This window comes from Alkalispirochaeta alkalica DSM 8900, from assembly GCF_000373545.1.
In the GTDB taxonomy this organism is placed as follows: Bacteria; Spirochaetota; Spirochaetia; order DSM-27196; family Alkalispirochaetaceae; genus Alkalispirochaeta; species Alkalispirochaeta alkalica.
On record NZ_KB891703.1, the window covers coordinates 55,263 to 112,933 of the forward strand.

Consider the following 57,671-nt stretch of genomic DNA (forward strand, 5'->3'; position numbering starts at 1 on the left):
GATGATTTTTCCCGGGTCATAGAGGAGAAGCCCTCTCTTTTCATGGCCTTCGTCTATCGGGCCCGGGCCTACGACCAGAAGGGAGAACGGTCCCTGGCCATTGCCGATTACCAGACCGCCCTGGACCTGCGGCCCGATTATCAGCCGGCCCTGGCTCCATTGGGGGTTCTCAAGTTCGAGACCGGGGAGTTCTCCCGGGCTGCNGAACTCTTCCGGGCCGCCNTAGAGAAGAGNAATCCCAACGATCCCCTCGATCACGGGTTAATCCTTCTGGCGGGGCTGAGTCTCAAGCTGGACGGAGAAGAGGTCCGGGCGCGGCGCTATCTGGAGACCCGGGCGCGGGATCTTGCCGGTTCAGGTTTGTACGCCGATATGGCGCGCTATTACCTGAACCCGGGATCAGATGCCTTTATCTATCGCCAGGTAACGCGCGAAGAGGACCGGTTCACGCGATTACGGGCCAGTTTTTATCTGGCAGGTCAGTACGAGGTGCTGGGACGGCTTGACAGTGCCCGGGCGTTGTATTTGGATATCATGGATGCAGATATTAGAGGCCTCATGGAAACNCGCCTGGCCCGCAGGCGGTACGAGTTGCTCCGTGGTGATTCCTGATATGGGGGAACCTCCGGAGCGGCCGGAACGGGGCGTCTCATGGAGACGATAGTCACGGGAGGGCTCAGGGCGCTCCTGGAGGTGCTGGACCGGGATCGGCCCGTGGTGGTCCAGGCTCACGATTTCCCCGACCACGACGCGGTGGCCACGGCCTTTGCCCTGGCCGAGCTTCTGGAGCGCCACCGCTTTGTGGTGCGTCTCTGCTACGGGGGGACGCTCCAGAGCCAGTCCCTGCACGATGCGATCCAGGAGCTGGAGATCGATATCGCCTCTATCGGCGATTCGGATATCCCCGGGGATTCCCAGATCATCGTGGTGGACGGGTTTGCGGGTAACTCCAACATGGCGGGGGTGCCGGGAACGCTGGCAGCGGTGATCGATCATCATCCTCCCCCCTGGCCCCCCGAGGTTCTCCACGCCGATATCCGTAGCGGCTACGGGGCCTGTTCCACCATCCTCTTCGAGTATTACCGCGACGCGGCGGTTCCCATGAGCGACCGGGTTGCCACGGCGCTGCTTCTGGGGATCATGATGGACACGGCCTTCATGACCAGAGGGGTCTCGGAGATGGATCTGGACGCCTTTGATGTGCTCTTTCGGCAGGGCGACTGGCGGCTGGCGGCGCGACTCCTGAAAAATTCCCTCTCCCTGAGCGATCTGGCGGCCTTCCGCCANGCCATAGACGGCTGTATCGTGGCTCGGGATTTTGCCTTTATTGCCTTGCCCGGCAGTTATTCTCCCGAGGTGATGGCCCTGGTGGCCGATTTTTTCCTGGGCCTCCGGGAGATTCACTTTGTGGTGGTGGTGAGCGGTGATCGCGATATGCACCGTCTCTCGGTCCGGAGCGAGAGCATGGGGCTCCCCTGTGACGTGGTTATTCACCGCGCCCTGGAGGGTGTCGGCTCCGGCGGGGGGCATATGCATATGGGGGGAGGGGCGATTCCCCTGGACCTCTATCCTGGCGATGAGGGGCTGCGCAAGCGTTTTATCGCGGCGATCGGGGGAGGCCCTCCCGAAGCGGAGGTTCCTNCCGGTGAAGAGGGNCCCTCGGGTGAGAGCACTTCTTCGGGNGAGAGCTCTCACCCTGGTGAGGCTCTCTCNGACAGGGGGGCTCCCGGTGAAGAGGACGCGCCCCGCGAGAGTTCCCGGGAAGACGGTCAGCCCCCGGACCGGATATCCCGGGAGAAAGTGTGATGAGAATAGACCCTGTGGAAAAAAAGGAACCCCTTCACGTGAACGACCCTGACCTCNNTACAGACAGCCCCGATAGAGACGCCGGTGATGCACCAGGCGCCGGTGATGCACAGAGCAAGGCCTCCGTCCTCGACACAGACACCCCNGATGCACAGGATCCCGCCCCCGGTGAGCGCGCTCCCGACGGGCACGAGCCACCACCCTTCGATCCTGCCCGCCACGGAATCACGATCGTCCGCGAGGCCGGTGAGGCAGGAGAGGCGGAGGGCCGCGAGTACTGGCTCCTGGGAACGGCCCACGTTTCCCGGGAGAGCGTGGTGGCTGTGGAAGAGACGATCCGTCAGGGCGGGATCNATCACGTGGTTGTGGAGATCGACCACCAGCGTTACCAGTCGGTAACGCAGAAACGGGACTGGTCCCAGCTCGACATCTTCCAGATTCTGCGAAAAGGCCAGGCCTTCCTGCTCCTGAGCAACCTCGTTCTGGCCTCCTTTCAGCGCCGGATGGGCGCCGGGACGGGGGTGACACCGGGTGAAGAGATGATCGCTGCCGTGAAGGCCGCCTCGGAGGTGGGGATCGGCAGCACCTTCGGGGATCGCCCCGTGACGGCCACGCTGCGACGCGCCTGGGCCAGGACGGGGTTTTGGGGCAGGAACAAGCTTCTCGCCAGCATGGTGGCGGCTGCCTTTTCCAGAGAGAAGGTCAGCGAAGAGGATCTGGCAAAACTGCGGGAGCAGAACGAGCTGGAGAGTATGCTTCAGGAGCTCTCCGATTACCTGCCCCAGGTCAAGGAGGTCCTGATAGACGAGCGGGACCGGTATCTGGCCCGGAGTATCTCCGAGGCGCCGGGGCGCCGGGTTCTGGCTGTGGTGGGGGCCGGCCACGTACCGGGAATCGCCCGGACCCTGGAGGGGCTTCGCGCGGGAACGGTTCGGGTCAGCAAGGCCGAGCTCGAGGAGATTCCCCCTCCCGGGGCCCTGCGCCGGGTCCTTCCCTATGCGGTCCCGCTTCTGGTGGGGGCGCTGATTCTCTGGGGGTTTTTTCGCGGGGGGCTCGAGGGGGGGCTTCAGTCTCTGGTCCGGTGGATCCTGGTAAACGGGACGCTCTCTGCAGCGGGAGCGGCAGCTGCTCTGGCCCACCCCCTAACAATACTGCTGGCCTTTGCGGCGGCCCCGATCACCTCCATGAACCCCACCGTGGGAGTAGGGCTCGTGACGGGTCTGGTCGAGGCCTTCCTCCGGAAACCCCGGGTTGCCGATTTCGAGCGGCTCAACGACGATATCGTCTCGCTCAGGGGGTTTTACCGCAACAGACTCACCCGGATTCTGCTGGTCTTTCTGCTTTCCAGCGTGGGGAGCTCCATCGGGACCTTTATCGCCCTGCCTCTGCTCTTTGGTTGATCCCGCCTCCCCGAGGGGGCGCGATCGCTGTCCGGAGGTGGCTCTGTCCGGGCGTCTCGCCCTGCCCGGGCGGGAGGGTCGGTCTAGGGTTCGGAGGAAAAGGCCTGACGAATGGCCTGGGCGATCCGGGGCGCCTCGATCCAGCTGATCTGCCCTGCCTTCTGTGCTGATCCTCCGGATTGTCCCGATCCGCCGGGCGGACCCACGAGACGCAGAAACCCCATCTCTTCAGCTGCCTTGATTCGCTGGGCCCGGTGCGACACGGGGCGGACCTCTCCTGCCAGAGAGAGCTCTCCCGTGGCAAGAACGCCCCGGGGGAGTTCCTTGCCCTGGCGCGCCGAGAAGAGGGCTACCGCCAGAGGCAGGTCGATGGCCACATCCTGAATCCTGATCCCCCCCGCCACGTTGACGTAGATGTCCTGGTCAGAGAAGGAAACCCCCAGGTGCTTTTCCAGCACCGCCGCCACCCGGGAGACGCGACGGTTGTCGATCCTGTCCGAGAAGGTTCTGGAGACGCCCCCCTTGGCCGGGACGGTCAGGGCCTGGATCTCTACCACCAGCACGCGCGAGCCCTCGTAACAGGGGGCTGCCACAACCCCCGCGGGGGGATGTGTCCGGTCGGGGCCGAGGAAGACCCTTCCCGGGTCGGTCAGTTCCTCCAGGCCCCGATGCTCCATGGTGAAGATTCCCACCTCCTCGATCGCGCCAAAGCGGTTCTTGGTGGCCCGAAGAAAACGCAGGTCGCTGCCGGACTGTTCGAAGAGGAGTACGGCGTCCACCAGATGTTCCACCACCTTGGGGCCGGCGATCTGGCCCTCCTTGGTAACGTGGGCCACCAGAATGACCTGGGAACCCCGGGTGCGGCTCCATTCGGCCAGTTCGTGNGTTACGGTTTTTATCTGGTTGATCGTTCCGGGAACGGCTCCCGCCTCGGGCGCGATCATGGTCTGGACGCTGTCCACAATAACCAGCCGGGGGTTGAGCCGCGCCAGTTCCTCCCGGATGATCTCCATGTGGGCTGTGCAGAGCAGGTGAAGGTGAGCCCCGGAAACCTCCAGGCGGTCTGCCCGCTGGCGGATCTGGGCAGGGCTCTCCTCGCCGCTCACGTAGAGGACCGNTCCCCCGGCNTGGCCGGTGCTCCGCTGGACCGACGCCGCCGCCTGGAGCAGAAGGGTGGACTTTCCGATCCCCGGTTCCCCCCCGATAAGGACCGTGGAGCCCTCCATGAGCCCCCCGCCCAGGGCCCGGTCCAGCTCGCCGATCCCCGTGGAGAGGCGCGCGCTCGTCGGCGCCTCNATCCGGGAGAGGAGAGAGCTTTGCCTGGGTGNGGTCAGCCCGTGAAGGAGGGGNCCCGGTCCGTCCTGGAGGGCGAGCTGCTCCTCCAGGGTATTCCATTCGCCGCAGGCGGGGCACTGGCCCAGCCACTTCGACTCCTGGTGACCGCAGGAACTGCAGACGTGGAGGGCCTTGCGTTTTGCCACGGCGTCTCCCGGCTCAGGAGCGGGCCTGGCCCAGGGCCTGGTCGAAGGACTCCCGAGTCACCTGAAAGGCCTCGGCCGCCGCCCCCCGGCGCAGGATCTCNACCCGCTGAATCCGGTCNCCCTGACGAATGGTGTCCACCACAGACTGGCCCCGCAGGACCCGCCCGAAGACGCTGTGCCGGTTATCGAGCCAGGGGGTCGCCACGTGGGTAATGAAAAACTGGCTCCCGTTTGTTCCCGGCCCGGCGTTGGCCATGGAGAGAACNCCCGGCCCGTCGTGGCGAAGTTCCCGGTGAAACTCGTCGGGGAACTGGTAGCCCGGGCCTCCCCGGCCTGTGCCGGTGGGATCACCCCCCTGGATCATGAAATCCTGGATCACCCTGTGGAAGGTAAGGCCGTCGAAAAAACGCACCCCCTCGCCCCGGGAATGGGCCAGGGTACCCTCGGCAAGACCCACAAAGTTCATCACCGTCAGGGGCGTCCTCTCGTACTCCAGCCGGAGCAGAATATCCCCCCGGGTGGTCTCCATCCGGGCGTAGAGCCCCGGCGGAAGGGTCTCTTCCGCCAGAACCTGGTCTATTCCCGGCAAGATCGGCCAGATCAGAAGGAACGCCCCGGCCAGAACCCGGGCCGGGACCCGCCCAGAGCGCTTCAACAGGCTCCTCCCGGCACAACCCGGGCCATGACGACGCCGTCGATCGCCTGGAGCTTCTCCACCGTCGCTGCCGAGATCGTCTCGTCCACGTCGATGATGTTGTAGGCCAGGTCATCGCGGTGGCGGTTGAGCATGTCCGAGATATTGAGGCCCGCCTCGGCCAGGATGGTGGTGATGCGGCTTACCATGTTGGGCACGTTCTTGTTGGCCAGGATGATCCGATCCCCGCCGTTTCCGTCCATGATACATTCGGGGAAGTTCACGGAGTTCCTGATATTTCCCTGCTCCAGGAAGTCGGCGAGCTCCTGGGCTGCCATGATCGCTGAGTTGGTTTCGGCCTCGGGTGTGGATGCCCCCAGGTGGGGAATGGCGATTACGCCGGGGGTTCCCAGGAGCGTCGCCGTGGGGAAATCGGTCACGTAGGCAGCGATGTGTCCCTTCGTCAGAGCCTCCACCATCGCCTGGTCGTCCACCAGGGCATCGCGGGAGAAGTTCAGAAACCGCGCGCCTGGCTTTGTCTTTTCCAGGCGTGCGGTGTTGATCAGGCCCCGGGTCTCGTCGTTCAGGGGAACGTGGATGGAGACGTAGTCGCACTCGGCCAGGAGTGCCTCCAGGCTGGTAGCACGCAGGACCGACCGGGAGAGCCCCCAGGCCGAGTTTACCGAGAGGTAGGGATCGTAGCCCGACACCTCCATGCCCAGAGATATCCCCGCGTTGGCCACCATGACCCCGATCGCGCCGAGACCGATCACGCCGAGCCGCTTTCCTGCGATCTCGGGCCCTCCGAAGGCGCTCTTGCCCGCCTCGACCTCTTTACCCACATCCACTGCGGCCGGGTCAAGGCTCTGAACCCACTGGCACCCTTCAATAATCTTGCGCGACGAGAGCATGAGCCCCGCCACCACCAGCTCTTTCACGCTGTTGGCGTTGGACCCGGGGGTGTTGAAGACCACCACTCCCTCTTCGGTACAGCGGGATACTGGAACGTTGTTTACACCTGCACCGGCGCGGGCGATACCACGCAGGGAAGGCCCGAAGGTGATATCGTGGAGTTTGGCGCTCCGCACGAGGATACCATCGGGATCGTGTACATCGGGACCAACCTGGTGACCCCGAGCTTCCAGAAGGGCGATGCCCTCAGCTGCGATTTTGTTGAAGGTTTGAATACGTGCCATAATGCACGAATGCTACACGGTGTGGGCACCCTGTTTCAACGGCCTTGAGGAATCTATATAATCCCGCCATGCGTTTTTCTGATTTTGGCTCTGTCTTTGGCGGCCCCACGGGGATCATGGATCTTATGGACGATATGGGAAAGGCTCTGGCGGGGGGCGTGCCCATGCTTATGCTGGGCGGAGGGAACCCCGCGCATATCTCTTCCGTGAACGATCTCTGGAGGCGGCAGCTCACGGAGATCCTGGCCGAAGAGGGCAAGATGGAGCGGATGCTGGCCAACTACGATACGCCCCAGGGTCAGCCCTCGTTTATCCGCGCCCTCACGGAGCTCCTGAACCGGGAGTTCGGCTGGAGCCTCGGCCCGGAAAACGTGGCGATCACCAACGGGAGCCAGACCGCCTTCTATCTCCTCTTCAACATGCTCACCGGTTCCTACGGCGGGGGCGACGATCCCCGACCTGGACGTGTGCTCTTTCCCCTGATGCCCGAGTATATCGGGTACGCCGATCAGACCATGGACCCCCGGAACTTCATCGCCTGCCGCCCGCTTATAGAGCGGCCCCGGGACCACCTCCACAAATATCACGTTGATTTTGCCGCCGTCGAGGGTCACCTGGCGGCGTCGGCTGCGGGGGGGGAGCGGATATGCGCGATCTGCGTCTCCCGTCCCACCAACCCGTCGGGTAACGTGCTCACCGACGGGGAAATGACGCGCCTCGATGACCTGGCCCGGCGTTACCAGGTTCCCCTGATCGTGGACAACGCCTACGGGGTTCCCTTTCCCCATATTATTTTTGACGATGTCATAGACGGGTCCGCCCGGCCTCTGTGGAACGAGAACATCATCCTGGGCATGAGTCTCTCCAAGATCGGTCTTCCCGGCACGCGCACGGGGATTCTTGTGGCGCGTTCCGAGATCGTCTCGGCCCTGAGCCGGGCCAACGCCGTGCTGAGTCTGGCCAACACGACGGTCGGGCAGTATCTGGTGGAGCCCCTGCTCCGGGACGGGAGCCTCCTCGAGGTGGCCCGGAAGACGATCATGCCCTTCTACCGGGAGCGGGCNGACCACGCTCACCANGTCTTTACCCGGGTCTTTCCCGATAGCCTGCCCTGGTCGGTTCACCGCACCGAGGGGTCTCTCTTTGTCTGGCTCTGGCTCGAGGGACTTCCCCTGTCGTCGCGGGAGCTCTACGAGCGGCTCAAGAAGCGGGGTGTCCTGGTGGTCCCGGGGGAATATTTCTTCTTCGGGGATCCCCTCCTGGCAGAGTGGCCCCACTCCCGGGAATGCCTGCGGATCAACTACGGCCAGGATCCGGCGGTGGTTGAGGAGGGGCTTCGCATTATCGCCGACGAGGTNACCCGCGCCTGGGGGTGACCTCNGTCTCCTGCTCGATCCGACCCCGGCAGGCCCGCGGACTGCTGACCTCCGCAGGCCTGGCTTCCCGGTCAGTCTCCGGCGGTGCTCACGGCTTCGCGGAACTGTTCCACCTCCCAGGTCCGGATAAACTCCACCTGGTCGGGGGGCATCGCCTGGACACCCCCGAAGTTCTCGGCAAGGCGGCTCACCTTGAGGGCGTCCAGAAAGAGTTCCATGGCCAGGCGTGCCTTTTTCTCCGTATCTCCCAGAGCCACCGCCCCGAGGTCTCCGGCAACAACGATCCTGGGGGTAGCGTCCTGGGCGTAGCAGAACTCCAGGATCTCGCTGTGAACCTCGGCCCGCAGGGCCTCCCGGGAGACGGGGGNGATGTAGCAGGGCCGGTGGCCGCTGTAGACAATATGGTCGGGGGTGAGGGCCCCCGTGAGTGGAGCAAAGCTCCCGGCGTTCGCNGCCCGGGNCAGAAGCTCCGGCGAGGTAAAGGTGATGGTCTTGGGCGGGTTCAGGGAATCACCGTGGGCAGCCCGGTACTCTGCTACGGCGTGNGCGGCGTAGTCCCTGAGGTCTTCCAGAAAAAACGGGTCCGTTTCCACCCCGCTCTCCTCAGGGNGGGTTGTAATGGCCCCCTTCAGGGTCTCCGTTACCTTCCGGTGAGCCTCCCGGATATCATGGGCGGTCTCTCCCGTTACCACCAGACCGTGGTTCTGCATGATCAGCATCGAGGGGTACGCACCCTCATGATCGCCCCGCCACTGCTGGACCATGTCGTAGATTGTGCGGGCCAGGATATACCCGGGGTTTACCGTGGGAATCCACAGCGCCTGATCGCCGAAGAGCTCCCGGGCTGCTGCAGCCCCCTCTCTGGAGCANGTGAGGCCGTTCAGTTCCGTGGGGTGGGTGTGAAAGACGATTCTCCGGGGNAACAGGGCGTGCATGAGGGTCTCCACGCTGGGGCGTTTCTCCGCTTCTCCCTCGCACCGCGCGGCCANGAGATCCTCCAGGGCGCGGGATTCCCGGGCCGATGTTTCCCCGGGATAGGAGGTCTTCCAGATCGCATCAAGACGTTCCCTGTTCATCAGGACAAACTGTTCGGGTTTCATCTCTGCCAGGGTCGTTCCCGAGGCTTTTACCGCCATGGTCTCGGCATCCTTGATGGAGGCATTGCCGCCACCGCCGATTACCCAGGACGAACCCTGTCCGATTTCCCGCGAAAGCTGTACAATCTCCTCAATGTCATGGTTGTTCATAGGCCACAATGTAATGCCAAATGTCCGGGCGGGGGAAGAATATTCGGGCGGGGGAAGGAATCCCCGTAAAGAGGGGGTATCTTCTCTCTTCGGGTGCCTCTCCCGGTCCGGTTTTTCCCTTGGGGGGCACGATACCCCACGGATCCCTGTTGCAGGAGTAAAAATGAAGAGATATCCCCTGGTACCTGTTTGTGCCGTGATAACGGCTGCTTTGATGATTTCCCTTTTTCCGGACGCCCTCGCTGCCCAAACCTCCGGGTGGGATGGTGAGTTCGGCGAAGCCCTGGAGCAGATCGATGCCTACCACTACGTGGACGATACCGATGTGGTTGGCGCTCTTCTGGAAGAGGAGCTTTCCCGTGTCTGGGAGAGCACCCGGCGGGGTGANCTCTTCTGGCGAAAGGCCCGGTACCTTGTGGCTGTGGCCGATCTCTCGCTCTGGCAGGAGAAGATGGAGCGCGATGAGGCGCTGGCCCTCTACGATGAGGCGCATACCTACGCCGAGATGGCGGCAGAACTCTTTCCCGACCACGCCCAGCCGCACTTCTGGCTGGCCGCAACGGCCGGGCGNCGGGCGCAGCTGCGGGGTATCTTCAACTCCCTCTTCCAGGCCTCTACCGTTCGTGATCATCTGGTGAACGCCCTGGAGCGGGACCCCGAGCTCGCCGAAGGCTACTACGTCCTGGGTCAGGTCTACCGGGAGCTGCCGGGGTGGCCCATCTCCTTCGGGAGCAACGATGGAGCGGTCTCGCTGGGGCGTCGGGCGATCGATCTCTACGAGGAACAGCGCGAGGCAGGGCTGGTCCCGGTGCGGTACTTCGATCACTACATCGAGCTTGCCAACTCCCTCTGGACCAGAAACAACAGCTCCCGGAAGCGCGAGCGTCGCTGGGGCCGCATGGCCGAGGCCTACCAGGCTGCCGGAACGGTGCTGGAGCGGGGCCTGGCCTACGAGGGAACCCGTTCCCTGAAGGACCAGAGCGACCGCGAGGAAGCGCTGGCGCTGATTCGTTGGGTTATCGGGGAGCTCTCGGCGGTGGAGGATCCCCGGGTTCGCCAGCGGATGGATCTTGCCGTTGCCCGGGAACGGCTCTCGTCCTGGGAATAGCCTCGGGGGAGNGCTTGTCGGCTGCCAGGCAGATTCTNCCGGGCAGCATGGTCCCCAACCTGGCTCCGGCCCAGGGGCTTCGATCGATCAGCCGCTGCAGTTCCAGGGGCCGGAAGCCCCGTCGTATGGAGAGCGCTCCATCGGTGCGGGCGAAGCTCCGGTGCAGGAAGAGCGTTGCAAAGAGAGAGAACCCCGCCAGGGACCAGTAGGAGCGCAAAAGATCGTTCAGAAGCAACCGTCTGCGGCAGGCCNGGAAGGAGCGCTCCAGAAACCGGTCGATTTCTGGTTCTGTCAGGTGGTGGAGCAGGTGGTTGGCCATAATATAATCGAAGGGGCCTTCGATCTCCAGGGCTGACCCTTCCCGGACNGTGATCGCCGGTTCGCGGGATGTCNTCCTGCGGGCGTAGTCCACAACCCGGGGATCGTGATCGAGGCAGGTAATCTCCAGAGCGATCCCCCGCGTCCGGGCCTCTGCCAGAAGCCACAGGGGGATATCGCAGGCCCCGGCCCCCACNTCAAGAACAGAGATCGTCTCCCCCGTGGGGCCTGTTCCCCGGGCGACGATATCTTCCAGGATACACCGCCGGACCAGTCCCCTCATGCGGGAAAAAAGACGGTTTATCAGGGAGAACTGGTCCAGCGTCCGCTGCAGCAGGACAGGATCGCTCAGGGTGTCGTCCATGAGCTCCCGGGCCTGGCTCCTCCGGGCAGGATACCACTGGATGGCGGGATACCACTGACCGGCGGGTGTCACGAACCGANCCTCTCCAGGCANGCCGTCTCGATCGTGAGGCCTGGCCCGAAGGCNGCGGCAAAGACCGGCCCGGCGCAGGGGCGGTCTGCCATGCTGCGCAGCACNAAGAAGATCGTGGCAGAACTCATGTTCCCGTANCGNGCCAGAACNCTGGATGAATCCNCCAGGGCCTGCTCGTCCAGCCCCAACGCCTCCCGGACCTTCNCGAGTATGGCCTTCCCCCCGGGATGAATCGCCCAGAGGGAGATCTCCCCGGGGGAAANCCCTCCCTCCGCCAGGCTCTCCTCCAGGAGCTCCCCCAGATGTTCCCGGATCAGCTGGGGCACGTAGGCCGAAAGGGTCATATCGAAGGCTCTCTCGCCCAGGCTCCAGGACATGGCCCCGGCGCTCTCGGGAAGAATCCGCGAGGCGAAGGAGTCGAGCCGGAATCGCGGAGACCCGTCGTCCCNANGATCCCCCGAAACCAGGGCCGCCGCCGCACCATCGGCAAAAATCGCGTTTGCAACCAGCCTGTCCGGATCGGGTCTGAACTGGACATGGAGCGAGCAGAGTTCCACGTCCACGATGAGCACCCGCGCCCGGGGCAGGGCCTGACAGATCGTCCGGGCCAGGCGGAGGGCGGGAAAGGCGGCGTAGCATCCCATAAAAGCTATGTTGTGTCGCAGAATCGTGGGGCTCAGGTTCAGGGCCTGTACCACCTGGTAATCGAAACCGGGCGCAGAAAAGCCGGTGCAGGTCACGGTAATCAGATGGGTGATCGACGAGGGATCGAGCCAGGAGAGATCCTGCAGAAGATCCGACACCGCCCGGATCGCCAGGCTCCGGGCCTCGGTGATAAAGAGGTTGTTCCGGTCTGCCGGTGAGGGTTCGGGGAGCAGGGAAGGGGCGCGGGAGAAGAAGGAAAACTCCTCTCGGGGCCTGACAAAATCGGCGATGACCGAGTGGCGTTCTTCGATCCCCGTTCCCTGGTACAGGCGGTCCAGAAAACGCTGTTCCTTCGGGGTGAAGTGGGGGACCTTCCGCATGAACTCCCTGGCTTCCTCCTGGGAGCAGGCGGTGTCGGGCACGACCGTGGCGATCCCCTGAAGCCAGACCGGATCTTGCCGAGAGAGGGGACCCGCCGGGGAGGAATCGTTACGGTTCCGGGTCGTTTTTTCTTCCATGGCCAGCAGAAAGTACGCTGACCACCCGGGAAAGGCAAGAAAAAAGAGGTTCTCCCCGGCCAGGGCGCAGGGCCGTTCTGCGGCGCCCCCGGGGGATGGTGATCATGGCAAAGTGCCGCGCCGTGGCCCGCCGGAAGGGACGGGAGAGCAGAAGCGCCACGATCAGGTTCCTGGGAGGAGAGACCAGGGAACCCCGGAGCGTCCCCAATCCCATGCCCAGGGCGGCCCGGTTTGCAGCAGCCCCTCCGGCCCGGCGCCGTACACGCTGGTACCGGCCTGGCGTGGCCGGCCGTTCTCCCGCTCTCTGGTCCTGGAAGAGATGTTCCACCAGGGCGGCCAGAAGCTCTGCATCGGCAAAGCCGGTGTTCATTCCCTGACCGCCGATGGGGCTCATGGTACGCGCGGCGTCACCGGCGAGGAAGATCGGCCCCTGCCAGTACCGGCAGGCCTCGCTGCGGGCGGGCCGGAAGGCGCTCTCCCATATTCGTTGTGTCCGGTCCAGATGAAAACCCGTTCGCTCGAGAACCAGGGCCTCCAGATCGGGGCTGGCCTGGTTAGACCGGGCCTCTTCCGGGGGAAGCTGTACGATCCACCGCCGCCTGCCACGGGGAAGCGGGAAGGATTCCACCGCCCCCGAGGGCGTAAACCAGAGATGCGCGTCGGAAGCGAACTCGCCCGTATCGGGGAAATCGGCCATAAAGAAAGACCGAGCGTAGGAATGGGTCCTTCTGGCTATGCCCGCCTCCCGGGCAACGGTACTGCGAACCCCGTCGGCACCCAGGACGTACCGGCCGTGCCAGGACGACCCGTCGCTACAGAGGAGGGTCACCCCCGAGGATGAGGGAAGGACCTTCCGGACCGATCGTCCCTGCTGAAGAGCAACGGAGGGATATCGTTCCAGGCCATCCCGGAGCAAAGCGCAGGTAATCTGCTGGGGCAGGGACAGAATAAAGGGAAACCGGGGGTGAACACCGGTGAAGGAGAGCGTCCCCAGAGTCCTTCGGGCTCCGTGAACGCGGGCGTGCGCTATGGGGAGGCCCTCCCGCAGAAAGCCTTCGGCAAGACCCGCTTCCTCGAGAATTTCCAGCGAGGGTGGGGTAATTCCGATTGCGCGGGATTCCTCCACCGGTCCTGGCCGGGGTGCCTCCTCCAGGATCGTTGCCGACCTGCCCGCCGCACCCAGGAGGTTCCCCAGGAGGAGTCCCGTGGGTCCCCCGCCCACGATGATTATTTCGGCGCGGTGATCGTCTCCACCCTGCTGGAAATCAGGCAACCGAGGAGACGCTCCCCGATTCCCCGGGCCGGTCTCCCCGGTGTTCTTCCCGCTCCTCCCGGGCTACCTCAATCTCCGTGAGGTACCCCGTCTTGAGGCAGGTCTCAAAGAGATCGTGCTCCATGAAACTCTCATCGACCGTATCGTATCCCTCGTGGTGCCGCACAATACGAACCTGCAGACCCTGCGGGGTTCGTCCGATGACTTCCAGGAACTCGCTCCGTTCCGGACTCGACTTGATCCGGAACCGGGTAATCATTGGCCCTCTCATACCCCTAGGTATCGACCGGCCGGGAGGAAGAGTTAAACCTCCCCCGAGGAAACTGCCCCCGCGCGCCACTGGCTGGGAGTATAGCCCGTCTTCTTTTTGAAGAGCCGGGAAAAATAGTACTGGTTTTCAAAGTTCATGCGGGCCGAAACTTCCTTGATCGAAAGCTCTGTATTATGAAGCAGTTCCTTGGCGCGGTGGATCCGCATCTGCAGGTAGTACTGATAGGGAGTGAGACCGGTGTAGTCCCGGAAGATCGAGAGGAGACGCGTGTATCCCACCCCCAGGGCAGAGGCAATCTCTTCCACGCTGATCTCCCGGTCCAGGTGCTGCTCCATGACCGTTCGCGCCTGATAGACCAGTTCGCTCTGGCCTGCATCGGTTCGGGAGATCGTTTGAATGGAGTGAATATGGGCCAGAAGCTGCAGAACCAGAGCGCCCAGACGCACCTGAAACCCCGGGGTTTGCTGACGGCAGAGGCGGACAATCTGCTCGTAATCGGCCATAACCTCGTGATTCAGTCCGATGTGGTGAAGGGGATCTTCCGGCCGAAGAATGCCATTCTTCCAGAGCCGATAGGCGTGGGCGCCGGAAAACCCCACCCAGTATTCGTGCCACCCCACGCCCCTGACGGGGTGGTAGGCGTGGCGGATACCGGGGAAGAGGAGCATGACATCACCGGCAGAGACCTCCCGTTTTTCAAAGGCCGGACACGAAAAGAACCCCTTTCCCGCTGTGATATACACAACCTGAAACTCCTGGAGCGTTCTTCCCGTTCCCACCGTCTCGGCGTAGGCCGGGGGGTGCTCCTCAGGGATGACCGGGTAATTGGAACCCGCCGGAACCTGGGAAAATCCTGCATCATTGCAATGAATCTCCCAGCGCAGGGCCTGCTTGTTCACTGGGAGATATCGAGAAAAGGAATTGCTCCGTGCCGGGATCGGCGGGCCTGCTTCTTTCTGCATATAAAAAAGTATATCACATCGCCTGTTTTGTCCATTTGCGAATACTGAAACCGGGCGTAGCGTGTAACCCGGGCACAAAAGATCAGGAGAGAGGATGCACGACATGGGAAATCAGTTGACAGTGGGGATCTTCGGAGTGGGGCTCGATACCTATTGGGGCCAATTCCCCGGGCTCAAAGAGCGCCTTGAGGGGTATCACCGCAGAATAGCCCGGATAATCGAGTCTGCAGGTGCNGTTGANGTTATCGATGCGGGGCTGGTTGATAATATCGATCGCGCCCAGGTGATCGGGAGCCTCTTTCGGCGTCAGCAGGTCGATATCGTTTTTTTGTATATCTCAACCTACGCGCTCTCTTCCACGGTGGTGCCGGTGGTCCAGGCCGCAGGTGTTCCTGTGATCGTTCTCAACATCCAGCCCGTGGCAGCTATAGACTACAGCGAATTCAACAAGCTGGGTGATCGCGGGGCCATGACAGGGGAGTGGCTGGCCCATTGTCAAGCCTGTAGTGTCCCCGAGATCGCCGGTGTCTTCAACAGGATGGGCATACCCTACCGGCTTGTGACGGGATACCTGGGAGACCACCGGACCGAGGACGAGCTGACGGGCTGGGTGGAGGCATCCCGAGTCGCCGCCGTAATGCGAATCAACCGTCTGGGTGTTATCGGTCATTACTACGCCGGCATGCTCGATGTATACACCGATATAACGAAGCAGATCGGTGCCTTCGGGGGCCATGTAGACATGATCGAGATAGACGAGGTGATCTCGATACGGAAGAACGTTACAGCCGGGCAGGTGGCAGAAAAAAGGGAGGAGTTCTCCAGAGTCTTCCAGGTCTCTCCCGAGTGTGATTCCCGGGAACTGGAACGCGCCGCACGAACATCGGTTGCCCTGGACGAGCTGGTAGAACAGCATCATCTGGGGTCGATGGCCTATTACTACGAGGGTGCGGTCCAGTCCGAGCAGGAGGATCTCGTTACATCGGTGATCGCCGGGAATACCCTCCTCACCGGTCGGAACGTTCCCGTGGCCGGTGAGTACGAGATAAAGAACGCCCAGGCGATGAAGATTCTGGATTCGCTGGGTGCGGGAGGATCTTTCTCCGAGTTCTACGCGATCGACTACCTCGAGGACCATATTCTGCTGGGTCACGATGGCCCCGCCCACAGGGGAATCGCCGAGGGACCGGTACGGCTGGTACCACTCCCGCTGTACCACGGAAAACCCGGAAAGGGGCTCTCGATCCAGATGACCGTGCGCCATGGCCCGGTAACACTCCTCTCGGTTTGCGAAGGACCCCAGGGAGTCTTTCTGCTCTTCGCCGAGGGGGAGAGCGTCGCCGGCCCTGTCCTGGAGATCGGGAACACCAACAGCCGATACCGCTTCCCCCTTTCGGCAGCGGATTTTATCGAGAGCTGGTCCCTTCCGGGACCTTCCCACCATTGTGCGATTGGCCTGGGGCACGTGGGAGACCGCATAGAAAAACTGGGATTCCTTTTGGGGATTCCCGTGACCCGGGTGTGTTGACCCCGGCACCGGTGGCCAGGGGGGCAAAAACCCCGAAGGACCGAAGAGGACCGGGGAACAGCCAAAGGAGAGAACGATGAGACGAAGAGGATTTGCCATGCAACTGAAGGAAGGTTGCTCCCGGGAATACAAGCGCCGCCACGACGAGATCTGGCCGGAGCTGGTGGAGGAGCTTCACCGTGCGGGGGTCCGCGACTACGTGATCTTCCTGGATGAGCACACGGGCAGGCTCTTTGCGAGCCAGAAGGTCACCGAGCACAACCAGGCAGATTCCCTGGCCGGACGGGAGGTTGTGCAACGCTGGTGGGCGTTCATGGCCGATCTCATGGAGACGAACCAGGACAACTCGCCGGTGGTCCAGGAACTCTCGGAAATGTTCTACCAGGATTAATCGGGGTAAGGGGAGACAGGCGCGTTGGAAACAAAGATTCTGGAATTGCAGAACGTCACGAAGGTTTTTCCTGGCGTGAAGGCCCTGGACAACGTTCAGTTCGATCTCCGGCAGGGAGAAATCCATTGTCTCATGGGCGAGAACGGAGCCGGAAAGTCCACCTTTATCAAGGTGATTACCGGGGTCCACGCGCCCGACGAAGGAGAGATGCTTCTTGGCGGGGAGCCCGTTTTGTTTCGGACCCCCCGGGAGGCCTATAAAGCAGGGATCGCAGCGATCTACCAGCACGTAACGGCTTACCCCGATCTGACCGTGGCGGAGAACATCTTCATGGGTCACGAGCGGGTAACCCCCTGGACCAGACGGATCGACTGGGCCCGGATGCACCGGGAGGCACAGGATCTGCTGGATTCGCTGGATGCGAACTTCAGTTCCCGCGAACGCATGGGGAACCTCTCGGTGGCGCGACAGCAGATCGTGGAGATAGCCAAGGCCCTCTCGGCACAGGCCAGGGTTCTGGTCATGGACGAGCCCACGGCGGCGCTTACCCGCTACGAGAGTGAAGAGCTCTACCGGATTACCGAGGACCTGCGGAACTCCGGGGTCTCGATCATCTTTATCTCTCATCGTATGGAGGATATCTGGCGTCTTGCCGACCGTGTGACGGTCTTTCGCGACGGTCGCTACATCGACACCTGGGAGGCGCGGGAGATTACCCAGCACGACCTGGTGGTTGCCATGGTGGGGCGGGAGATATCGCACCTCTTTCCCAAACGAAAGGTAAAGACGGGGGACGAGATCCTGCGGGTGGAGAAGCTCGGCCGGAGAGGGTTCTTCCAGGACATCTCTTTTTCCCTGAAGCAGGGAGAGATCCTCGCCCTGACGGGTCTGGTCGGTGCGGGAAGAACCGAGGTCTGCGAGGCTCTCTACGGAGTCTGTTCCTGGGATTCGGGAAGGGTCTTTCTCGAGGGCGCTCCCTACCGTCCCGGAAGCCCCCGTCAGGCTCTGGAGGCGGGAATCGGGGCCCTCCCCGAGGACAGGCAGCTGGAGGGGCTGATCCTTCAGTGGGAGATAGGAAAGAACATCTCCCTGGCATCGCTGGGAGAGGTCTCCCGCAGGGGATGGATCCAGATCGCCCGGGAACGGGACTACGCCGGAGGGCTCGCGAAGAAACTCTCGGTAAAAGCTCCCTCGATCTTCACCCGTGTGGCGGCCCTTTCCGGCGGCAACCAGCAAAAGGTGGTGGTTGCCAAGATTTTGAGCCGGGACCTGAAGGTGATTATTCTGGACGAACCTACAAAGGGGGTCGACGTGGGGGCCAAGGCTGCGATCTACGAAATTATCGGAGATCTGGCCGAGCAGGGCTACGGGATCATTCTGGTTTCGTCGGAGATGCCCGAGGTACTGGGGCTGAGCGACAGGATCGTGGTGATGAAGCGGGGGCGAGTGACAGCACACATGGAGACCGCCGGAGCGACTCAGGAGGAAATTCTCCGTGCAGCCATGGTCTCTGATCAGAAGGAGATGGCCCATGGCGAAGCATAACTGGCAGTGGAACGAGAACCTTCGGGAGCTGGGGTTGCTTCTGTTCATGGCGATCCTTGTGGTGGCTATCCAGATAAGGAACCCCGCCTTCCTGACTGCGGGAAATCTGACTTCGCTTTTAACCAACACGGCGATCCTGGCGATCCTGGCTTTGGGGATGATGCTGGTTCTGGTGACCCGGGGAATCGATCTTTCCATCGGCTCCACCATCGCTCTGGCCGGGATGGTGACCTCCCTCGCCGTGGCCCGGTATCCAGGGATACCCCCGGTAGCGGCGATCGGTCTGGGCACCGCCGTGGGTGCCCTGGCGGGCATGGTGGTGGGCCTGCTGGTATCCCGGTGGGATGTGCTCCCGATCATTGCCACCCTGGGCATGATGAATGTCCTTCGAGGTCTCACCTATGTGATCTCGGGAGGGCGCTGGGTCAGTTCCTACCAGATGTCCGACAGCTTCAAGAGAATCGCCACGGGCCGGATCCTGGGAGTAAATAACCTGATCGTGATAGCCCTGCTCGCCTATCTGGTGGCCGCCTGGTTTATCAATCATACCCGTCTGGGCAGACAGATCTACGCCGTTGGCTCCAATCCTGAGGCGGCCGAGGTCTCGGGGTTGCCCAAGCGGAGACTGATATTCCTGGTATACACCATCATGGGGAGCCTTGCCGGTCTGGCGGGGGTTCTCTGGGTGGCAAAGTTTGCCTCCGCCCAGGGAGACACCGCCACGGGGTACGAGCTGCAGGTGATCGCTGCGTGCATTCTGGGTGGCGTGAGTATCAACGGAGGGGTGGGGCGTCTCACCGGGTTGTTCCTGGGAACGGTCATGCTCGGAATCATTGCAAATGCCCTGCCGCTGATCAACGTCTCACCCTTCTGGCAGATGGGTATCCAGGGGGGCGTGGTCCTGGCAGCTGTTCTCACAAACGTGATGGTTCGAAGAAACACGGAACGGACAGCCCTGCGGAGACGGGTGATCTGACGCCATACCTGATCGGCGGCGGGAAATTGAATCGAACCTTTTCAAGGAGATACGGCAATGGTCGCAGAAGAAGAGAAGAGAGAGCGGAAGAAACGGTCAGTACCCCCACCGGGTGATGGTACTCTCCTGAGCACAACGATGCCCTGGAGCTGGAAGGATTTCTTCCTTCAGTGGGAATGGATGCTCGTGGCGGTTTTGTCTCTCGTGATCGTGGTGAACTCGCTGATCTCGCCCTTCTTTCTGAACTGGCACACCTTTATAAGGACGCCTGCGTCGTTTCTCGACAAGGCTTTTATTGTCTTTCCCATGATGTTTGTGATCATTCTGGGAAAGATCGATATTTCCGTGGGATCAACGGTGGCGCTCTCGGCGGTTATTATGGCGGTCAGTTATAACGCTGGTCTCCCCATGGGGCTCGCGATTCTGCTGTGCCTCGGTGTGGGGGCTGCGGCGGGGGCGATCAACGGATTTCTCCTGGTGGCATTCAGGGAGCTCTCTTTTGTAATCGTTACCCTTTCGACGATGATAATCTACCGGGGGATCGCCTACATTATCCTGGGAAACCGTGCATCGGGCGGGTTCCCCGAAGGATTCTCCCTTCTTGCCTGGGGCTCTCTGGGCGGAGTCCCGATTATTCTCATCGCCTTTGTCATCGCAGCGGTATCGTTCGGCCTTGTCCTGCACAAGACAGTGTTTGGCCGTGCGCTCTTTGCCATGGGCCACAACGCCCGGGCCTGCCGACACTCCGGAATAAATACAGACCTGATTTTGTGGACCGTCTTCACGCTGAACGGACTCATGGCTGCCGTGACGGCGATCTTTCTCACCTCGCGCATGGGCAGTACCCGGCCAAACGTTGCCATGGGGTACGAGCTGGAGGTCATCGCCATGGTTGCCCTGGGAGGAGTCAGCACCAGCGGAGGCGTGGGTCGCATAGGCGGGCCTGTACTGGCCATTTTTATTGTGGGTTTTCTGGGGTACGGCATGGGGTTGGCCAATCTTCAGGCGCCGATCGTTCTTGTTGTGATAGGCACGCTGCTCATCGTCTCTGTCCTTGCGCACAAGATCCGGTTTCAGGGGTTCAAATTATTCCGGGCGCGTAGCACCGCTGCGACGGCCGGGGAAAAAAATCAGGAGGTTTGATATGGGAGTAGCACGAAAGAGTGTCTTGGTTATGCTGGTCTTCGGTATTGCGCTGGCTCCGGTGGCCGTCTTTGCCGGCGGGCGTGCGGAACAAACAGGAACGGGGCGACATGCCTTTGTGTTCAAGAACACGGGTAACCCCTACGGCGAGAAGCAGATGGAGGGGTTCGGAGTGGGGATCGGCGAGCAGGGATTTGAGGCAATCCTCAGAGCGCCCGACCAGCCTACGGCGGAGGCCCAGATTCAGATTATCGAGCAGTTGATAGCTCAGCGGGTCGACTCCATAACCGTCACTGCCAACGACTACGACGCCCTGCAGCCCGTGCTGCGTCAGGCCAGGGAGGCGGGAGTCAGGATCGTTTCAGCTGACTCGGCGGTGAACCCCGCCAGCCGGCTCACCCACGTGAACCAGGCTGACTCGGAGATGATCGGAAGGACCCTCATCCAGGCGGCCTACGATATGGCCGGTGGTGAGGGGCAGATCGCGATTCTCTCAGCCACGAGCCAGGCTTCCAACCAGAATCTCTGGATCGAGTGGATGAAGACGGAACTCGAGGAAAATCCCGAGAAGTACGCCGCGATGGACCTGGTCCGCGTAGCCTACGGCGATGACCTGCGGGACAAATCGGTCAGCGAGACCGAGGGGCTTCTTCAGACCTTCCCTGATCTGAAGGTTATCATTGCTCCCACAACGGTGGGGATCGCCGCTGCGGGTCGTGTTATCACCGACAGGAACCTGGTAGGGCAGGTCTTTGTTACGGGGTTGGGCCTTCCCTCGGAGATGGCCGAGTACATCCAGAACGGGGCGACTCCCTACATGTTCCTCTGGAATCCCATCGACGTGGGATACCTCTCGGCCTATGTTGTCGGAGCCCTGATCCGGGGAGAAATATCCGGTGAAGCGGGCGAGACCTTCGAGGCAGGCCGCCTTGGAATCTTTGAAGTTACCCGGGCTCCCGACGGAGGAACCGAAGTTCTTCTGGGAGCTCCCTTCCGTTTCGATCCAGGGAACATCGATGAATGGAAGACGGTGTACTAGAGCCGGATTTCCGCATCTCTGCGAGGGGCCGCCCGTTTCAGGGCGGCCCGATACATCCATGACGTCCTGAAGGGAGAAGGAATGTTTTCTGCACCAACCGAACAACACCTTGAGCAGGCCTACCATCGTGCTCGGGACGAATACGCTGATCTGGGGATCGATACCGGGGAAGCCTTGCAGAGGCTCGCTCGTGTCGCGGTATCGATAAACTGCTGGCAGGGGGATGATGTAGCGGGCTTCGAGGGCCAGGAAGGAATCACCGGGGGCGGAATCCTGGCGACGGGAGAATATCCCGGAAAAGCCCGGAACCCCGACGAGCTTCGCCGGGATTTCGAGATGGCCTACTCCCTGATCCCCGGAAAGCACCGGTTCAACCTGCACGCCATGTACCGGGAGAGCGACAATCCTGCCCTGGACCGGGACGGGATAGGACCCGAGCATTTCTCCCGGTGGATGGACTGGGCCCGGGAGATGGATCTCGCCCTGGATTTCAACCCCACCTTCTTCTCCCATCCCCTGGCAAAGAGCGGGTACACCCTGGCGAGCAGGGACGAGAAGGTACGGGCCTTCTGGATCGAGCACGGCAAGCGGAGCCGCCAGATTGCGGCCCACCTTGGAGCGCACCAGGGATCGGCCTCGATCAACAATTTCTGGGTTCCCGATGGTTCCAAGGACGAACCGGCGGACAGGCTTGCGCACCGGGAGTTGCTGATCCAGTCCCTGGATGAGATATTTTCCCTGGCCTATCCCAGAGAGCAGACCCTGGACGCCGTGGAAAGCAAGCTCTTCGGGATCGGATCTGAGGCCTTTGTCGCGGGGTCCCACGATTTTTATCTGGCCTATGCCATAAGCCGTGGTGTGATGCTCACCATGGATGCCGGACATTACCACCCCACAGAATCGGTGGCGGAGAAGATTTCCGCCGTTCTTCCCTTCTGTCAGGATCTCCTGCTTCACCTCTCCCGGCCCATCCGATGGGACAGCGATCATGTGGTCATCTTCGACGATGCTACCAGGGATATTTTCCGGGAGGTCCAGAGGGCGCGCAGTTTTGATCGGGTTCATCTGGCCGTTGATTTTTTTGACGCCAGCATCAACCGTATTGCTGCCTGGGTGATAGGGGTTCGATCCGCCCTGAAGGCGGCTCTCTTTGCCTTGCTGGAGCCAACCGATCTTCTGGTAGCGGCCGAAGAGTCCGGTGACACCGCAACCAGGCTGGCGCTGCAACAGGAGTTGCTCACCTTACCCTTTGGGGCGGTGTGGGACAAGTTCTGTCTGGACCAGGGGGTTCCCCCGGGACGATTCTGGCTTGCCCAGGTGAAGGAATACGAACAGCAGGTACTCCGAAAGCGACAGTAGTTGCTCCCGGAGTTGCTCCCGGGGCGAAAACAACCTGCAAAATCCTCCTCTGCCGGGGCCACACTCTGGATTAACCCGAGTGATATCGTTAAACTATGCACCAAATTTTTGACAGGGAGAGTACTATGGCACGGGTGTACAACTTTTACGCGGGACCCGCCACACTTCCGGTGGAGGCTCTGCAGGAGGCGCAGAAAAACCTGGTAGACTATGAAGGATCGGGATTATCCCTCATAGAGACCAGCCATCGCAGCAAGGAGTACGACGCGGTTCACACCACCACGATCGACCTCATCAAGGAGCTGCTGGGTGTCCCTTCGGGCTATTCCGTCCTGCTTCTGGGCGGTGGTGCGTCCATGCAGTTTGGCATGGTCCCCATGAACCTGATGCCCCGGGACGGTTCCTGCGACATGACCCTCACGGGAAGCTGGGCAAAGAAAGCCCTGGCCGACGCAAAAAAATGCGGAACGGTCAATCTTGTCTACGACGGAAGCGATGCAGCCTTCACCACTCTCCCTGACCCCGCCTCGGTTCAGTCCAGTCCCGGCAGTTCGTANCTGCACATTACCTCCAACGAGACCATCGAAGGTGTCCAGTGGAAGGCGTTCCCCAGGACCGAGGCGCCCCTGGTTGCCGATATGTCCAGTGATATTCTGAGCCGCCCCCTGCCGGTGGACCGGTTCGGGATCATCTACGCCGGTGCCCAGAAGAANCTGGGGCCCTCGGGTGTGACCATCGTGATTATCCGGGACGATCTTCTGGAGCGGAGCCCCGAGGCGCTTCCGGCGTATCTGAACTACCGGACCCACGCCAAGACGGGATCTCTCTACAACACGCCCCCGGTTTTTCCCATCTATATGGTTAAACTGGTTCTGGAATGGCTCCAGCGCCAGGGCGGCCTGGATGCCATGGCAGAGCGGAACCGCAAGAAGGCTGCTCTCCTGTACGATGCTATCGAGAGTTCCGGCTCCTTTTACCGCTGTCCCGTTGATCCCCGGTACCGNTCCGACATGAACGTGGTCTTCCGCCTGCCTTCGGAGGATCTGGAGAAACGCTTTGTTACCGAAGCTGGTGCAGCGGGAATGATCGGCCTCAAGGGGCACCGCAGTGTGGGGGGCATCCGCGCGTCAATCTATAACGCCATGCCCGACGAGGGGGTTTCCAAGCTGGTCTCCTTCATGAATTCTTTTGCCCAGGCCCACGCCTGAGGCTCATGCAGGGAGTTGTTATGTCATATGTAGAAACAGTACTCGCCGATGTACAGCAGCGTTATCCCGAACAGCGGGAGTTCCTCCAGGCCGTGGAGACGGTCCTTCATTCGATCACACCGGTTTTTGGCGACCACCCCGAGTATCAGGAGGGCGGTGTCCTGGAGCGACTGATCGAGCCGGAACGGATCATCATCTTTCGCGTTCCCTGGGTGGACGACGCGGGCAATGTCCAGGTGAACCGGGGGTTCCGGGTGCAGTTTTGCAGCGCCCTGGGCCCCTACAAGGGGGGGCTGCGCTTCCACCCCACGGTAAACCTGAGCATCATGAAGTTCCTCAGCTTCGAGCAGATTTTCAAGAACAGCCTCACGGGGCTCCAGCTCGGAGGCGGAAAAGGCGGGAGCGATTTCGATCCCAAGGGGAAAACCGACAACGAGGTCATGCGCTTCTGCCAGTCCTTCATGACGGAGCTCTCCCGTTACATCGGTCCCCAGACCGATATCCCTGCTGGTGATATCGGAGTCGGGGCCCGGGAGATCGGCTATCTCTTTGGCCAGTACCGCAAAATGCGCAACGAGTTCACGGGGACCCTCACGGGCAAGCGCCTGGACTGGGGCGGCTCGCTGGTCCGGCCCGAGGCGACGGGGTACGGCGCCGTCTACTTTGCCGAGGAAATGCTCCAGGGTGCCGGAGCCTCCATCGAGGGCAAGACCTGTGCCGTCTCGGGGAGTGGAAACGTGGCGCAGTTCACCCTCCAGAAACTCCTGGACCTGGGGGCAAAGCCGGTGACGCTCTCCGATTCAGGCGGATTTATCCACGACCCCGAAGGAATCACCCGGGAACGTCTGGCATGGGTCATGGAACTCAAGAACGAGCGGCGGGGCCGAATCAAGGAATACGCCGACGAGTTCGGGGTGGAGTACTATCCCGGGAAGCGTCCCTGGGGCGTACCCTGCGACGCGGCTTTCCCCTGTGCGACCCAGAACGAGCTCGACCAGGACGATGCCGCCAGGCTCATCGCCCAGGGCTGCAAGGTCGTCGCCGAGGGGGCCAACATGCCCACCTCCACCGAGGCGATCCGTGACCTGATCGCGGCGGGGGTCCTCTACGGCCCGGGCAAGGCGGCCAACGCCGGAGGTGTTGCCACGAGCGGCCTCGAGATGAGTCAGAACGCCATGCACCTGAGCTGGAGTTTTGAAGAGGTGGACAGGCGTCTGCGGGAGATCATGCGGAATATCTACCGTGCCACGGCCGAAGCGGCCGAACGGTACAGATCCCCTGGTAACTTCGAGCTGGGCGCAAATATCGCCGGTTTCCGGAAGGTTGCCGACGCTATCCTTGATCAGGGGGTCGTCTGATCTGACGGTTCCTGTCCGGGAGGGGCTTCGAACCCCTTCCGGGCAAGCCTCGGGCCTCTTCCTGCCTATCCTTCCTGGCCGGCATCGGGGTCCAGAAGACCCGCGATCTGATCCACGGCCCAGAGAATCCTCTCTACTTCGGCAGGCGTATAGCGCTCCATGCCCTCGATAAACCGGCGTGGCACGGGCGAGGGAATCTCCTGAAGAAACGCCTTGCCCTTATCGGTGAGGCGCAGGTGTATCTGGCGGCGGTCGCTGCTGCTTCGCACCCGCTGCAGCAGATCCTGTTTCTCCAGACGGTCAACAATGCCCGTGACGGTGCTGTTGGTGAGGGTAACGGTTCTGGTGAGCTCGCTCAGGGTGATGGGATCCTGTTCGGCTACCTCCTTGAGGCAGATGACCTGGGGAACGGTGATGTGGTGGTGCTCCTGGAGGTACCGGGAGTGCTTGTCGAAGCCCCGGGCGATCTTTCTGAGCCGCTTGGTCAGGTGAACCACTGTGGGCGTATCCAGGGACGGGTCGGTGTTGGATCGGGACGGGTAATCGTTATCTTTCATAAGCTCGTACGCAGATGAATATTTTGCACGCGAAATTTACGTCCTGTCAAGGCCTTGGACCCCGGAGAAGCAGTCCGCCGGGGCCGGGGGCTGCCAGCCGCGCTACTTTATGCAGACATTCACCACAAAGGGGCCGTGGGGCGTGCGGAAGGGAATGCAGATCGTAGGCTCCGCCTTGGGCCAGGAGAGGCGATGGTTCTCGCCCTGCACGATGATAGGCGGGGAGATATCGATCGACTGGCCGTTCATGGCCGACACGGCGTTCCCGGCCACGATGTTAATGAGCTCACCCACCATGCTGTTGATCATCTCGTCCTCATCGTCGGGGTTGGTGGTGGTGATACCCGATTTCTTCAGGAGTTTGAGCGTCAGAGCCCGGTGAAACCGGATCGCGATCAGGCCCCGGGCCTCCCCGGTGATACCCAGGATCCCCGATATCTCCCAGCGGTGCTTTACGCTGTGTTCCAGCACGTAGGGCTCCAAGGCGTCGGGGGTCATGCCGAACATCTGCTGAAACATGTTGATCGTGGCATTCAGAAAGGGATTAATGTGTTCAGCGCGCATCCTTGACCCTCCATGCCCCAAGGGGCAAAAACTCTTTAAAATCTCTGACATACCATAGCACAAATCCCGGGGAATCGCAAAGAGAATCACGAAGCGACACCCCCGGAATCAGGCAGGGAAATCAGGCACGGAAAATCAGACAGGAAAGATCATGCACTGCCGGACAGGCGGGGCCGACCGCTGGCGATGGCGGCGATTCCGGCCAGCGCCAGAATAAAGCAGTAGTAGTTGTTTCCCGCCACCACCACGGGGGAGATTCCCGCCACAGAACCGGCCAGAAGCACCTGGGCAGCGTAGGGCATGATTCCCTGAAAGACACAGGAAAAAATATCCAGAATGCTGGCGCTGCGCCGGGGGTCGACCCTGTTCTTGCAGGCGATCTCCTCTGCCAGCCCCCCCGAGAGGATGATCGCTACGGTATTGTTGGCGGTGCAGATATCGGCCGCCGAGACCAGCCCGGCAATACTCAGTTCTCCCGTGCGCCGCCGGTTTTCTCCCCGTGAGCGGGCCGTGATCGCGTCGATCCGTTCCAGAATCCAGGCTATTCCTCCCTGGGTGCGGATAAGCTCTCCCAGGCCCCCGATAAACATGGAGAGCACCATAATCTCCTGCATCTTCTGGAACCCCTGAAAAATATCCCGGGAGAACTGCAGAATGGCGTAGTCGGGGACCACCGCGAGTCCCACCACCCCGGTAAAGAGAATTCCCGTGGCCAGCACGGCAAAGACATTCACCCCCGCCAGGGCCATCCCCAGGATCACCAGGTACGGTAGCGCCAGGAGAATCCGGTAATCCCCTGCTTCTGTTATGGTTCCGTCGGCCCCGAGGATGGCAAAAACCAGAACCGCCACCAGAGCTGCCGGAAGGGCGATGTAGAGGTTCACCCGGAACTTGTCCTTGAGCTGGCACCCCTGGGTGCGGGTCGCCGCTATGGTGGTGTCGGAGATCATGGAGAGGTTGTCGCCGAACATGGCCCCTCCCACGACGGCGCCCATGAGCAGGGGCAGGCCCACCGAGGTCTGTTCCCCCACGCCCACGGCGATGGGGGCGATCGCGGCGATCGTTCCCATGGAGGTTCCCATGGCGGTGGAGACGAAGGCCCCGATAAGAAAGAGACCGGGCAGCACAAAGGCGGGGGGGACCAGGGCCAGCCCCAGGTTTACCGTGGAGGTTACTCCCCCGATGGAGGTCGCCACCGAGGCAAAGGCCCCCGCCAGAAGGTAGATCAGACACATGGTGATGATGTTGCTGTCTCCCACACCCCGGACGAAGATCGCCAGCTGCCCCTCCAGGCTGGTCTTGTTTCGGCCCATGCCCAGAAGGACGCTCAGAACTAGGGCCGGCAAAACAGCCACGGCTGCCGAGAGCTGGTAGAAGGCCATGGCCGTGCCCCTCAGGGTCAGGGCCGTGCCGGTGCCAATGAAGAGGGCCAGAAAGAACAGAAGCGGCAGGAGCGCCACAAAGGAAGGGCGGGTGCCCTCCGGGGCGCCCTTCGATGTGTTATTTGATGTGCCAGCAGAATGTGCTGCGTCAGCAGAGAGCGGTGTATCGTCCACAGAGAAATCCTCCATCGTTCCTGATAGTTCGTGTGAAGTCCCGAGTGTATCCCACAGGGTGTTGGCGGGGCTACACCACCGGGAGGAACAGGAAAACTTGCCCTTCCAGGGCGTGCCGGGTAAGCTTGAACAATGCCAGGACGAAACGCGCCGTGTCCCTGTGGGAGCGGAAAGAAGTACAAGCACTGTTGTCTTCGCACCGACGAGGCACAGAGCCGGATGACAGAGCAGGCCGGGCTCCCGTCGCCCCACGAACTCCAGGGCGCCCTGGAGGAGTATCGCCGGTTTTGCGAGGCCCTTCCCCGGGATGCCGAGGTCCCCTCCTTCATGGAGTATCGCGGCCGCGCAAATCCTGCCTCGGATGTCCTGGGGCAGCTCAGGCAGGCGGCGGCGGGCCAGGACTTCGGAAGTATCCAGGAGCTTCAGGCCTTTTGCACGCAACATCTGGAGCAGGCTAACGATCAACCGTGCCCCGATTTTGAGGGCCTTTCCCCGTCACAGATGCAGGAGATTCTTGACATCCATGAGGAGACCGGGGGAAAGAAGAAGGTCCCGCTCCTGTACCGTAACAGCGCCCTGACCCCGGACCGGGCGGAGAGTTCACCCCTGATTCAGGTGATTCGGTGGTTGCTCCGCTATCACGCCGAACACGGCGGGAAAACCCGGTTGACAGACCGCCAGAACTACCCCCGTGATCTCTGTCGCGTCTATCTGGCCCGGTTCCCCCAGTCCCGTCTCGCAGGGGGCTCGGCACCCAAGGAGGCGTCGCTTCCCGGACTGGTCGTGGCTCACGATGTGGTGGTTGCCCAGGGATGGACCCGGGAGGAGTCCCGTCGCAGCGAGCTCACGACCGAGGGCGTTCAGATGCTGGCCGACGATGCGAGCCCCACGATCTTCATGAAAGCGCTGGATTTCTTTCTCTTTTACAGTTCCTGGGTTGAGAATCTTGACGTCTCCCGGGAGGACGAGGCGCATCTGTCTATCATCCAGAGGTCGGCGATCTTCTCGCTCTATCTTCTGTCCCGCTATCCCGAGGGAACGCTTGAGGATCTGACCGACCGGTTTGTTCGGGCCTTTCCTGCCTTCCTCGGGGCAGCCCGGGGTGATGTATCGGAGATACGCTGGTTGCGCCAGGTCTACCAGTATCTGCTGCTGCAAAGGTTCTGTGTTCCCCTGGGGCTGGTAAAGATCACCACCGATGGCGAATACCGGACGACGCCCCTCTTTCGGCAGGGGCTGGTTTTCTCTACGGAACGGCCTGATACCCGGCCCCGGGGCAGTATTTCAGGGCCACCCCGTTAATGCAGTACCGGAGCCCCCCTCCGGACGGGCCCCGTTGGGAAAGACGGGGCCCGTCGGGAAAAACGTGGCCCAGATGAGCATCGCAGGTATTGCACCGTATCTCGATCCGGCTCATGCCGAGAGAATCATCCCTGCTGTAGGCCACAGCCCTGGCATGGAGGGGCTCCGTAAAGGAGGGCCAGCCTGACCGGGAGTCAAACTTGGTGTCGGTGCTGAAAAGGAGTTCGCCGCAGCAGACACAGCCGTAGGTTCCCGGTTCGAAGCGGGTGCACAGGGCCGAGCTGTGGGGCCGCTCTGTTCCCGCCGCGCGCGTTATCCGGTACTGCTCCTCCGTGAGCAGGGCTCTCCATTCGCGATCGCTCTTCTCCAGGCGTCGCTCCGGTGGGGGATTCTCCCCGTCGGCGAGTCGGCATATATCGTTCCAGGTAGTCATAGGAGAGAAATACTAATCTTTTTACGGGGAGGCAACTATTCGGCACCGGACCCTTTCGGGGGGGCCTGTCCCGGCCAGGAGGTGCGGGCAAAGGCTGAACCACCCCGCCCTGCGGGACCTCCCCGGCCAAACCGAAGGTAGATGATTTCCTTGCGGCGCCGCTCCTGCCAGACCGAGTAGGCCAGGGCGAGGTTCCTCTTCAGGGTCCGGTGTCGTGACCGGTTGAAGGCCCGGCGGTGACCCTCCCGGGGAAGCTCCCGGAGGGACCACTCCGTGAGGGCTCTCAGGTCCAGGGGTATCTCGGGGTCTGCTGTGGTTTCGAAGACCGGGCAGGGGAGCCCTGCCTTTTTCAGAGCTCGCTCCAGGGAACGGCCAGCCCCCGAGGCCGGCCCCCTTCCCGAGAGAGGGCTGAAGGGATCCAGGTCGCACCGGGTGATCACGGCAGCCACGGGCGCAATGGTCTTGCGGGAATCCTTTCCCCGGTGATCCTGCCCCGGTTCGGTCCGCCCGGTGCCCGATGCGATTCCTGCGATCACCTCTACATGATGGGCGATCGGCCCGGGATCATCCCCGGCGAGGCAGTACCAGATCAGGTGAAACGCCCCGTCGGGGGCATCGCTTCGGGAGGTCTCCTGAAGAGTCCGGGAGATGTAGCGGGTTTCGGTTATCTGGAGGAGCGGCCCCGGATCGTCGGTGTTTTCTCCGGGCAGGGGGTCTTCATCGCCGAAGATGGCCCGGACCAGGGAGGTCTTGCCCGTTCCCGGGGCTCCGGCAACGAGGAGCAGGGGGGCCGTGTCTTCGGGGTACGGAATCGGCGGGTGTGCATCGTCTCGGTCCATGGGGCTCCTTTCTTTGGTATAACCGGGCTCTTCCGGACTGCTCTTCCTATCATAGCAACGGGGGGCGACATAACGTGTCACAGGCCGGTGAAGTTCTCCCCGGTGTGGTGCTTCGGTAATCATCCCGGCCAGCACAGCGGGTCTCCCGGGTTCCCCGAGGGGGCAGGTCTCCTCCACAACGGAGTTGGTCCAGTTTTACCGCATCAACCACGTCACCGTCGCCAGGGGGATCAACCTTCTGGTGGATCAGGGGATTCTCTACAAAAAACGGGGGATCGGGGTGTTTGTGGCCCCCGGTGCACGGGAGGCGCTTCTGGAGGCCCGGCGCGGGAGATCTTCTACCGGGAGGTTCTCGCCGACCGGGAGCGGCATCCCCGGATCGTGGTGATCTCGACCACCTGGTCTCGGAGATGGACTATACTGTTTGACCATGTCCTGTTGTGCATCGGGGGCAGCTGCTGGTGAACGAATCCCTGGAGGGAGGGCTCCGGGTGGGACGGTCCCTCCTGACGGTTCTGGACCTTCCGGCGGGAGGTCTCCTGACGTCCTCGTTGCCGGTGCTTCTCGTGGCAAGGGTGGGGGTGATAGCACTGGTTCTGGTGATTCTCCGGGTGGTTACCTGGCGCATACCCCTGCGGGTCCACGACTGAGGGGGCTTTCAGGGCGGTTCAGCACCGGCGCCATCGCGCGGCACGGCCTGCTCCGATCCGTTCCAGGCGCCCCTCCTTTTTCAGGTTCTGCATGGTTGTCCGCAGGCGCTGGTCCGGGAGGTCGGGAACCAGCGTCCGGAGCTCCGCAATCGAGAAGGGCTCTTCCAGAGCTGCCCCGTCCAGAATGAGCTGCCGCAGGTCCTGGGTGGAGTCCCCGGAAGAACGAAGGTTGTCGGCGGCATAGACCGCCGGGGGCTCTCCTGCCTGGGCGACCCGGTCTGGCTGATCCTGATCGGGATGGGGCTCTTCCCGCCGGTGCCAGAGTTCCTTTGCCCTGGCAGAAAACCAGGCGTTGGTCCACTGCTCTCCTGCCTTCCGGCTCCCGGCGTAGACGAACTGGATTCCCCGATGCACCACGTGGAGCTCGGCCAGGACACGCAGGGCGTGGGTGATGGGCCAGCGGCCCTCCATCTTGCGGGGGTTCAGAAAATCACGGTATTCCGCCTCTATCACCACCGCTGCGTGGTCCCACCGGCCAAGATCATCGAGCTTGGCGTGAAGCCCCTGGAGAGAGGAAAAATCGGAGAGCAGGTTTTCAAAGGTCTTGCGTTCCACCACGGCGTGGAGCTGATGGTCGATCTCCAGGGCGTAGTCGCCGGCGGGGAGCTTGCGCCGTTCCGTGGCGGGGCCGGGAAACTTCCAGGGATAGCGCTCGGCGCTGTCCACAATTACCCGGTAGGGGCTGTGGCCCGGGGGCAGACGGACCCGGGAAGAGGAGCGATGCTGGTTCATTCCCTGCTGGGTTCGGAAGAAGATCTGTTCGTAGGTGCCGGGACGGTTCTTGTAGCGTTTTTGCAGAAAGAGAAAGTTGCACCGTTTTCGTGTGGGCCTGTCCAGAATCACCGTAAGCTGCTTGCCGAACCGCTCGAGGCGGACCACGGGTACCCGCTCGACCTCGGTAAACTGCCAGGGTTCTCCATCGGGCTCGCCCTCGCGGATGCAGAAAATCTGCTTGCCGCTGCCGGGCCACTTATCCTGCGTCCAGAGCGCGATAACCTGTTCGGTGCCGCGCCGAATTTCCACCCGGTAGGGGAAGCGGTCGTTACCGGTGGTGTACAGAATCCACAGGGCCGGGTTTTCCATGGGTCTCTCTCCGGAACTCACCATAGTGGGAACGATGGCAGGGGTCAATTGCCACCGGGGACAGGGGTGCTTTCGCGGAACAGGGAACCCTCCGGGCGAACTTCGGTGTATACTCTGTTCATGGCACGACGAGGGAAAAAATTCGGTACTGTCCGGCGAGGCCGGTGGCGAAATGTGGTGAGCGCCGGGGTCATGCCGGTGGTCTTGAACGGCGTACTGTGGCCCCTGGCACTGACACAGGCTCCTCCTGCCCTGATCCTGGCGGAGCCGCAGCAGGCCTTGTGGTACGTGGTGCCCCTGGTGGGGATCCCCTTGCTTGCCCGGTGGGTCTCGATGCTGGTGAGTACGGCGCGGTGGGGATCTCTGCATTTTGAACTGACCGGGGAAGCGCCCGCTCCCGGGGGGGTGCTTCGGGGTCAGGTGGTAACGGGGCTGGAGAAACTCCCCGGGGTTCGTCGTGGTGCCGATGCGGCAGGGCACGCGGCGGCCCTGCCGCCGGAGTACAGGGTAACCCTGCGGTGCATTGCCCAGCGGGATCTGATGCTCCGGTCCCGCCAGCGTCGGGAGCGGGTGGTAACCGAGGTGAGCACCACCGTAGCGATGGAAGAGGCCATCACCGCCTCGGGGAAAACCCTTCTGCTCCCTGTGGACCTGGCGATACCCTCCGATGCCCCGGTCACCATGATAACCAACGACCGTGGCGAGGGCATCTGGTGGGAGCTGGTGGTAGAGAGTACAACCCTGAGACCCGCGCTCCAGGCGGTAATCCGCCTGCCCGTGGTCAAAACGACCAGCCCCGGCACGGCAGAAACCGGGGAAGGCCCGAGGCCTTCAGCAGAAGGAATGGCCGCGGGCACCCTGCCCGATGCTATCGACGGTGCCGAAGCGACGCGTCTGGTTTCCGGGGAACCCCGGGAGCTTGTGACGGCCCTTGAGAAGGAACGCACCGCCGGGGACCCCCGGTCTGTGGCGGGCCGGCTGGTTCGCCCCAAGGCGGGACTCTTCCGGATGGGCTATACCCCCTCGGGAGAGCTGGTGGCGGTCTCCCTGCGGGGCGACAGGGCTGTGGGAGACCTCTGGTCCGGACTGCTGGCGGTGGTGGGCGTGGCCCTGGTGGCGGTTGGGATGATCCCCCTCGCCCTGGGTCTCCTGGTCGTCATTGTCGCTCTGCGGGCCCTTCTGGGCCCCGTCCTGGTGCGGGTCGTGGCGGCCCCCGAGAACCTGCGGGACGACAGGGTGCTCCGACGAAAGCACCAAAGCCGTTGCCGGGAGTGGTCGGCGATCAGCTCCTGCAAGATCGTACCGGGCATGCAGCGCGTCTCCCGCCAGGGCACCATCGTGAAATGGGACCTCCTGGTCCAGGAGGGGCAGAAGCAGAGCCTCCTGGCGCTCCGCACGGAGACCGAAGAAGCCGCGCAGGCCCTGGCGGAGGCGATCCATCAACGCGCCCGGGGCCGGAGCGGCACCCCGTAAGGGAGCTCTCGGGGTCAGGCGAAGAGATCGAAGACCCCGGCTGCCTTCACAAAGAGCATGGGTGGCATACCCTCGTACTGCTGCACCTGACGGGTGAAGAAGAGTTCGTCCAGCTCGAAGGCCTGTGCCAGCTGGTGCATGGGTTTGCCGGGCATCCCCAGAAGAACCAGCGCGGCATCGGCCGATGTCTGCGCCACCGTCTGGGGAAAGGGCTCGGTCCCCGGTTCCAGCAAGAGAACCTCCCCGCCCAGGCGGGCGCCATTCATCAGGGCCTCCATCTCCTCCCGGGCAATCTGGCGGTCTTCGTCTTCCCTCAGTTTGCGGATGATCCTGATGGACCCGGAGTAGCTTTTCTGCTCCCGGCGCCAGGACTGGCTGACGATATAGGCCAGAAGAGCCATCAGGTTTCCATTCTCCTTGCCCTTCCAGTAGACATCGATCCGGTTTGCGCCTATTTCCACCTTGCCGTGGCGGGAAAGGATCACGTTGACGCGGTCCTCCATCAGATCGCGGATGAGATCCGTCAGGTTAAGCCGGGTATCCATGGGAACCACCACGGTATTGAACTTGAAACCGCCGGGACTGGCGGCCTGGGCGATGGTTCGAATGGCCGTACCAAAGCGGTCCTCGCTGCTGCGGATCAATCGGGCACCGGGAGGTACCGTGACAGTCTCCGGGTCCAGCTTTCGGGGACACATGATATTAACCGCCACGAACCCCCGGTACTCTCCAATGCGGCGCGCCATGGTATGCAGTCGCTCCACCTCCTCGTTCCGGTCTGCAAAGCCGAAGACCCCCATAATGGGGCGCCAGTTTTTGGTCCCCTGGACGATGTGGCCCAGACGCTTCATCCCCCAGCTCAGGGAGGAGAAGAGAAGCCCCCACCAGACACCTTCCAGCATGTTGCCTGCGCGGTACTTCAGCAGCAGATAGAACATGATCAGCTGTACCCCGATAACACCGATCCCGATGCGGTAGTCAAAGAGGACGATTACCATGATGCAGACCAGAAATCCGTAGAGCGAGATGATCCAGTGGCCCTTGCTGGTGGGGCGGAAACTGGGGTTGCCGCTGATGCGCTCGAAGAAGGCCGCCATATTCATCCAGGCATAGACCACGAGAAAACAGATTCCCACGATCAGCGATGCGATGGCGATATCGCCCGCCCAGATAACCGGCAGAAAGATGAGAAAGGTTACCACCGTAGCAACCCGGGGTTCCCGGCCCTGGCGGACAAAATCCATCCCCAGGAACCGCAAGGAGCGGGGGAGCACTCGATCGCGCACCAGGGCCTGGGCCGTTCGTGGTGCCGTGAGAAAGTAGGAAAGGGCCGATGACCCCGTGGCAAAGAGAATACCCGTGAGAAGCACCGTCAGAATGATGGGCTCCTCCATAAAAATGTTGATAGTCGACGGGATGTATCCCGGCGCCGGGGTGAGCAGATCGTGGCGAATGAACCCGAAGACCGCCGATGTGGCCACATACACCACAAAGGTCACGGCGATTGCCAGGAAGGTCCCCCGGGCAAGGGATTTTCCGGGGGTTTTCAGGCTCCCGCTCATGCCTACCCCGGCGTCGATCCCCGTAACAGCGGGGAAGAAGGTGGCAAAGGCAGCCCAGAAACCGATGCTTGGAACGAGGCTTCGGCCCAGAGGAGTCGCCGTGAAGATCGGCTCGCCGCTGTTCTGGGGGTTGAATACCGGAGAGAGCAGGACCAGCGCTACGGACGCAACCAGTATGACGAAGATCGCCGACTGCAGTTTTGACGCAAAATCTGCTCCCGCCAGAGCAGCGATCATGGCGATAAAGCCGATTCCCGTGGCGATGATCTGCTGCTGCACAAGAACAGAAATGCCGTAGGTCTCCACCGCCGAGGCGACCAAGGGAAGGCGTACCAGAAACTGCTGCAGGGGCTGGGCAAAACCGACCGCATAAAATCCGATGCTCGCTGCCTGGGCAATAAAGAGCTGGATCCCGATGGAGCCGCCAAAGGCCATGCCCAGGGAATGGCGCGAGAGGGCGTACATCCCCCCGGCCCCCACCTTCTGGACGTTGGAGGAGCTGTCGGCGATGGAAAAGGCTGTGGCCAGGGTGGCGGTGTTTGCCAGTACCACGATGATGATCACATTCCAGAGCCCTACCGCACCCACCAGGAGGGGCAGGATAAGGAAGAGCACCGCTCCCAAAATCGCCTCGAAGGACGGAACAAAGACTCCGGCAAAGGTTCCCAGCTTTTTCATAGTGATGACAAGTATACGCAATTTTGCACCGGTGGGGTCAAGATAATGTTCCCCACAGCCCGCAGGTCTCTCCCGGGCTTGTGTTTCGCTACAGGGTTGCCTATTCTTCCGGCAACAGGAGGGANCGAAATCACGGCAAATCGGAAGGTTCTCTGCATTCTCGCGCTCCTTTTCTTGTCCGCTGTGACCCTGCCCTCTGTGGCCGAGCCTTCCGTGGCCGAGCCCTCCGTGGCTCGGGCGCGGCCCGACACGCTCGGCGTCCTGGCTTTCCAGTCCGTCTCCGTGACGGAGGCGCAGTGGCAGCCCTTGGTGGATTATCTCAATGCCACCGTGGAGGGGCTCAACCTGGAAATCCGGGCCTTCAACTACCCCGATCTGGAGCGGGCTATCCAGCAGGGTGAACTGGACTATGTTCTGACAAACCCGGGGCACTACATCATCCTGCGGCATCGGGAACGTTTTTCCGCCCCCCTGGCCAGCCTGATTCAGCAGGTCGATGGTGAGCCAATCCGGGGATTCGGGGGCGTCATGGTGGTCCCGGCCGGGAGGGATGACATCGGGAACGCGGGGGATCTGCGGGGAAAAACCGTGGCGGCCGTGAGCCCCAACTCGCTTGGGGGGTATCTGGCACAGGCCTTCGAGTTGCGGAACCACGGAGTGGTAGACAAAGCCCATCTGAACCTGGTCTTTACCGGCATGCCCCACGCCGCAGCTATCGAGACGATGCTGAAAGGCGAGGTCGATGCCGCCTTTGTGCGGAGTGGGGTTCTGGAATCGCTGATACGGGAAGGCCGTCTGCAGGAAGATGAAATCCGTCTTCTCAACCCGGTGTCACACCCCGGGTTCCCCCAGGCCCTCTCCACCCCGCTCTATCCCGAGTGGCCCTTTGTGGTGCTCACCGACTCCGATGAGGAAATGGCCCTGCGGGTGGCCGCGGCGGTGCTCTCCCTGCCACACGACGGTGAGGTCAGCCGGCAACTGGGGATCCAGGGATTCACCATCCCCGCCGATTACCGGCCGGTGGAGGAGCTGCTCCGGACCCTGCGGCAACCTCCCTTCGATCAGGTGCCGGAGTTCACCCTGGTGGACGCCTGGCAGCGCTGGAGAAGCGAGCTGATTGTCCTGGCGCTCCTCGTGATGCTTCTCGTGACAGTCGGTTCGGTGGTGCTGGTCGTTCGCAGGGTCAAGGCCCGGCAGGCCGAGTTTCAGGCCAGCCTGCTGGCCGGTCTGGGCGAGGGCGTCTTCGGGGTGGATCGTCGCGGCCGGTGCACCTTCATCAACCAGACTGCGCTGCGCATGCTCGGCTACAAACGGGAAGAGGTCCTTGGACAGGATCAGCACAGCCTCTTCCACCATAGCTGTCCCGACGGTTCACCCTACCCCTGGGAGGATTGCCCGGTTTGCCGGACCGGTACGGACGGTCTGGAGAGGAGGGGCGAGGAATGGCTCTGGCACAAGAGCGGTGAGGGCTTCCCTGTGGATCTGCTTGTGACGCCCCTGTATCGAACCCGGTCCTCCCGGAGCATCGCGAACCGGAGCGGGCTGCACCCCACGACCGTGGCCCGGAAGAGAAAACAGATCGGCTGTATCGTGAGCTTTCTGGACATCCGGTCCCGCAAGCTCGCCGAGGAACGACTGAAGAACAGCCTGGCCTTCCAGCGCTCTGTGGCCGGTATCTCCTCGCGCTTTGTCACCACAACGGAAGAGCGTTTTGACGACGATATCAGCCACATGCTCGAGACCCTTGGCGGTGCCTTCCACGCCCACCGAAGTTATCTGGTTACGTTTTTCTGCGACGGCGACGGCGACGGCGACGGCGACGGCGCACCCAGTGTCCACCAGTGGCACGCCGGAGATGGGCCGCTCCGGGGTGAGGAGGGCCAGCCCCTGCCGGCGGCCTCGCTCGCGTGGCTCACGAGGCAGATTCTCTCGGGAAAAGCTGTGCATATTCCCGATATCGAGGCCCTTCCCGATGAAGCAGGGGCGGTGAAGCGAGAACTGGCGGCCGGGAACATTCGATCCCTTATGGCTGTGCCAGTTATGAGTGCCCAGAAGATATGGGGCTTTGTCGGGTGCGATGGATGCGATGGGTGCGCGGGGGCACCCCTCTGGGGCGAACGCGAGATTTCCAGCCTCGCCGTGCTGGCGAATATGGTGGGCGAGATTCTTCTCAAACTGCAGGCCCGGCGGGAACTGCTTCGGGCAAACCGGGATCTGGAAGACGCGACCGCCCGGGCCAGGGAGATGGCGGCCCAGGCGCGTCAGGCCTCTGCTGCCAAGAGCGAATTCCTGGCGAACATGAGCCACGAGATACGAACGCCGCTTAATGCCGTTATCGGTTTCACCGATCTGCTCCGGGATACCCCGCTCTCACCGGTGCAGGCGGACTACGTCCACAATGCCAACGTGGCCGGACACAGCTTGCTCGGTATTATCAACGACATCCTCGATTTCTCGAAGATCGAGGCGGGGATGCTGCATCTCGAGATGGTTCAGACCGACATGATCTCCCTCCTGGAACAGAGTATTGACCTTGTGAAGTACGGCGCCGCAGAGAAAGGACTGGAACTGCTCCTGCATATTGACCCCGCCATGCCCCGTTTTGCCGTGACCGACCCCGTTCGCCTGAAGCAGGTTCTCACAAACCTCCTGGGAAACGCCGTTAAATTTACGAGACAGGGCGAGGTGGAACTCCGTGCGGGGTATACTCCCCCGGGGGCGGACGCACAGGGAGTCCTCTCCTTCTCCGTTCGCGATACCGGTATTGGCATCTCCAGGGAGCAGCAGGCAAAACTTTTCAAGGCCTTCTCGCAGGCCGACAGCTCCACCACCCGCGAGTTCGGCGGCACCGGCCTGGGGCTGATCATCTCTGATCTGATCGCCCGGAAGATGGGCAGCAGAATCCGGATCGATAGCAGAGAAGACCAGGGAAGCACCTTCTCCTTTGAGATCATCACCGACACCGAGGATGGGGAGGAACCGGACAGAACAGCCATCGCCCGGGTCAGGCGCTGTCTTATCATCGACGACAACGCGCATAACCGCCTTATCCTCGGCGAGATCCTTGCAACCTGGGGGATCGTCAGCGAATCCTGCGATAATGGCTTCTCCTCCCTGGAGATCCTCGAGACTTCAGAACCCTTCGATGTGATCATCTGCGACTACCATATGCCCCGTGTGGACGGGCTGGAGACCATTCGCATGATCCGGGAGCGACTGCAGCTCGGCCCCGATACCCAGCCGGTGATCCTGCTGCACTCTTCCACGGAGGATGCCGCCTTTCACAGGGAATGCGAGGAACTGGGGGTGCGCTTTCGCCTGAGCAAACCGGTGAAGAGGGGGGACCTCTTTGAGTATCTGAGCCACCTCCGGGACCCGAAGGTGCCAGGGGCCCCTCAACGAGAGGACTCATCGGGGGAGGTTGAGACTCCCGGAGAGAACTGCCGGGGCAGGACCATTCTGATCGCCGAAGATGTGGAGATGAACCTCCTGATGATCAGGGCGATGCTGGAGAAACTCTGCCCGGGGGCGACGATCCTGGAGGCAGCCGACGGGGTCGAGGTGGTCAGACAGTACCGGCAATCCTCGCCGGATCTGATCCTGATGGACGTGCAGATGCCGCTTCGGGATGGGCTGGAGGCCACCCGGGAGATTCGTGCCCTCCAGAAGAGCGGAGACCGAGAGGTTCCCGTAGTTGCCCTTACTGCGGGGGCCTCCAAAGAGGAGCAGGAAAAATGTTTTGCTGTCGGCATGGATGACTTTCTGACCAAGCCGGTAGAACCGGAAAAACTCAAGGTTCTCCTGGAACGCTACCTGACGCCTTCTGAAACGCCCCCGGGGTGATCCCCCGGAAGGGGCCTTACAGCCCCATGTCCCGGGGACTCCGAGCCAGGAACACCGACGCATCACCCCCACGCTCGGCGAGCTTTCCGTTGCGAAGAAACCCCATCTTCCCCGATACAGGGTCGCCCGGAGACCGCAGGGTCAGTAGATGGAATCCGGGGATATCTGATACAAGAGGGTGCAGAGCCATCGCCTCCTGGGCAGGTTCGCCACAGGAAAAGCTGTGAAACCGGCCACCGGAAGGGTGGCCCCGGGGGGGAGCCCCGGAGTTGGGAGCCCTGGCGTGGGATCGTACCGTGGTTGAGATACTGTTCTATGTGCTGGTGCCTCTTCTGGTTGTGCCGCCACTGGTCCGCTACTGCCTGCTGCCCCTCCTGATCCTGGTCATAAAAGGGGTTCATCTGCCGCGCCAGATGGCACGACTCCACGCTCAGGGGACAGGGGCTCTATCCCCCGATGCACTGGATCCGGTGCTGGCGCTGGTCAGAAAAAAACTGAAATCCTTCACGGCCATGACCATCAACCCCCTGGACGATCTCAAGGACGTCATTGCCGCCGTGGTGGCAGATTCCGGCTCCGGCAGAAAGGACGCCCTGCGCCCGGATGCTACCGGGCCCATCCGGCTGGATTGCACGGTACTGCAGCTCATCTACGTGGGATATCGAATTTTCGACGATCTTCACCAGGATTACGGCCGGACCTGGTGGTTCCGGCGAGCCGGAAAGATCCCCATCGGCTGGTACCGGCAGGTCAATATTCTGGGCCGCTCCCTGAACAGGGTTCTCTCTCTCCCCCATATCCGGTTTTTGCGGAACCACCGCTTTCTGGGCCGGGCAGTGCGGCTCCTCCTGATTCCCCTGGTGGGGGTGCCGGATCTGATCATCTCGGTATTTCTGGGGTCCACCATCGGCCTGGTTCACGAGGCGCTCGTTCGCTACGCCTACGGAACAGCCCTGTTGAGGGCCGGGTATTACAGCATCTGCGTGTACGGTATGGATGATCCCGAGATACACACCAGGATGGCGTCTCTGGCAACGGAGGAGATTCACGGTGAGGCCGAAAGAATCCGGGCCCTTCTGGGCGGACAGGGCGATCCCGACCACGACGGGCTCCGGTCTCCCCGCTATCAGGAGGCGGTGCAGGCGTACCAGACGATGCTCGGGCAGTTCCGGCTTCAGCCCGACCCCGTTTTTTCCGGCCGGCAGGGCCAGAAGAACAGCCTCCAGAGATCGATCCAAGAGACGGGGCAGTGGATGGGAAACATCTATTCCGGGGTCTTTTCGAACCCCCGCAACGACCGGGAGAACATACCGCAGATGGTTGAAACGATCTCCCGGGTTTGGGTGCCTTCCCGGGAAAACCTCTGGGACACCCTGCGGTGCCAGGACCTGGTGCTGGCCGGCTATTGTGCCAGTATTCTGGCCATGGATCGATTTTTGCAGCAGCCACTGCTGAAAAAGACCCTGGGGGGCCAGCGCGTCCATGTCCTGGTGTCGGCGGCAACCCTGGTGAACCGCTTCAGGACCGCCCCGGGGATCCGGCAGGTGCTCCAGGTGCAGCAACAGACCTGTCGCTCCTGGCGGTTTTCCCGGTTGGGCCAGCTGGCGGTCAAGGCCGTGGCCCTGAAGCAACCGGGGGGACTGGTTATCTTTCTTGCCGGGGCCGGTCTGAAACAGGCCCTGGAAGATCATCTGCGCCAACAGGTCTACTACGCTCTGGGGCGAATCACCCTGTACGTCTGGGATCAGAACGATCGCGACACCGGGAAGAAGCGTCCCCTCCCCCGCATCTGATCGGCTGAAACGCCCGCAGGGAGCTGTTCCTGCAAGAAACCCGCAAAAAAATGTGAGGCCTGTGTCATCTTGTGTCGCACCCCGCCCCTATACTTGGGTGTATCGCACGTACAAAGGATCTGGTGATCCCCAGAGAGGGGTGGAGGAAGATTATGAGAATGGACGAAGCGCACTATGTATGTTCAGCCTGTGGGCGGATATTTTCAGGAGTACAGACCTGCGAGAGCTTTTGCCACACCTGGACCCTTCATGACCTCCTGTACGCCGCAGTTCCAAAGGCCAGGATAGACGAATCGGATATCAGGTACACCGTCCGGCCCTACTGCCCCTATTGCGCGAGCTTTGAGGTGGGCCCCAGAGGTCCCAAGGACGAGTGATTGTGGGGGGCTTCAGGGGGTTTTTTACCTGGTCTCGGAGGGAACCCGTGGTGAGTATTTCAGATTGATAGGCTAGTCTAAATATGGAACAATATATGCACTTGGAGGGCTGGGGTGTGAACTTTAGTGAAGATATAAAACCAATTTCTTATATTAAAACGAATGCTGCCGACATGTTAAAACGTGTAAATGAAACGCATAATCCAATAGTAATTACGCAAAATGGAGAAACAAAAGCTGTTTTATTGGATACCGAGTCATATCAAGATATGAGAAATAGTCTTGGAATTTTAAAATTACTGACTGAAAGTGAGAAGGACATAGAAAACAGGAGTATTCACGATCAGAACGAAGTATTTAAGGAAATAGAAGAAAAGCTTATTAAAAACAATAAAACGTAATTGCTGACAAGCGATCAAGATGAAAATCATTTGGACCAGGACCGCAAAAAAAGATTTGATAGAAATTATCGATTATATTGCAAATACATCGTCAGAAACCGCGTTTGAAAAATTTAACGAAATAAAAGAAAGTGTGGTTAAATTAGAATCAATCCCTGAACACGGAAGAATGATACCAGAATTAAAGAAGCAAAATATTGATAAATACAGGGAATTGATTGTATCCTCCTGGAGGATAATGTATAAAATTGAAGCGAGCAACATATATATTCTGGCAGTTATTGATGGAAGGCGAAATATAGAAGACATTTTGTTGAAAAGACAAATTAGATGAATGATGTTGATATGTCGTTCAAGGAGCGACTGGCAGCAATTTTGCGCCAAAGGAGATCTTGCTAAATCGGTATCGATAGAGGTAGATGAGTAGCAGTGCTGCAACTGGTCTGCTTGTCTGCATTCCGGAAAACCGCAAGCAGGCCTGAATACAGGATCATATTGGCAGACACCCCCTGCTGTCACGGTTTGGGCACCCCCCTTTCGTGGGCTGGCATTGCCGGTTACCCCTGGGTTGTGCAGGAGAAAGGAATCCCGTGGACGGAACGAACAACGCCGGTGAACTCACGCACAGAGCCCGAATAATCGTGCTCGATTCACTCACCAGCAATCATAGTGCCCTCGCCGGAGGGAAGGCCGTCAATCTTGGAGAGATGCTTCGTGCGGGCCTGCCGGTGCCGCCTGGGTTCGTTATCTCAACCGATGCCTACCGTGCGGCCGTGGCGGAGCAGAACCTTGATCCGTCTATCCAGGAGATTCTTTCCCAAACCTCCCTCGATGATGCGGACCAGCTGGAGCGCGCAGCAGTACAGATCCAGGCGCTCTTTCAAGCGGTACGGATTCCCGCAGAACTCAGGGAGGAAATCACCGAAGCGTATTTCTCGCTTGGCAAGGACGTCAGCGTTGCCGTCAGATCGTCGTCCACTGCGGAAGACCTCCCGGGGTTCTCNTTCGCCGGCCAGTACGACAGTTTTCTGAACGTCGCCGGAATCCCTGATCTTCTTGACCGTATCGTGCGCTGCTGGGCATCGCTCTGGAACCCCAGGGCGCTGTCGTATCGGATCAGACAGGGGATCGGGAACGACGATCTCGCGCACGGGGTCGTGGTGCAGAAGCTTGTTGCTGCAGACACATCGGGAATCCTCTTTACGGCCAACCCTCTAAACGGCAGGCGGGATCAGCTGCTTCTGAACGCATCGTGGGGCATGGGGGAGGCTGTTGTCAGTGGCGAGGTCAATCCCGATCAGTGGGTCATCGACAGGGAGAGCGGCCGTATCGTCGAATCCCGGATTGCCCGCAAGGAACAGATGACCATCCGCAGGAAGGACGGCATCTCACACGTGGAGGTCCCGGTCGATCGGCAGGAGGTAGCCTCCCTGAGCGAAGAGGAAATCTCACAGCTCCGGGCCCTGGCCCTCACGGCCGATCAGCACTTTGGTGAACCCCAGGATATCGAGTGGGCGTGCGAAGGGGGCTCCCTCTATCTTGTGCAGTCACGCCCTGTCACCAGCCTCTATCCGGTACCCGAGACGGAGCCGGGCAGACCCGGAGTCCGCATCTACATCAACGTGAACAGCTATTCCCAGGCCATGCAGGAACCGTTTACCCCCATCGGAGAGGATCTGATCCGCATGGCGGTGCGGCGCGTCCGCAAAGATCTCGGTCCCCGAAAGATCCCGCAGAATAGCCTGTGGTATTTCAAGACGGCCGGAGGACGGTTCTTCATGGATATCACGCCCTTCCTGCGACGGGAAAGATTCTGGAAGAAATTTCGAACTCCCGACAGCACTGACAAGGACCCTATCACCACCATGGCCCTGCTGCAGTATCTCGAGGCCAATCGCCACGAGGTATTGCGTTACAAGGAGCGGGTCTCCTTCATCAAGGTGGCAAACCCGCGGCTGCTATGGTTTCTGTTGAACGCATTGCGTGAAGGCCTGCGCGGAAAACGCAATGCCCGTGCTGCGCGCACCCGGGCTATCGCAGCCGGAGATACCGCGCTAGCCGACATCCGCCGCGCCTGCGAGTCTGCCCGCACATACGAAGAGAAGCTCGACTTCATCCGTGAGCAGATCGGGGCGGTCTTCATGGCTGGCGCCGGAACTCTGTTTGGTATCGCTCCCTCGGCCGGGTACATCGCCAGGGTGAGGCGTCTCATGGAGAGGCACCTTGGTGACAGGGCAGACCTGGACTTGGTGGAGAAGGCGGTGCCGCACAGCGTGACCACCAGCATGGGGATGGAACTGATGCAACTTGCCGAGCACTACGATACCACCAACTGTCAGCCGAACGCCGAAGACCGGGAGATTCGGGAATTTCTGGATCGTTATGGGCACAAAAAGAGTATTGAACTCGATCCAGGAACCCCCACCTGGGCGGAAGAGCCCGGTTACGTTCTGGATCTTGTAAGGTCGTACATGGAGAACGGCCGGTATCGGCAGGCGAAGGCCGACTTTGCCCGGAACAGTCGCATGGGCGAAGAGGCCATCGACCGTATCTGTCGGCGGTTGCTGGATGCTGGCAAACCGCGTGTGGCGAAAAAGGTGCGCAAGCTGCTTCACGATTTCCGGGAGATGTTTGGTGCGCGCGAACAGTCAAAGTTTGTCATTACCCAGGGCCTGCAATTGATTCGCAACAGCCTCCACGACATCGGTGGGGAGCTGCACCGGGCGGGGCGGCTCGATCAGAGCGATGATGTCTTCTTCCTGCGGATGGATGACCTCACCTCCCATAGCGATCTCAGGCAAGCTGTAGCGGAGAACCGCGAAGCCTATATCCGCAACGGCCGGCTCAAAGCGCCGCGGCTTCTGACCAGTACCGGCGAGGCGATCCATTCGGCACGAATGGAGAGTGATCGCGATGGTGTCCTGTGTGGTGTTCCGGTCTCGCCGGGGATGCACGAGGGCCGCGTTCGCATCTTGCACACCCCCGAAGAAGGGAGGGATCTGCAGAAGGACGAAGTCCTTGTGACCACCGGCACTAACCCGGCCTGGACGCCTCTCTTTCTCAAGGTAGGGGCGTTGATTATGGAATGGGGAGGGCCGATCTCACACGGATCGGTTGTCGCTCGTGAATACGGGCTCCCTGCGGTTGCGGGTGTGGCCGGGGCCACGAGGCGGCTCGCCGACGGCCAGCGTGTGCGTGTTGATGGCCAGAACGGAGAGGTTGTGATCCTCGGTGACTAAGCCGGTCGAGACCGCTATGCCAGGAGCAGGGGGGATGATTACGTATCGACTGCTACCCTGAAGCATGTTTGTGCGTTCAATTTCGCGCGAGCTCCAGGCGTGGCTCCGGGGAGCACACCGCAAACCGTTGATTCTGCGCGGTGCGCGGCGGGTGGGAAAGGCCACGGCTGTTCGGCGTTTCAGGTTCTGCGGCATACCATAGAAACAGCTCCCCTTGAATCCGGAACACGCATTCAGTTTCAGGGTTTCGGGAACTCCGCCTGTCGTGTTTTGTGCACCCCTGGATTCCCCGAAGGTGCAACGGGATTTCCCCGGTGATGGGGGTGAATTGCCTGGCTCTGTGTGCTGCGTGACGGATCGGAGGGGCGCCCCTGGGCGGTCCGGGCGGGCGCTCCGGGCCGCCCGGACGGAACCCCCGCAGAGCCGGACCCGGCGCGTGCGCCGGGGCACGCCCGACAGACTGTCTATACCGGCGATCGGACTTGAACCGATACACCCTTGCGGGCGGCAGATTTTGAGTCTGCTGCGTCTACCAATTCCGCCACGCCGGCCTGTTTTTCAGGGACAAATCCTATACCAGGTTGGCGTTCTGCGCAATGGGGCTGGCCGCCCCTGTGCCGGGGGCGGGGTCAGAGCGCTTTGTGGGTGAGGACCCGTTCCATGATGTACTGTACCAGGTCGATGTCCAGTTCCTGGGCCCAGGTGTTGACTGTTTCCCGCAGGAGTTCCCAGTCCGGGAATGTCAGGGGGTCTGCGGCGTCGTCGTATTGCAGCCAGAAGAGGTCCACCAGGTCGGCCAGTTTCTGCTGGGCTTCGTCGCGGGTTCCGGCTGTTTCCAGGGTGTGATCCAGCAGGTCCCGGGCGAGTTCCCGGGGGACGGCTCCCAGAAAACGGGCAAAGAGGGATTCCAGCTGGTCCTGTTCGGTTCCTGCCGAAAGAAAGGCCTGGGGAGGAACTTTCCGGCATTGTGTAAGAAACTTCTGTGAGTGAAACATGATCTCTCTACTATAGCGCGTTGACCAAACCAGGGGAATTGCCTATGTTCGATATGATGGTCCCGGTGCATACTTCTCGGTTTTTCTGGCAACTGCTCCGCAGGGGCGGTGTTGCGTGCGTCCTATTTTTGCTTCTTTCTCTGTCCGGGTGCACCACGGGTCCAGATGTGGAGGTCGATCCGGGGCCTCCCCGAACGGGAATTTTTCATCTCGATGTGGCTCTGGAGTTTGTCCAGGGCGCGCCCCTGGAGCTGGTTGCTCCTGTCTACGCCCGGGCGGCGGTGGGTCTTGCCAGGCTCGAGGCGGATCAGGATCAGTTGCGCCGTTCCGTGGAGATCGCCCGGCGCCTGGATGGGAGTCTTTCCCGGGCCGGGGAGCCCGGGGGGGAGGTTCTGCTGGAATGGGCCGGGATGTGGAGTGTTCTGGCGGGGCTCGACGATGCCTACAGCGAGCGTGCTGCTGCGGTGAGTTCCTCCGTGGTTTCNCGGGTGCGGGGGNTTGCCCCGNAGGAGGCGGGGAGGGTTCTCTTCCGGCTTCTGGAGGCGCAGCTGGCNAACCCCAATGTCGATGAGGAGTCGGTCCGCAGGACGCTCGATGCCTTGTACCTTCTGGACGATGATACTGTGCGGGTCCGGTTTCTGGTNGATGCGGCCGATCTTATCCGGGCCCAGGGTGACCGGCTGGCGCTGAATCCTGTGGTACAGCAGGCGATTGCTATTGTGCCGGTTGTTGAGGATCCCACCACGGCGGTGATTCTGAAGACTCGTCTTGCTGATTTGAGCCGAACGCTGGGGAATGTCCGTGATGCCCGGAGNCTTCAGGATCAGGCGCTGCGCAGGGCGGAGGAGGGGCTGCTGGTCCGCCCGGGTGATTTCGGGAAGATTCGCCAGGTTTTACGCTATTTTCTGGTCCAGGGGGATCGGCCCGGGGCGGAGGCGATTATCGGGAATATCGCGCCTGTCTCGTCCCGGGCGGTGGCCCAGGCGCTTCTGGGAACGGTGGTGCTGCAGGAGGACGGTCGTCTTCCCTACGGGGATTACTACGAGGAGGCCTGCGCTACGGCTCTGTCCATCGCTGATCCCGAGGTTCGGGCCCGGGCTGCTGCTGCTGTTATTCTCCTGCGGGCCGAGGGTGAGCCCGGGTGGTCTCCCGGGGCGACGATTGCGGAGTTGCTGGGCCAGGCGCCGGTTTCCCGTTTTGATCAGGAAAAACGGATCGAGGTGCTCTCGTCGCTTACGGCGGCGCTTATCATGACCGATCGGCTTCGTGAGGTTTCGCGTCTGCGGGGGCTCATTCTCTCGGCTGACGAGTTGGCTCATATTAATCTGGCGGCGGCGGAGCTGCTGTACGATCGAGGGTTCCTCGACGAGGCGCTGGAGCAGCTGGGGAGGATCGAGCGGGTGCCTTTTCCCTTGCCCGGGGAGGATGATACTCCGGCGTACCGGATTGCCCGGCTGTATCTCTCCCTGGGTGAGTACGACCGGTCGGTTCCTGTTCTGGCCGATGCAGAGCGGGGGGAGCAGGCCCGGTCGCTCTCGCTGATTCCTGCTTCCCATCGCATGAATCCCGCCATCGTGACCGATCTGGAACGGCTGGCTTCGAACCGGTCCAGGTCCTGAGGATCCGGGGCGAGTCCGGGGTGCTTGAGGGGTTGGCCCCCGGGCGGCCTGAAGGACCGGGACCCTGAATGATGTGGGCCCCGGGGGTGACCAGGGGTGGGCTCCGGGGGCGTCCCTCGGGGAGTCCCCCGGATCAGGGGCCGATCCGGGTGCCGAAAAATTCCTCTCCCGCCAGGATTGCCCGGGTGTTCTCGAGATTTTTCCCGTCGGCGGCGATCACGCGGAGCCCCAGTTCAGCGGCTCGTCGGGTTGCCACGGGGTCGAAGGGGAGGTTTTTGCCCGGGGTCCAGTGGTCTCCTACGATGCGCCGGAACTCTTCCCACGTGACCCGTTCCAGGGGAGTTGCCGAGGGGTCTTCCTTGGGGTCCGCTGTGTAGACCTGGGCGATGTTGCTGAGGTTTACCACCGTGTCTGCTCCAAATCGCTCGGCCAGCTTGACTGCATCGAAATCGGTGCTGAAGCCCGGTTTCCAGCCTGCGGCAACCAGAATTCTTCCNGTGAAGGGCGCTTCGGCGGTGGGGTCGTAGACTACGGGGTCGCAGCAGTGCGGGGCCAGGGCCTGACGGACCAGTTCGGCGTTCAAACGGGTGGCCATGATTCCGATCCAGTCCTGGGCGTCGGGGTCGGGGGTTGCTGTCAGGGAGCGGTAGGCTTCCTGATACCGTCGGGCGGGGCCTCCGCCGCCGATCACCAGGACAACGCGCTGGGTGGGATCCTGAAGGTGCTCTTCCAGGATCGTCCGAAACGAGGCAAGAAAGCTGGTGTCAATCTGGTCTGGAACCAGGATTGACCCTCCGAGAGATATGACGAACATGGGGGTATTCTATCAGACTCGGCGGGGGTGCAAACAGACCCGGCGGGGGACCAGCCAGACGGCGGGGTGCAAAAGATAGGATGAACCGTAGAAATTTTACCGTACCGGGGATATGATCAGATGAGGGGGGTCTCTCCCGGCGAGGTAGTGCGGTTGACAAAGGGATATATGTGGCTACACTACAAAAAATAATGGCAGCAGCTTCAGGAATGCAGGGTATGGTGTTTGGATTACAGAAAATAGCAAGATCAGGAATGGCAGTTCTTCTGCTTTTGGCAGGCAGCTTTGTAGCTGCCCAGGACCTTATGCCTGCCACGGCCTTCTTTGACCGGGTGGCGCAGGAATACGGGACGCTCGAGGAGTACTCTGCCGATATTGTCATCAGGAACGGTGGCAGTGTGTCCCGGGGTGTCCTGCTCTTTAAGGATCCCCACAAGATCAGGATCGATTTCTCCCAGCCCGAGGATCAGGTGCTGGTCTCCGATGGCGAGCGCCTGCAGGTGTATCTGCCCCGGTACAACGTGGTTCTGAGCCAGCGTTTGCAGTCCGGGGGCGATGCGGCCATCGCTGCTGCTGCCAGCGGGCGGGGGTTGCAGCTCCTGAGGCGGGGCTACGGTATCGCCTATCTGGACAGCCCCAACGCCGTTCCCCTGGAGGAAGGCTCCAGCGAGATGGTGACAAAACTGCGGCTGAACTGGAGGAGTACCTCCGAGGGCTTCCGCCAGCTGATTCTCTCGGTAGGTGCTGACAANCTCATCCGGCGTATCGAGGCGGTAACGGCCGATTATCAGGAAATCCAGTTTGATTTCACCAACATTGACCGGAACCCGGGGATTCCGGCGAGTCGCTTCGATTATCGGGGTCCCTCGTCGGCCAATACCTTCCACGACTTTCTGTTTGAAGGCGAGGGGTAATTCTTGGAGTCTATCAGCGAAAAGCTGCGGTCTGCCCGGGATGCACGTGGCCTCTCGCTGGAGCAGGCCGAGCGCGATACCCATATATCCAAGCGCTATATCCAGGCGCTGGAAGACGAGGCCTTCGATCAGCTCCCGGGGGAGGCCTACCTTTTGGGGTTNCTCCGTTCTTACGGGGCCTATNTGGGGCTCGATCCCGACGAGGTGGTGGGGCTGTACCGCAACATGCAGATTCAGGAGCAGCCCCTTCCCATAGAGGAGTTGCTGGACCGGAAACCCCTGCGCGTACCCCTGAAGGCGATGGCGGTGGTTTTTCTCGTGGCGCTNCTGGGGGGCGGGGTCTATCTGGCACTCCGGATGGATGTGAGGTTGCCTTNTTTTTCCCGGGAACGCCCCCAGGGGGAGGATGTGGCCCCTCCCGTTCTCCTGAGCAACCAGTTCATCGAGCGGAGCTTTGCCCAAGGTGACCGGGTGGCTGTTCCCGTGGGAGAGACCCGGGCGTTGCTTCAGTTCATCTCCATCGGTGAACGGGTGGCTCTGGGGAGCGAGGCCGGGATCGTGGAGATCGCCCGGGGTTCGAGTCGCTCCCTGGATATCACCGGTGAGGGAACGCCCGATGTGCGTGTGGCGATCCGGCAGGTCTACCTGGACCAGGACCCCCCTCTGGTAGTGGCCCGGATAGACCGTGTGGTGGGCCAGGATCTGCAGGATCTTCCGGGGGAATCCTCCCTCTCCGAGGAGGACCGNCTGGAGATCGAGATCGGCCGGACCCGGGAGGCTTCCCGGGAGCGGGCTCCGCNGATNGTGGCGTCTCTGGGTGAAGAGCGGGAGTTTCCTCTCTCTCTGGAGGTCCAGGGCNATACCCTGGTGCGCTACCAGGTTGACCAGGAGCCCCGCCGGGAGGCGGTCTACACCCAGGGTGATACCATTTCCCTCTCTGCCTCCGATCTGGTGCGGCTCTGGGTGAGCAATGCCGGGAACGTGGGGCTCACCGTGGCCGGGTCCTCCCTGGATCTGGGNCGTCAGGGCGAGGTAGTGGCCCTGGTGCTTCGTCGCACGGCCGGGGACGGGGAGTTCCTGGTGGAGCAGCTTCCCCTGTACTAGGGGGCTGTGCGGCGGGGCCTCGGGCTCCGCCCGAAGCGGCAGGTGATCCGGGGTGAGCCGATACCTCCCCANGGGGTGCCCCGGGGACAGATAAACCGGGGACAGCTAAACCGGGAACGGATTAAATCAGAATACAGGTGAATCGAAANATGTCAGACAAGACCGCCAGGCCGGAATCGGGTGATTCCNAAGNAGCGACAGCGCCCGAGACAGGATCAACTCCCGAGGCAGGGACNTTTTATATCGAGAACCTGGGGTGCGCCAAGAACCAGGTCGATGCCGAGATTATGGGGGCTCGTCTGGAAGAGAGCGGTCGGGTCTGGATCGACGACCCCGCCCGGGCCGAGGTGATCATCGTGAACACCTGCGGCTTTATCGAGCCCGCCCAGGAGGAATCGATCGACACAGCCCTGGCCGTCATGGCCGGGTATCCCGAGGCCACGGTGGTCCTGGCGGGGTGTCTGACCCAGCGCTTCCCCGATGCCCTGGCCGAGGGGNTCCCCGAGGCGGCGGGGATCTTTGGCAACCGCGAGCCCGACAGGATCGCCGAGTTTNTCGATCGCCTGGGAAGCCAGGACCGCCNGGAGGACTCCTCCGGGGGCTCTCCCCTGGTCTGGCTGCCCCCCGGCGGNGCAGACCTGGCCGAGCCCCGGCGTCGGCGNCTGCTGTCGCATCCCGGGTCGGCTTTTCTGAAGGTCGCCGAGGGGTGCGACCACCGGTGCAGTTTTTGNGCGATCCCCGATATTCGCGGTCCCCAGCGCTCGCGCAGNGCCGGGTCGATTCTGGAAGAGTTCCGCCAGCTTCGGCGCCAGGGTGTGCAGGAGTTTAACCTGGTGGCCCAGGATCTCGCCGCCTGGAGGCACCAGACCGATCCCGGCGGTATCGCTGCGCTTCTGCGGCGCCTCCTGGGAGAACCGGGATCCTTCTGGCTTCGGCCCCTGTACCTCTATCCCGACATCTTTCCCCTGGAGGTGGTGGAGCTTACCTGCCAGGACCAGCGGCTTCTGCCNTATTTTGACCTCTCCTTTCAGCACGGCTCGCCCGAGATCCTGCGTGCCATGGGACGGCCCGGGGATCCCCATCGCTATCTCTCGCTGATCGGGCAGATCCGCGCGATCAACCCCGATGCNGCGCTCCGGTCCAGCTTTATTGTGGGGTATCCCGGCGAGACCGAGTCTCACTTCCGGGAGCTTCTGGATTTCGTGGAAGAGGCCGAGCTGGAATGGGTTGGTGTCTTTCCCTTCAGCGCCCAGGAGGGGACCCCGGCGGGGGAGGAAACCAGGGGGATCGTTCCCCCCGAGGAGATGGTCCGCCGAAAAGAGGCGCTGGAAGCTGTTCAGGAGAGGATCGTCGCCCGGCGGCTGGAGCGGTTTGTGGGACGGAGGCTCCCCGTTCTGGTGGAGGAGCAGATTCAGGGTACCGATATTGTGCTGGGCCGTTCGCCCCTGAACGCCCCCGANGTGGACGGCCTGGTGGTGGTCCACGACGGGGCGGGGGTGCAGCCCGGNAGCCTCCTGACCGTGGAGATCACCGCCCGNTCGGGGGTGGATCTCCAGGCGCGGGTGCTGCGGGGCGGGTGATCAGCGCGTGAGGCTGCGGTGGACGTAGCGGTGGGGCCGGTCAGCAGCCGATCCCAGACGCTTGCGCCGCGCGGCCTCGTATTCGCTCCAGGACCCCTCGTACCAGACCACGCCGTCGTCCTCGAAGGCCATCACGTGAGTGCAGACCCGGTCCAGGAACCAGCGGTCGTGGCTGATGATCAGGGCGCATCCGGCAAATTCTTCCAGCCCCTCTTCGAGGGCGCGCAGGGTATTCACGTCCAGATCGTTGGTGGGCTCGTCCAGAAGCAGAACGTTTCCGCCCTGCTGGATCATCATTGCCAGATTCAGCCGGTTCCGTTCGCCCCCCGAGAGGACCCCTACAGGTTTCTGCTGGCTCGAGCCGGTGAAGTTGAACCAGGCGCAGAAGGCGCGGGAGTTTACCTCCTGGGTTCCCAGGCGGATCAGGTCCTGGCCGTGGGAGAGCTGCTGCCACACGGTCTTTTCCGGGTCCAGGGAGGCGCGCATCTGATCGGCGTAGGCGATCTTCACCGTCTCGCCCAGACGAAGCGTGCCCTGGTCGGGCTCCTCCTGGCCGGCGATCAGGCGGAAAAGCGAGGTCTTTCCCGCGCCGTTGGGGCCCACGATTCCCACCACGGCACCGGCGGGAACGGAGAAGGAGAGGTCCTGGAAGAGGAGCNTGGTGTCGTAGCCCTTCGTGATCTTTTCCGCCTCGATCACCAGGTTCCCCAGACGCGGTCCCGGGGGGATGGTGAGGCGGGTTTCGCGGACTTTCTCCCGCCCTTCCTGGGAGAGGAGCTTTTCGTAGTTGGAGATACGGGCCCTGGATTTGGTCTGCTTTCCTTTGGGGGTCATGCGAATCCATTCCAGCTCCCGTGCCAGGGTTCGCCGGCGCTCGCTCTCACCCTTTTCTTCCCGGGCCAGGCGGTCCTGCTTCTGCTCGAGCCAGCTCGAGTAGTTTCCTTTCCAGGGAATCCCCTGGCCCCGGTCGAGTTCCAGAATCCACCCCGCCACGTTGTCCAGAAAATAGCGGTCGTGGGTTACGGCGATGACCGTGCCGGGGTATTCNCGCAGGTGCCGCTCCAGCCACGCCACGGTCTCGGCGTCCAGGTGGTTTGTGGGCTCGTCCAGGAGCAGAATATCGGGTTGTTTCAGGAGGAGCCTGCACAGGGCNACCCGCCGCCGTTCCCCTCCCGAGAGGACATCCACCACCGTCTCCGGTTCGGGGCAGCGCAGGGCGTCCATGGCCAGCTCCAGCCGGGAATCGAGCTCCCAGCCGTCGACGGCGTCGATTTTTTCCTGGATGGTGGCCTGTTTCTGGCCCAGNTTTTCATAGTCTGCATCGGGATCGCCGTAGGCTTCGCTGATCGCCTCGAACTCCGCCAGGAGGTCGATTGTCTCCTGGGCACCCTCGGAGACGATCTCGCGCACCGTCTTTCCCGGGGGCAGTTCCGGCTCCTGCTCCAGGTAGCCGATGGTGAAGCCCGGTGAGACCGTGGTCTCGCCGGTGAAATCGGTGTCGACCCCCGCGAGGATTCGCAGAAGGGTGGATTTCCCCGATCCGTTGAGTCCCAGCACGCCGATCTTGGCACCGTAGAAATAGGCCAGATGTATGTCTTTGAGAACCTGCTGGGTGCCGTGCATCTTGGAGACGCCCTGCATGGAATAAATGATTCGTTTGTCGTCGAAGGTTTTCGCCATGNCTCGAGCATATCAGAAAGGACGGGCAAGGGACAGGCTGGGTGTTCCGATGGTTTTTTCTTGACCAGAAATAGCGGTCGTGCTACTGTTAGTTTATTCGGTGAATGAACNAACATCGGGGAGCGGAGGGACATGGGGACGCAGGACCGGATCAAAGGGGAGAATCTTCGTACGCTTCTGGAGACGCTGCGCGCTTCCCCCGCCGTTTCCCGGGCCGACCTCTCGCGGGCAACCGGTCTGAGGCCCTCCACGGTGACCAATCTGATCCGGGAGCTTTCCCGGCAGGGCTGGGTGCTGGAGCTGGGCCGGGGGACCCCCGGGGCAGGGGGGGGGAAGCCCTCGAGGTTGCTCTCGCTGGACCCTTCCCGGGGCCGGTATCTTTCGTTTTTCTGGACCTCCCGGGTGCTGGAGGGGGTTCTGGTGGACTGCACGGGCCGGGTGGTTNCCTCGGCCCGGAGGAGCTGCCTGGGGGGCTCTCCCTCGGACGTTGAATTTACGGGTCTTCTGGCCGGGCTGGCCCGGGAGCTTGAGGAAACCTCCTGCGGGGGCGGTGGTGCCGGAGGGACGGGGCTGGCCGGGCTTCCCGGGGAAAGTGGACCTTCCGGGGAAAGCGGGTCTTCCGGGGAACACGGAAAAGAACCGGTCGGGGCGATTCCTCTCCTGGGGGCAGCCCTGGCCGTGGCCAGCGTGGTCACCCCCGGGGGNGATGTTCGTGCTTCGGCCGATTTCCCCCACGATCTGGAGAACCTGCCTCTCCTGCTCAGGCGGGGGCTGGCCCTGGCCGCTGACCCGGGCGGAGAGCAGCGCCTTCAGGGGGGGCTTTTTCAGGGGAGCCCGCTCCGGGAGGAGAAGGGGCTCCTGCCGGTGGTGGTAGAAAACGACGCCAACTGCATCGCCTTCAACGCCTGGAGGCGCTCCCGTCTTCAGGAGGAGGTCCTGCTGGCGCTGGTTTTCACGGAGGATCCCCCCTCGGTGGGCGCGGGGATGGTCATGGGGGGGCGCGTGTGGCGCGGTGCCCGGGGGAGCGCGGGCGAGCTCCTGCCCCCATCTCCCGGTCACAGCACGGAGGAGCTGGACAGGGCCGCAGCGACGGCGGTCCGTTTTTCCGATCCCTCCCGGGTGGTGATCAGCCTCCCCGATTCGGACCCCGGCGAGGGGCTCCTCGGGGACCTTCACGAGACCCGGCGCGCCCTGGATGAGTCGGGGATCACCGCAGAGACGGTGCTGCATCGCCAGGCGGCCCTCCTGGGGGCTGCTCACCTGGTTTACGAAGATAGTCTTGATACGATACTTGCAGGAGAGGTAATGAGATGAGCGGAGAAAAAGCACGAGGAACGGTCCGGGGAAATATCCTGGTGGGTCAGTCGGGCGGCCCCACGGCGGTGATCAACGCGAGCCTGGCTGGCGTGATCCAGGCTGCCCGGTCTGCGGGGTTCGAGGGAATCTACGGGATGAACTACGCCATCGAGGGGTTCATGGAGGAGCGCCTCCTGGATCTGGGGGGGCTCTCGCCCTCTGATCTGGTCGCCCTGAGCCGTACGCCCGGTTCGGCCCTGGGGTCCTGCCGCCACAAGGTTCAGGACGAGGATCTGCCCCGCATCGGGGAGCTTCTGGAAAAGTATAATATCCGCTATCTCTTTTACATCGGCGGAAACGATACCATGGACACGATCCACCGGGTTACCCGTTACTGCTGTGAGGGTGGATACGAGCTGCAGGGGGTGGGAATCCCCAAGACCGTGGACAACGATCTCTACGCCACGGATCATACGCCGGGCTTTCCCTCGGCGGCCCGCTATGTGGCGCTCTCGGTTCAGCACGCCGGGCGTCTGGCCCGGGACATGAAGCGGGTCGATCGCTTTGTGGTTCACCAGACCGTGGGTCGCGACGCAGGCTGGCTCGCTGCGGCCTCGGCGGTGGTCAAGAGAGCGCCCGAGGATGCTCCGCATCTGATCTACGTCCCCGAGATTCCCCTGACCCGGGAGCGGGTTCTTGCCGATGTGGAGGGTGTTATTGGTGAGTACGGCTGGGCCTCGATCGTGGTGGGTGAGGGGACCTGCTGGGATGACGGGACGCCCGTGTCGGCGGGAATCACCGGCAACACCGCCCGGGACCGCTTCAACAATATCGAGTTCGGAGCCATGAGCGGGGCCAGTGCGGCTCTGAGTCTGCACCGCCTGATCAGCGAGGCCACGGGGTATCGCGGCGAGTTCCAGATCCCTGAATCGCTGCCCATGTCGGCGGCCGATCGGGTGGTCTCTCTGGACAGGGAAGAGGCCTGGGCCTGCGGTGTCGAGGCTGTTTCCCGGGCTGTGCGGGGCGAGAGCGGGGTTATGGTAACGATCCGGCGCGAACCGGGAACGCCCTATCGGGTGGGGTACGGAACGGCTCCGCTTGAGGAGGTGGCCGTTCGGGCTCGGCCCATGCCTGGCGAGTTTCTTGTCCCCGGGTATGTGACCCCGGCGTTTCTCGATTACCTGCGCCCCCTGACGGGAGATTTTGAGGANTGTATCGATCTGGGNGGGCTTCCCCGGGTGGAGGCCCCCCGGTCGTAATCAGGCGGGACCGGGAGGATGCGTCGTCTGAATAACATAACCCGTCTGAAGACCAGGAATAGTTTGAATATCATGAACCAGAAAGGAAGGNAATGACCATGAAGAACACAGAGAAATATACCCGCTACGCCCTGTGCCGGGAGATGATGGAGACCGTTTCGCTGGTCCGGAACCTGGATACAGCCCCGATGGAGGCGATTGCCGTCACCTCCGATCGCGTTTTGCTCTCCGGGGAGGGTTCCAGCCGGATTTTTCCGGCCAAGCATCTCATCGCCCGGGCCCTTCGCTCCGCCGGGGCCCCGCGGATCGCCACNGAGGCGTGTCTGCAGGCCCGGGAGTACGACCTCGAGGGGTATCACGTTTTTATCGGCTCCAACTCGGGACGAACCGCCGAGGGGGTCAAGCTGATACGACACCTTCGCGCCCGGGGTGCGGGGGTGACCCTCACCGGTGTGGTGGCTCACGACGGAACACCCATCGCTCTCGAGTCGGANAACCGCGTTGTGTTGCAGTGNGGCGCGGAGGAGGCCGTGGCTGCCACCAAATCGGTGGTGGAGCAGGCCCTGGTCTANGATGAGATCTTTCGCGATCTCCTNGGTGAGCCCGGGNTGGACCGGGAGAAGCTCGCCGCCGTTATGGAGGAGGCGCTGACGGTGGAGATNGATCCGGCCCTGGTTGCCAGGGTTGCGGCCTCTCCCATGATCTATTTCGCCGGGCGCAACGATGGTGTTGCCGAGGAACTCACCCTCAAGACCAACGAGATCACGCGCAAGCGCGCCGAT

General features: G+C 62.0%; 45 protein-coding genes, 1 tRNA gene and 1 pseudogene. 27 read left to right on the forward strand and 20 right to left on the reverse strand.

Going from position 1 to position 57,671, the window contains the following annotated elements:
* The first annotated feature begins 651 nt into the window (after nt 1-651).
* Both B071_RS0106730 and B071_RS0106735 read left to right on the forward strand, forming a co-directional pair.
* Entirely contained in the window at nt 652-1,806 is a 1,155-nt protein-coding gene (locus B071_RS0106730) for a DHH family phosphoesterase (RefSeq protein ID WP_018526340.1), read from the forward strand.
* On the forward strand, nt 1,806-3,206 hold the full coding sequence (locus B071_RS0106735; RefSeq protein ID WP_018526341.1) for a TraB/GumN family protein: 1,401 nt from the start codon (nt 1,806-1,808) through the stop codon (nt 3,204-3,206). Before B071_RS0106730 ends, B071_RS0106735 begins: the two co-directional genes overlap by 1 nt.
* Nucleotides 3,207-3,289: 83 nt before the next feature.
* On the opposite strand, the gene radA is transcribed toward B071_RS0106735, so the two are convergent.
* From radA to B071_RS0106750, 3 genes are all read right to left on the reverse strand, one after another.
* Nucleotides 3,290-4,687: a DNA repair protein RadA gene (radA, locus tag B071_RS0106740; protein ID WP_018526342.1), complete on the reverse strand. Its 1,398-nt coding sequence runs from the start codon at nt 4,685-4,687 to the stop codon at nt 3,290-3,292.
* Nucleotides 4,688-4,700: 13 nt separating this feature from the next.
* The gene (locus tag B071_RS16340) at nt 4,701-5,216 is read right to left on the reverse strand and encodes a peptidylprolyl isomerase (RefSeq protein WP_094354948.1); all 516 of its coding nucleotides are present in this window, start codon (nt 5,214-5,216) and stop codon (nt 4,701-4,703) included.
* Between the two features lie 122 nt (nt 5,217-5,338).
* Nucleotides 5,339-6,517 (reverse strand): phosphoglycerate dehydrogenase, encoded by a 1,179-nt coding sequence (locus B071_RS0106750; RefSeq protein WP_018526344.1) that lies wholly within the window; start codon nt 6,515-6,517, stop codon nt 5,339-5,341.
* A gap of 68 nt (nt 6,518-6,585) precedes the next feature.
* Here B071_RS0106750 and B071_RS0106755 point away from each other — a divergent pair, with 68 nt between their 5' ends.
* Nucleotides 6,586-7,893, forward strand: a complete 1,308-nt coding sequence (locus tag B071_RS0106755) for a valine--pyruvate transaminase (protein ID WP_018526345.1) — start codon at nt 6,586-6,588, stop codon at nt 7,891-7,893.
* A 71-nt stretch (nt 7,894-7,964) separates the two neighbouring features.
* Here B071_RS0106755 and B071_RS0106760 read toward each other — a convergent pair whose 3' ends face one another.
* Complete coding sequence (locus tag B071_RS0106760) at nt 7,965-9,140, reverse strand: class II aldolase/adducin family protein (protein WP_018526346.1); 1,176 nt, start codon at nt 9,138-9,140, stop codon at nt 7,965-7,967.
* Between the two features lie 214 nt (nt 9,141-9,354).
* Here B071_RS0106760 and B071_RS20605 point away from each other — a divergent pair, with 214 nt between their 5' ends.
* On the forward strand, nt 9,355-10,248 hold the full coding sequence (locus B071_RS20605) for a hypothetical protein (protein WP_157703064.1): 894 nt from the start codon (nt 9,355-9,357) through the stop codon (nt 10,246-10,248).
* On the opposite strand, the gene B071_RS0106775 is transcribed toward B071_RS20605, so the two are convergent.
* The 5 genes from B071_RS0106775 to B071_RS0106795 all read right to left on the reverse strand — a co-directional run bounded on the left by B071_RS0106775 (nt 10,157) and on the right by B071_RS0106795 (nt 14,608).
* Nucleotides 10,157-10,930: a methyltransferase domain-containing protein gene (locus B071_RS0106775; RefSeq protein WP_438829615.1), complete on the reverse strand. Its 774-nt coding sequence runs from the start codon at nt 10,928-10,930 to the stop codon at nt 10,157-10,159. The genes B071_RS20605 and B071_RS0106775 overlap by 92 nt on opposite strands.
* A 68-nt stretch (nt 10,931-10,998) precedes the next feature.
* Complete coding sequence (locus B071_RS0106780; protein ID WP_018526350.1) at nt 10,999-12,165, reverse strand: type III polyketide synthase; 1,167 nt, start codon at nt 12,163-12,165, stop codon at nt 10,999-11,001.
* Nucleotides 12,137-13,438, reverse strand: coding sequence for an FAD-dependent oxidoreductase (locus B071_RS16345; protein WP_018526351.1), 1,302 nt, complete (start codon nt 13,436-13,438; stop codon nt 12,137-12,139). The genes B071_RS0106780 and B071_RS16345 overlap by 29 nt, the downstream gene beginning before the upstream one ends.
* Nucleotides 13,431-13,709, reverse strand: a complete 279-nt coding sequence (locus B071_RS16350) for a hypothetical protein (protein ID WP_169336309.1) — start codon at nt 13,707-13,709, stop codon at nt 13,431-13,433. Before B071_RS16350 ends, B071_RS16345 begins: the two co-directional genes overlap by 8 nt.
* Nucleotides 13,710-13,741: 32 nt before the next feature.
* A complete protein-coding gene (locus B071_RS0106795; RefSeq protein WP_018526353.1) occupies nt 13,742-14,608 on the reverse strand; it encodes a helix-turn-helix domain-containing protein in 867 nt (288 codons plus the stop codon).
* Nucleotides 14,609-16,275: 1,667 nt separating this feature from the next.
* Here B071_RS0106795 and rhaM point away from each other — a divergent pair.
* The 8 genes from rhaM (at nt 16,276) to gdhA (ending at nt 25,218) form a co-directional block, all read left to right on the forward strand.
* The gene (rhaM, locus tag B071_RS0106810) at nt 16,276-16,590 is read left to right on the forward strand and encodes an L-rhamnose mutarotase (RefSeq protein WP_026245056.1); all 315 of its coding nucleotides are present in this window, start codon (nt 16,276-16,278) and stop codon (nt 16,588-16,590) included.
* 24 nt (nt 16,591-16,614) lie between these two features.
* Nucleotides 16,615-18,135 (forward strand): sugar ABC transporter ATP-binding protein, encoded by a 1,521-nt coding sequence (locus B071_RS0106815; RefSeq protein ID WP_018526357.1) that lies wholly within the window; start codon nt 16,615-16,617, stop codon nt 18,133-18,135.
* Complete coding sequence (locus tag B071_RS0106820; RefSeq protein ID WP_018526358.1) at nt 18,122-19,111, forward strand: ABC transporter permease; 990 nt, start codon at nt 18,122-18,124, stop codon at nt 19,109-19,111. Before B071_RS0106815 ends, B071_RS0106820 begins: the two co-directional genes overlap by 14 nt.
* Nucleotides 19,112-19,168: 57 nt before the next feature.
* Nucleotides 19,169-20,254, forward strand: a complete 1,086-nt coding sequence (locus B071_RS0106825; RefSeq protein WP_018526359.1) for an ABC transporter permease — start codon at nt 19,169-19,171, stop codon at nt 20,252-20,254.
* 1 nt (nt 20,255) lies between these two features.
* Nucleotides 20,256-21,293 (forward strand): rhamnose ABC transporter substrate-binding protein, encoded by a 1,038-nt coding sequence (locus tag B071_RS0106830; protein ID WP_018526360.1) that lies wholly within the window; start codon nt 20,256-20,258, stop codon nt 21,291-21,293.
* Between the two features lie 81 nt (nt 21,294-21,374).
* On the forward strand, nt 21,375-22,652 hold the full coding sequence (locus tag B071_RS0106835; RefSeq protein ID WP_018526361.1) for an L-rhamnose isomerase: 1,278 nt from the start codon (nt 21,375-21,377) through the stop codon (nt 22,650-22,652).
* A gap of 125 nt (nt 22,653-22,777) precedes the next feature.
* On the forward strand, nt 22,778-23,860 hold the full coding sequence (gene serC, locus B071_RS0106840) for a 3-phosphoserine/phosphohydroxythreonine transaminase (protein ID WP_018526362.1): 1,083 nt from the start codon (nt 22,778-22,780) through the stop codon (nt 23,858-23,860).
* 20 nt (nt 23,861-23,880) lie between these two features.
* Nucleotides 23,881-25,218 carry an NADP-specific glutamate dehydrogenase gene (gdhA, locus tag B071_RS0106845; RefSeq protein ID WP_018526363.1) on the forward strand — a complete coding sequence of 446 codons (1,338 nt, stop codon included), beginning with the start codon at nt 23,881-23,883 and terminating at the stop codon, nt 25,216-25,218.
* 65 nt (nt 25,219-25,283) lie between these two features.
* Here the strand turns inward: gdhA and B071_RS16355 are convergent, their stop codons facing one another.
* The 3 genes from B071_RS16355 to B071_RS0106860 form a co-directional block, all read right to left on the reverse strand.
* On the reverse strand, nt 25,284-25,775 hold the full coding sequence (locus B071_RS16355; protein WP_083914587.1) for a MarR family winged helix-turn-helix transcriptional regulator: 492 nt from the start codon (nt 25,773-25,775) through the stop codon (nt 25,284-25,286).
* A 102-nt stretch (nt 25,776-25,877) separates the two neighbouring features.
* Nucleotides 25,878-26,339: a chemotaxis protein CheX gene (locus B071_RS0106855; protein ID WP_018526365.1), complete on the reverse strand. Its 462-nt coding sequence runs from the start codon at nt 26,337-26,339 to the stop codon at nt 25,878-25,880.
* Nucleotides 26,340-26,488: 149 nt separating this feature from the next.
* On the reverse strand, nt 26,489-27,895 hold the full coding sequence (locus B071_RS0106860; RefSeq protein ID WP_215730282.1) for a Na+/H+ antiporter NhaC family protein: 1,407 nt from the start codon (nt 27,893-27,895) through the stop codon (nt 26,489-26,491).
* Between the two features lie 132 nt (nt 27,896-28,027).
* Here B071_RS0106860 and B071_RS20265 point away from each other — a divergent pair.
* Nucleotides 28,028-28,093: pseudogene (locus tag B071_RS20265) on the forward strand (SEC-C metal-binding domain-containing protein); the annotation flags it as partial.
* A gap of 21 nt (nt 28,094-28,114) precedes the next feature.
* Complete coding sequence (locus B071_RS19860) at nt 28,115-29,197, forward strand: hypothetical protein (RefSeq protein ID WP_018526367.1); 1,083 nt, start codon at nt 28,115-28,117, stop codon at nt 29,195-29,197.
* Here the strand turns inward: B071_RS19860 and msrB are convergent.
* Together msrB and B071_RS0106875 are read right to left on the reverse strand one after the other, a co-directional pair.
* Nucleotides 29,142-29,630: a peptide-methionine (R)-S-oxide reductase MsrB gene (gene msrB / locus B071_RS0106870; RefSeq protein ID WP_018526368.1), complete on the reverse strand. Its 489-nt coding sequence runs from the start codon at nt 29,628-29,630 to the stop codon at nt 29,142-29,144. The two genes, B071_RS19860 and msrB, sit on opposite strands and share 56 nt — an antisense overlap.
* 35 nt (nt 29,631-29,665) lie before the next feature.
* Complete coding sequence (locus B071_RS0106875) at nt 29,666-30,469, reverse strand: GTPase domain-containing protein (protein ID WP_018526369.1); 804 nt, start codon at nt 30,467-30,469, stop codon at nt 29,666-29,668.
* A gap of 184 nt (nt 30,470-30,653) precedes the next feature.
* Between B071_RS0106875 and B071_RS18370 the strand changes: the two genes are divergently transcribed.
* Nucleotides 30,654-30,857 carry a GntR family transcriptional regulator gene (locus B071_RS18370; protein WP_018526370.1) on the forward strand — a complete coding sequence of 68 codons (204 nt, stop codon included), beginning with the start codon at nt 30,654-30,656 and terminating at the stop codon, nt 30,855-30,857.
* 73 nt (nt 30,858-30,930) lie between these two features.
* The gene (locus tag B071_RS0106885) at nt 30,931-31,119 is read left to right on the forward strand and encodes a hypothetical protein (RefSeq protein ID WP_157703065.1); all 189 of its coding nucleotides are present in this window, start codon (nt 30,931-30,933) and stop codon (nt 31,117-31,119) included.
* Nucleotides 31,120-31,137: 18 nt separating this feature from the next.
* Here the strand turns inward: B071_RS0106885 and B071_RS0106890 are convergent, their stop codons facing one another.
* Nucleotides 31,138-32,262, reverse strand: coding sequence for an ERCC4 domain-containing protein (locus B071_RS0106890; protein ID WP_018526372.1), 1,125 nt, complete (start codon nt 32,260-32,262; stop codon nt 31,138-31,140).
* A gap of 120 nt (nt 32,263-32,382) precedes the next feature.
* Between B071_RS0106890 and B071_RS0106895 the strand changes: the two genes are divergently transcribed.
* Nucleotides 32,383-33,735: a hypothetical protein gene (locus B071_RS0106895; protein WP_157703066.1), complete on the forward strand. Its 1,353-nt coding sequence runs from the start codon at nt 32,383-32,385 to the stop codon at nt 33,733-33,735.
* Nucleotides 33,736-33,749: 14 nt separating this feature from the next.
* Here the strand turns inward: B071_RS0106895 and B071_RS0106900 are convergent, their stop codons facing one another.
* The gene (locus tag B071_RS0106900) at nt 33,750-35,975 is read right to left on the reverse strand and encodes an APC family permease (protein ID WP_018526374.1); all 2,226 of its coding nucleotides are present in this window, start codon (nt 35,973-35,975) and stop codon (nt 33,750-33,752) included.
* A 198-nt stretch (nt 35,976-36,173) separates the two neighbouring features.
* Here B071_RS0106900 and B071_RS18375 point away from each other — a divergent pair, with 198 nt between their 5' ends.
* The 5 genes from B071_RS18375 (at nt 36,174) to B071_RS0106930 (ending at nt 45,628) form a co-directional block, all read left to right on the forward strand.
* Complete coding sequence (locus B071_RS18375; RefSeq protein ID WP_215730283.1) at nt 36,174-39,818, forward strand: PhnD/SsuA/transferrin family substrate-binding protein; 3,645 nt, start codon at nt 36,174-36,176, stop codon at nt 39,816-39,818.
* A gap of 296 nt (nt 39,819-40,114) precedes the next feature.
* Complete coding sequence (locus tag B071_RS0106920; protein ID WP_157703067.1) at nt 40,115-41,611, forward strand: hypothetical protein; 1,497 nt, start codon at nt 40,115-40,117, stop codon at nt 41,609-41,611.
* Nucleotides 41,612-42,104: 493 nt separating this feature from the next.
* Entirely contained in the window at nt 42,105-42,389 is a 285-nt protein-coding gene (locus B071_RS0106925; RefSeq protein ID WP_026245058.1) for a type II toxin-antitoxin system Phd/YefM family antitoxin, read from the forward strand.
* Between the two features lie 19 nt (nt 42,390-42,408).
* Entirely contained in the window at nt 42,409-42,723 is a 315-nt protein-coding gene (locus tag B071_RS19030) for a type II toxin-antitoxin system RelE/ParE family toxin (protein WP_083914591.1), read from the forward strand.
* Between the two features lie 307 nt (nt 42,724-43,030).
* Nucleotides 43,031-45,628 carry a PEP/pyruvate-binding domain-containing protein gene (locus B071_RS0106930; protein WP_438829616.1) on the forward strand — a complete coding sequence of 866 codons (2,598 nt, stop codon included), beginning with the start codon at nt 43,031-43,033 and terminating at the stop codon, nt 45,626-45,628.
* 467 nt (nt 45,629-46,095) lie between these two features.
* Here the strand turns inward: B071_RS0106930 and B071_RS0106935 are convergent.
* From B071_RS0106935 to pyrH, 3 genes are all read right to left on the reverse strand, one after another.
* Nucleotides 46,096-46,179 (reverse strand) — tRNA-Leu (locus tag B071_RS0106935).
* Between the two features lie 78 nt (nt 46,180-46,257).
* On the reverse strand, nt 46,258-46,623 hold the full coding sequence (locus B071_RS0106940; protein ID WP_018526380.1) for a hypothetical protein: 366 nt from the start codon (nt 46,621-46,623) through the stop codon (nt 46,258-46,260).
* A gap of 1,752 nt (nt 46,624-48,375) precedes the next feature.
* A complete protein-coding gene (gene pyrH, locus B071_RS0106950; RefSeq protein ID WP_018526382.1) occupies nt 48,376-49,056 on the reverse strand; it encodes a UMP kinase in 681 nt (226 codons plus the stop codon).
* 305 nt (nt 49,057-49,361) lie between these two features.
* Between pyrH and B071_RS0106955 the strand changes: the two genes are divergently transcribed.
* The 3 genes from B071_RS0106955 to rimO all read left to right on the forward strand — a co-directional run bounded on the left by B071_RS0106955 (nt 49,362) and on the right by rimO (nt 52,654).
* Nucleotides 49,362-49,970: a LolA family protein gene (locus B071_RS0106955; RefSeq protein WP_438829617.1), complete on the forward strand. Its 609-nt coding sequence runs from the start codon at nt 49,362-49,364 to the stop codon at nt 49,968-49,970.
* A 3-nt stretch (nt 49,971-49,973) separates the two neighbouring features.
* Nucleotides 49,974-51,074: a helix-turn-helix domain-containing protein gene (locus tag B071_RS0106960; protein WP_018526384.1), complete on the forward strand. Its 1,101-nt coding sequence runs from the start codon at nt 49,974-49,976 to the stop codon at nt 51,072-51,074.
* 149 nt (nt 51,075-51,223) lie between these two features.
* Entirely contained in the window at nt 51,224-52,654 is a 1,431-nt protein-coding gene (rimO, locus tag B071_RS16375) for a 30S ribosomal protein S12 methylthiotransferase RimO (RefSeq protein WP_018526385.1), read from the forward strand.
* Here rimO and ettA read toward each other — a convergent pair whose 3' ends face one another.
* Nucleotides 52,655-54,334 carry an energy-dependent translational throttle protein EttA gene (gene ettA, locus B071_RS0106970; RefSeq protein ID WP_018526386.1) on the reverse strand — a complete coding sequence of 560 codons (1,680 nt, stop codon included), beginning with the start codon at nt 54,332-54,334 and terminating at the stop codon, nt 52,655-52,657.
* A 132-nt stretch (nt 54,335-54,466) separates the two neighbouring features.
* Here ettA and B071_RS0106975 point away from each other — a divergent pair, with 132 nt between their 5' ends.
* Together B071_RS0106975 and B071_RS0106980 are read left to right on the forward strand one after the other, a co-directional pair.
* Nucleotides 54,467-55,648, forward strand: coding sequence for an ROK family transcriptional regulator (locus B071_RS0106975; RefSeq protein ID WP_018526387.1), 1,182 nt, complete (start codon nt 54,467-54,469; stop codon nt 55,646-55,648).
* The gene (locus B071_RS0106980) at nt 55,645-56,889 is read left to right on the forward strand and encodes a diphosphate--fructose-6-phosphate 1-phosphotransferase (protein ID WP_018526388.1); all 1,245 of its coding nucleotides are present in this window, start codon (nt 55,645-55,647) and stop codon (nt 56,887-56,889) included. The genes B071_RS0106975 and B071_RS0106980 overlap by 4 nt, the downstream gene beginning before the upstream one ends.
* The last annotated feature ends 782 nt before the right edge of the window (nt 56,890-57,671 follow it).

Excerpts from the sequence above, each read along its gene's own strand:
- B071_RS0106750 (WP_018526344.1), bottom strand. The coding sequence starts at position 6,517 with ATGGCACGTATTCAAACCTTCAACAAAATCGCAGCTGAGGGCATCGCC.
- B071_RS16350 (WP_169336309.1), bottom strand. The coding sequence starts at position 13,709 with ATGAGAGGGCCAATGATTACCCGGTTCCGGATCAAGTCGAGTCCGGAA.
- rhaM (WP_026245056.1), top strand. The coding sequence starts at position 16,276 with ATGAGACGAAGAGGATTTGCCATGCAACTGAAGGAAGGTTGCTCCCGG.
- B071_RS0106820 (WP_018526358.1), top strand. The coding sequence starts at position 18,122 with ATGGCGAAGCATAACTGGCAGTGGAACGAGAACCTTCGGGAGCTGGGG.
- B071_RS0106825 (WP_018526359.1), top strand. The coding sequence starts at position 19,169 with ATGGTCGCAGAAGAAGAGAAGAGAGAGCGGAAGAAACGGTCAGTACCC.
- B071_RS0106830 (WP_018526360.1), top strand. The coding sequence starts at position 20,256 with ATGGGAGTAGCACGAAAGAGTGTCTTGGTTATGCTGGTCTTCGGTATT.
- B071_RS0106835 (WP_018526361.1), top strand. The coding sequence starts at position 21,375 with ATGTTTTCTGCACCAACCGAACAACACCTTGAGCAGGCCTACCATCGT.
- gdhA (WP_018526363.1), top strand. The coding sequence starts at position 23,881 with ATGTCATATGTAGAAACAGTACTCGCCGATGTACAGCAGCGTTATCCC.
- B071_RS16355 (WP_083914587.1), bottom strand. The coding sequence starts at position 25,775 with ATGAAAGATAACGATTACCCGTCCCGATCCAACACCGACCCGTCCCTG.
- B071_RS0106855 (WP_018526365.1), bottom strand. The coding sequence starts at position 26,339 with ATGCGCGCTGAACACATTAATCCCTTTCTGAATGCCACGATCAACATG.
- B071_RS19860 (WP_018526367.1), top strand. The coding sequence starts at position 28,115 with ATGACAGAGCAGGCCGGGCTCCCGTCGCCCCACGAACTCCAGGGCGCC.
- msrB (WP_018526368.1), bottom strand. The coding sequence starts at position 29,630 with ATGACTACCTGGAACGATATATGCCGACTCGCCGACGGGGAGAATCCC.
- B071_RS0106875 (WP_018526369.1), bottom strand. The coding sequence starts at position 30,469 with ATGGACCGAGACGATGCACACCCGCCGATTCCGTACCCCGAAGACACG.
- B071_RS0106890 (WP_018526372.1), bottom strand. The coding sequence starts at position 32,262 with ATGGAAAACCCGGCCCTGTGGATTCTGTACACCACCGGTAACGACCGC.
- B071_RS0106895 (WP_157703066.1), top strand. The coding sequence starts at position 32,383 with ATGGCACGACGAGGGAAAAAATTCGGTACTGTCCGGCGAGGCCGGTGG.
- B071_RS0106900 (WP_018526374.1), bottom strand. The coding sequence starts at position 35,975 with ATGAAAAAGCTGGGAACCTTTGCCGGAGTCTTTGTTCCGTCCTTCGAG.
- B071_RS19030 (WP_083914591.1), top strand. The coding sequence starts at position 42,409 with ATGAAAATCATTTGGACCAGGACCGCAAAAAAAGATTTGATAGAAATT.
- B071_RS0106940 (WP_018526380.1), bottom strand. The coding sequence starts at position 46,623 with ATGTTTCACTCACAGAAGTTTCTTACACAATGCCGGAAAGTTCCTCCC.